Source organism: Novosphingobium oxfordense (assembly GCF_044029435.1).
In the GTDB taxonomy this organism is placed as follows: Bacteria; Pseudomonadota; Alphaproteobacteria; order Sphingomonadales; family Sphingomonadaceae; genus Novosphingobium.
Window position 1 is genome coordinate 1070769 of sequence record NZ_CP147008.1, and the last position, 55917, is coordinate 1126685.

Genomic DNA, 55917 nt, shown 5'->3' on the forward strand with positions numbered 1-55917 from the left:
CATATCATTCCATGTGTGCACTCTGGAATGGTCTAATTCGGACAGAATGTCCGTATATCGGTGAAAATTTGTTAATTGCCTGCGAACACGTTTCTAAATTCATCTCGGACACCTTGTTCAAATGAGGGTGGGTGTTTCTGCCAATTGGCAAGATGCTGAGTCCTATGCATATCTAAAGAAGGCTGATCGTACGGGTTTGATGTGGGAATGGCTCCGCAGGGATCCAGCTTATCTTGCATGGCACGCCAAAGCTTCTCTCCTCACCGGCGGACATTCGTCAGAGCCGTTGAATTGGGGGCTTCACTTTCGCGGAAGAGCCGGACCGGGATTGTCTCTCGGCCCGGATAATCTGGCATGCCCTTCACGATCCATCGACACTGAGCGTCGAGGCGGGGCCAGGAACGCCCGGCGACGCGGGATGCCTCGATGTCGAGAGGATCAGACCTTGGCTGACTGCGATTCCAACCGCTTCAGGCGGCGAACACGCGGTATTGTCCGACGGGAGTCATCATATCAGGCTGGACGTGATCGCGGGATCCCTGAGCCGGCATTCCACCGTCCGGTTGCGCTTTTGCTTCGATGGCGTGACCCGGGCCGAACCAGGCGTGCTCTCGCTCCAGCGACTCCTGGCACTCCATCGCCACGGTCGGTTTGGAAAGATGCTCTACCCCCGCGACCCTGCTATCGCGCGAGGTGTCGTGTTGCTGCGCGTCCATGACGCATTGAGCGATGGTGCCAGCCTTCGCGATCTCGCCTGCGCCATGGTCGGCGGGGATGTCGTCGAACAGGACTGGGGTGATCCCTCCGATTCCCTGCGCTCGCGCATTCGCCGCCTCGCGCGGCAAGCACGCGAGATGGCGCTGGGGGGATACAAGGAACTCCTGCTTGGCAAATGAGACCCCGCCGAAAGATGCGCAGGAAATGAGCGCGGCTCTTAGCGGGACTTGGTCGATCCGGGGACCAGACGCGCGGCTGCGAGAGCGCCGATCATGTATGGACCATCGTCACGCTTGCCGCTGCGGATTTCCCTTAGAAACTTGCGGTTGTCGAGACCCCGGCTTTCAAGTTCGCTTGCGACTGCGTCGCGGATCTGATCGATGCTGTCCATACGCTCCGTCCTTGAGGGCGGAACATATATAGAACAAAATTGAACCGATCAAGTCCGGCGCGGACGCCCCCGCTTCTTCGCGGGAGGGGCAAGCATCAGGTCGACGAGCTCGATGCTGCGTACCGCGATCGGCGGATCTTTCGAAATCTGCACCGGCTCGCCGCCGTTTAAGTAGATGTCCTCCCAGTAGGTGATGCGCCGGACGAACTCACTTCGGAACTGTTTGGCGAGGTCCCGCTGGGACTCGGAGGACCCGAACTGCGTGCTGAGGACGGCGTGCTTGGCGGCATAATCGGCAGCAATCTTGACGATATCGAGCGGCGTGAAGGCGATGCCGGCGGCCGACAATGCGTCCTGCGCTGACTCCGCCGCCTGGATGACCTGCTCGCGGGCGAGGGTCCGGGTTGATTTGGCCATAGGAACGATCTCTCAGGAATTGTCATCGTCCGTAAGCTGACAAATGCGACCGCTTCGCGGACGCTCCTGTCCTCTATTCGGCGACGTCTCGATAATCCCTCTCGATCCCGGCGCTTCCCGGGTTGGGAGACTTTCCGCGCAATTTGTGCATGGTCGCTTCAGTTTTTGGAGCCGTTGATCCTGGTCTCGGAAGTGCCGGACGTCGCAGGGAGACTATACCGGTAATCTGCGCGGGGGATCTGCAGGACGCCGCCCGAGCGCCTCGCTATGAAAGCCGCCTTGCTGTCGGTGACGAGCGTGATGCCTTCGATGGCGTCCGGACCATAGAGCGCGCAAGGGCAGTTGTCGGATTTCAGAGTCTTCCGTTCATTCTTTGCGCGCTGGGCGCCAAGTTCCCGAGCGGCCGCAGGGAAAGTGAACATCGCCGCTTTCAGCGCGATACCAACGGTGATGATGGCGACGAGGAGAAAGGTCATGGCGTAGACTTCGCGCAGCGAGGGCTCGATGTGGAAGAACTTGCGCGCGCGTTCCGGATCCGAGCTGTACTTTTCGACGAGATGCTTGATGAAGCCATACACGATCAGCACCAGCAAGATCGCAGGGACCGCCAGCGCGTAGAACTTGGTGCTCTCGGCCGATGCAAGCACGATTTCCAGCCCTTTTGTCGCCAATCTCGTACTTGGCAGGCTGAATGTTCCTTCGGGAAGCCCGAACCCCTGTCCGTAGCTGTCGTAGTACTGCACGCCGAGATAACTCAGCCACGCATAGCCCGTACTACCCAGGAGGAGGTGGATCGCGCCTAGGACCAGGGCCGTGAGTGTCAGCTCCTGAAGTCCCAGAAGACTGGTCAGGGAGAACGGCGCTTTTGTGTCGCTCGGAGTGGGTGTTGTGGGGGCAGACATCTGTAGCTTCCGGTTTTGGTGCAATCGGTGCGCACCGCTTCTGGAAAGTCATGCCTTTGATGCAATAGGAAAAATTTACCCACCGACGGATTTGGCCATCGGTAAGCGCAGTTCGGTTCCGGCTGGCGCCTGGAGTGCGGGAGCAAAGTACTGCGGCCCGCACTCCAGACGAGGTACGCGCTGTTATTCGGACGGCGCCGCATTGGTTGCCGACTTCGGCTTTCTCGCAGTCTTGCCGCCGGTGGCCGCCGTTTTCGCGGGGGCTTTCTTGGTCGGAGCCTTATCGGCCGGCGCGCTCGCGGAAGGCGCAGCAGCGTCTGCAGGCGTGTCGCTGGGAACGGGGGCGGAGTCGGGTGCCGCATCGGCGACTGCGGAGTGTGCCTTCTTGGCCTTGACCTTCACGCCCTTCTTGCGCCCGAGGCCGATCTCCTTTGCAAGCGCCCGCCGGCGCTCGGCATATTCCGCCGCGACGAACGGATAGCTCGCAGGCAGATTCCAGCGCGCCCGGTAATCCTCGACCGAAAGCTGGTGGTCGGTGGTGAGGTGCCGCTTGATCGTCTTGAACTTGCTACCGCACTCGAGGCAGACGATGCCATCCGGCTTTACCGAAGCACGCACGGAGACTGCGGGTGTAAGCGATTCCGGCTGCGGCGCAGGAGCTTGTCCAAGGGACGCCAGCGATCCGTAAACCGCCTCGATCAACTGGGGAAGCTGCGCTGCGGGAATCGAATTATTGCTGACATGCGCGCTGACGATGTCAGCCGCCAGCGTAAGTAGAGCTTGGTCTGCCATGACGTATTTACGTGCCCGAATTTCTTTTTGTGGGCGTTTCGTTTCGTTCATTGTCATCGCGGACGCAAGCGGGATTGCAGGCAATGCGGATCAATTCTTTCCCTCGCCGTGATCCCGATCCCGCACCGTTTCCCAAACCGCTCATGTGGCCCGGCATTGAAAGCGGTGTGATCGGACAGTGCTTCTCCCGAAGTCCAGACGGCCGCCAATACGCCGCTGCCGCTTCCGGGACTGAGGCCACGATATCGATTGCCCGCCGTCCGCCTCCACAACGCGTACCCCTGGCCTCCTCGTCCTTTTTGGCGGCGTGCAGGCAAGCGTTACGAATTGGGTCAGGGACTACGGGCGGTGACCGGCGTCTTCGGCGCCGCCGCCCATATACGGTACTGCCGCAGGCATGATAGGTTCGAGTGCCGGGCGGGTCATTGGGCAGGCTTGGTCGGTACGGGCAACAGCCACGGCAGAGGAGAGGGCCGCCATGTGCAATCGAGCCAGAATGCGCGGTGAGCCGGAAACCCTGTTCGGCTCGGCCGCCCACCTGTTCACCGAGCGTCCGCGTGACAATCGCTTCGATCCGCAGGAATTGCGGCCGAAAGGACGCAGCTATGTGATCCGCGAAGAGGGCGAGATGCGCGGATGGGATATCATGACCTGGGACGTGCTCGGCGGAAAGGCGGCCTGGCCGATGACCAATGTGCGCCAGCTCTCGCTGCCGCAATGGCGCCGGCTCGCGGAGAAGCCGGAAAACCGCTGCATCGTGCCGCTCACCGAATTCTGCGAGTTTACGCCGGAAAAGCACGATCTCGGTGATGGCAAGCCGCCGCTTAAGGGCGAGATGTGGTTTGCAGTCACCGACCAGCCGGCGTTTGCCGTTGGAGGCTTCTGGCAAAGGACCGAGACTGGCAACGGCTTCACCATGGTGACCTGCGATGCCAATGCACTGGTCGCGCCTATCCACCCGAAGGCCATGGTGACCATCCTCGATCCAGGTGACGTGACGACCTGGCTGCGCGGCAGCTACGACGAGATCGTTTCGCTGCAGCGGCCCTACGATCCAGCAAAGATGGTCGTGAGAGGGCCGATATTCCCGACGCGGCAACCCCAAGCGGAAATCTGAAAAGCGTGATTTAACAGCGGGTTGATCGGTTTACCCGTCGAAATTGCTCCGTCGTCGTTTTCTTATGTTCCCAATATGTTCCGAATCGCGTTATTGGGACGGCATGTCTTCCGGCTTTGCCTTGCCCCCTTCGATTCCTCTGCCGCTCGGCGAACTGCCGCGTGAGTGGTGCCTTCGCGTTATAGGCGCAGCCGGCGCCGGCTTTCCCTCGCCGGCCCAGGACTGGGAAGAATCCGCGATCAATCTCGTAGAGCTGCTCCGGCTCGATCGCGCTGCCAGCTTCGTATTCCGGGTGAGCGGGCAGTCCATGGTCGATGCGGGGTTGTTCGATTCCGATGTCGTTGTGGTCGACAGGGATGCCAAGCCCGTGAACGGGCGCATCGTCATTGCCGTGGTCGATGGCGGTTTTGTCGTTCGCCAACTCTGCTTTCGCCACGGTGTCCCGATGCTCGAGGCGCGCAATAGCCGCATGCACTACGAGCCGGTCGTGGCGGACGAGACCGTGGAAGTCTGGGGCGTCGTGCGCGCGAGCGTGCGCAACCTTCAGGCTTAGCCCATGACCTGGGCCATCCTCGACATCGAGAACTTCTACTGCAGCGCTGAGCGCGTCTTCGATCCTTCGCTGCGCGGTGTGCCGCTCATCGTGCTCTCGAACGGGGACGGCTGCGCCATCGCGCGCTCGGCTGAAGCCAAGGCGCTCCATATTCGCATGGGCGCGCCCATGTTCCAGATCCGCGATGCGGTGGCGAGGCACGGCATCCAGTGCCGTTCCTCGTCCTACGAGCTCTAGTAAGTTAGGTGGAATGCCTGCAGCCATGGTATGCTCGGCGGGCGGAGGAACGCCATGCGGTTTGCCCCATCGTTGCAAATACCTCTTGTCCGGTATCCCCTGCTGGCCGAATGGCTCGAACTGCTCGGCAACCTTGGCCGCGCTCCGGCAACACTCGATGCCTATGCCCGAGGGGTCAGCCATTTTCTGTCGTATTGTGAAGTCGTAGGTGTCGCCGCGTCCACGGCCACACTCCCGGATCTCGCGCACTATATTCGATCATTGTCGGAGGGGGCGGAGCGCATCGCCAATGCTTCGCTGCACCAACGACTGAGTGCCATTCGACTGTGGTATGACCATCTGATCTACCAAGGCTTGCGCTCCAACAATCCGCTGCCCCGCGGACATTTATCGGTTGCGCGGCATATATCCGAGCATGCCGGCTTCAGCCGCGGACTTGTTCCCCGCCTCGTCAAGCTTCCCTCCGTCCCTACTGATCCGCAATGGGAGCGCATTCTTGCTGTTGCCGCCCGCGACACTGTGCGCAATCGGCTGATGCTGGCGCTAGGCTATTATGGGGCGCTACGCCGCCAGGAACTGACATCGTTGCGCACCAGCGATCTCGATTTCGCGCATAGATTGGTGACGCTGCGTGCCGAGACGACGAAGAGCAAGCGGGCGCGGATCGTCGCCTACAGTCCCCAGGTCGCGCCAATGCTGACCTCTCACCTTCATGCTCTCGCACGGATCGATGGTCGGGCCAGCCCGCTGTTTCGCTCAGACTCGGATCGTAATCGCGGCGCACCACTATCGATCTGGTCGTGGAGCAAGATTGTTGCCCGTTGGGCCAACCATGCCAAGGTTGAAAATTTCAGCACGCACAGCCTGCGGCACTTACGCCTCACGCACCTGGCACGGGCGGGCTGGCGCCTCCATGAACTTTCCTCCTATGCTGGCCATGCCGATCCTAAGACGACTATGGTCTATCTGCATATTGCCGGCGCCGATCTCTCGCAGCGCATGGCCCGGTCAATCGGTCACATTGATGCGCGAGTTGGCACTTGCCTGTTCGGTCCATTCCATGACTGACGTCGCATTTAACAATGTCTATGCCGCGTTTGATCCATCGCCCTATGGCCTTGTGGGCGCACTGACGGATGACGAGATTGCGGCTCTGCATCGTCGGCGAAAAACGCCCTTTGTGGACTTCGAGCGCTCGGCGCCACGTCTTGTCGCTCCACTGCTGGCAATCGCGCAGTGGGGAGACGTGTCCGAGGCCAAACGCGAAGCAAGCATCATGTCCATCATGGAAGCGGTAGTGCGCGAGAAACTTGCCTACTGGCAATGGGATAAGGCGGCGTGGCTCGCCGTGCTCGAACGAACAACAGGATCACGCCCGTTCCTTACAGCTATCGCTTATCACCTTGGGGGTCTTCGCGAGGTGAGAAACCTCGCCACTTTCCGCCATTCTGGTGTGTATGCCCGAGCAATCTTCGGCACCGGCATCTTCTGGCGTGAGCACAAGAGGCTCGCGTCAACATTATGTTCGCTTGGCTATGCGCAACGAACGCTCGACATGTTCCTCGCCAGTGTGCTCGGGCATCTCATGCTCGAGAACGGAGATCCCCGGTTGGAGACCTTCACGGTCGATCTCCTGCAAAAAGGGCAAGGCAGCCGAAATGGCGGCGTGGCGCGCGCGGTCGGCAAAGTTTCGAATGGGCTGGCCGCCCTGGGCATCATCGAAACCCCGCTGCGCATGCGCAGCTACGTGGGATGGAAGGACAAGAGCAACGAAGGTGTGCCGAAGGAGTGGGCACAATGGTGCGCTCGCTGGCGCGACACATCAACCTTGCGCCCTAGAACTCGCGAAACGAACTACGGGTTTGTCCTTCGCGTTGGCCTTTGGCTCGCGAAAGAGCAGCCACAAATTCAGTCGCCGGCGGACTGGGACGCATCGACGTGCGCGATCTTTCTTGCTGCTGTGGACCGGATGACCGTGGGCGAATGGTCGCTCGATTCCGCACCGCAGCGCAGGGCCAAAACGCATGGAATGCCGATCGCCGCCAATTCCAAGCGGACGTTCCTCCACGCGATGCGGCGCTTTTTCATCGACATTGAACTTTGGGGATGGATCTCGCTGCGGTTCAGCCCCCGTTACCACTTAGCGACGCCCAAGGCGGTGACTTTCAACAGCGGCGTCAAACCGCGCGTGATCGATGAAGCCATGTGGCTGCGGCTGATCTGGGCCAGCCTCAATCTCGAACAGGACGACCTTCTATCCGAACAATGGTATCCTTTAGCATTGATCCGGGCTCTCGCTGTTGTTTGGACGCATTGCGGCCTCCGACAAAATGAGGTGGTGCGACTCGCATTGGGTTGCGCCAAGGCGCAGGCCGATGACATCGTTAACGAAGACGGCAGTACCGTAACGGCGGGTACGCTGTGTTATCTCGAGGTTCCCGCCAGTAAGACCTTTCGCGCCTATGTGAAGCCGGTCTCTGCTGTTGTAAAAGAACGCATTGATGCCTGGGCAGCGCAGCGTCCTGCTGACCAGGCGCCGCTCCTCGACGAACGAACCGGCGAGCGCGTCAATTTCCTGTTCCAGTACCGCGGTCGCCGGGTGGGCGTATCGCTGATGAACAAGACGATCATCCCGATGCTGTGTGCGAAGGCCGGACTACCGGCGAGCGACAGCATGGGGCCGATAACCAGCCATCGTGGCCGGGCCTCGGCCTTGACGGCGCTCGCCAGCGTTCCCAAGGGCATGTCACTGATCGAGCTCATGGAGTGGTCGGGGCATACTTCACCTACCTCGACGATGCACTACATCCGGGTGCGGCCTACGCGTTTGGCAGCCTCTTTCGCACAAGCCGATCACATGGCGCATATGGTGGCTGTCCTCTTCGATCATGACGCCATCGCGCGCAAATCAGACGAGCCCTATGCTTTCTACGATCTAGGCGATTCCTACTGCTCAAATCCCTTCTGGAGCGCATGCCCGCATCGGATGGCATGTGCGGGGTGTGATTTCAATGTTCCTAAGGCAAGTGCTCGGGCTCAAGCTCTGGAAAGCCAAGCCTCGATCCGCCGCTATCTCGAGGAGGTTCCTCTGAGCGTCGAAGAGCGTTCGATAGTTGAAGGAGATGCAGAGAAAATTGCCGCATTCATTGGGAAGCTGAATCGCGTAGCTACGCCAGACGGTCGCACCCCCGCCCAGATAGATTTGCAGCGGCGCCGCTAACAGTAGGTTTAAACCGCGCCGGGATTGGGGTGGTTCAGAGTGATCATTGCCTCCTGCCGGGTTTGGCGATAAGATCGAAGGACTCCTGGGAGACTTCTCACCCACTGGAGGTTTTGGCGCTAGTCTCCAAAGAGGCGAACGTGGGCGGTGAGGAATTTGGCGATTGCCGCCGCCCTACCATGGACGATAGGCGCAACATGAAAAATAACTCAAACGTACGCTGACACAGTTGAGCGCGGGGTACGGCTTGCTCAGGTTTCCCTAAAGCCGACAAACTCGCAGGATTTGCGGCACTCCCCACGATAGCAACGGCGCGTCACCGCACGATTTAGCCGCACCTGTCGAAAGCGCGCCTTTCGACAGGCCAATGGCAGCGCCTGCCGGAGCCAGGCAGCAGCGGACGTTTCGCTCACACTGGAACCAGTCTTTCTAGAGATGGACATCTGCCGGCTGATTACGCGCCCATGTCAGCTGTTCGAAACTCCTGAAATCCATCGTTCTTACCCTTCTCGATCGGGGGCGAATAAGCTATCTCCTCGGCGGTTGGGCCTCCGTTGTACCTGGCGCAGCCGATGATTGTGGTGATGTCGAAATCTCTTTAGGGGTTTGAGGACGTGGGAGATTTCATGCCTGAGAGCACAACTGAAGAGTTTGAGTTTAGCTTGGCCGGCCGCGTGCGAAACTTAGGTTTTGCTCCATCCCCCTTGAACGCGCTTTTTCCGCTGTTCGAAGCGATCGCTAACGCGTTGCACGCAATCGAAGCTCGATGGGATCGCGATGCCTCGCGCGACGGCCGCATCGTCGTGAAGGTACTGCGTGGAGATGGCGGAGACGAGAATCCCCCGGTGTTGGGCTTTGTCGTCGAAGACAATGGAGTTGGCTTGAACTCTGACAATTGGAAAGCTTTTCGCACTGCTGACACCGCTAGCAAGATCAATCGCGGTGGTAAGGGCGTAGGCCGGTTATCTTGGCTCAAAGTGTTTAAAAACACAAGCGTGGCCAGTAGTTTTTCTCAAGGTTCGGAAGTTCTATACCGGACGTTTGACTTCGCTCTTAAAGAATCGACTTCCACCCCCCTACATAACCATTCAATCAGTTCTGGTAGTGACGCGTCGAAAATCGGAACAAGAATTCACTTAGAGCCTTATGTTGACGCTTATAGCGTCCATTGTCCTCGTAAAATTGAAACGATAGCGGCTCAGATCATCGGTCACTTCCTTAGAAACTTCGCCAGCTACGAAGTGCCGAGCTTCATACTTATCGACGGCCACGAGAAAATTAATCTTCTGGATTTCTACAGCGAGAACGTGGAATCCGAAGTAGAGGAAACACTGTCAGTGGAAATTGCTGACGGCGCCGACCCAATCGTAGTTGATGTCTACCACATTCTCCTGAAAAAGGGTTTGCGCCTCCATGAAGGCGCTAAGCATTGGTGCTTATATGTTGGTGATGGAAGAGTAGTCAAAGACGAAAAGATTGATAATCAACTCGGTGTTGGATACGTTGGCGAGAATGGCGATTGCGTGTATATCGGCTTAGTGGCCGGAGATTACCTCAGTAGTCATGTAAATCAGGAGAGGACGAATTTCACCTTCGCCGATAGCGACTATCGCACTCTGCATGCCTCGACGGTAGTAGCGGCTAAGTTGCATCTTGCGCCATATATCGACGCAGTGCGGGCTAAACAGTCGGAGACGACTTTACGTGTTATTAGGGAAAACCCACAATTTCTTGCTATCGCGAATGATGTTCCGGCGTTCGTAGAAGAACACCTTTCTCTTAACGCTAAATCAGAAGAAGACATATACCTTGAGCTCGCTCGGCAACGTCGGCGCAAACAGAGGGAAACCAAGCGCGAGATCAGGGCTCTATCTAACACAGACGGTGAAGATATTGATGAGCGTGTCCAAAAGCTTGCCAGCGCAATCAATATGGATAAAAAGGCTTCGTTAGCGGAGTATGTTATCAAGAGAAAAGAAATCCTTGATCTTCTTGATAGCTCTTTGGCTTATGCTGATCCGGAATCAAGAAATTATCTGAGAGAGGAGATCGTTCACGATCTGATTATACCTATCCGATCGGATGGAGAATCACTCGATTATGAAGATCACAATCTTTGGGTTCTTGACGATCGACTTGCATTTTATTCTTATCTCAAATCAGACAAGCCGTTTAATACCTTCCTTACTGACACTGAAAGTCGGCGGGAGCCGGACGTGGCGGTTGTTTTCGATCGGTCGCTTGCTTTCGATAGAGAGGGGACGGATGAGCCGATCGTGATCGTGGAGTTCAAGCGGCCAGGCCGGACTGCCTATTCCCATGATGATAATCCGGTAACTCAAGTCCTCGAGTATGTTAATATAATGCGCAACGGAGGCGCTTTCAAAGATCGTACTGGACGTATTCGAAAGCCTATCCCTTTAAGCACCCGGTTTATCTGCTTTGTAATTGCCGATTTCACACCAAAACTGCTGGAAATGGTGTCGATATCTATTGCTCAGAATAAGAGCGCTGATGGCGAAGGATATTTCGGATTTTCTCCCATCCACAACGCGGTTGTAGAGGTGCTGCCTTACAACAAGCTTCTCCATGATGCGCGCTTGAGAAATGAAGCATTTTTCGCTAAACTCGGTCTTACCTGAGCCAAGTGTCGGTTCTCCCTAATAAGCGGCTTCTGAAATGGCGAAAACCGTCGGCCCTTCACCCTGTCCGGAGTATGTCTCGAGCGGGAGTACGAGAAATCTGCCAAAATCGACGCAGCGGCGAGCTGAAGATTTTGCATGAAGATGTCGAAGTTAAACGGCCAGCAGATTGCGATCGCGCTGCGCCAAGCGCAGGTCGCAGCCGACTGATGGTGAGCCTTGGCTCGTTTTGAAGCCGATTGTAGCTCAACTGGGAACATCGCAGATGCCTTGTGATAAGAGCTCGCTGGTCACAATTATGAGCTTAAACTGCATTGCCGGACTCGCCTCATCCAAGCCGTCCGAAAGCGATAGGGTCACTCTTAGAATCGGACATTCGGATTCGACTGGGCCTGGGACGAAACTGCCGTTCCGAGCGGAATCCGAAAGCGTCGGCTTTAACCGTAATCTGCCGTTCGCTTCACCAGACGAACAGCACAAGACGGGCGTCGCTATCGCTCGTTTGCCGGGGCTGTACCATGATCTGACGCCCTTGCGGGTTTACATAAGGATCCGCGACAATCAGGCGCTCTGCGGCGCTCAACGTGAGCAAAACCCAGCTGGGAGGTTACATCACCGACTGCAGGATCGTTCAAGAACGACGGTTCATCCGTAGATAATCCATAGCCCTTCAACTAGCGTTGGCGACATGCCGCGCTACTTCCAGGAAGGCGAACATGATGACGGCAACTTCGATCTTAACCACTGCCGCGCTTGCAGCTGCGGCAGTCACTTCGTCGGGTGCTGCAGGAGCCCAGGCAGCCCCGCATCCGACCGTGGTCCTAGTTCACGGCGGCTTCGTCGATGGTTCCGGGTGGCTCGGCGTCTATCAGGAACTGAGAAATGATGGCTATCCGGTCATCATTGTTCAGAACCCGACCAACGCGCTCGCTGACGACGTCGCTGTAACTCGGCGCGCGATCGCCAGCGCTAAAAGCGACGTCATCCTCGTCGGCCACTCCTATGGCGGTGTCGTGGTCTCTGAAGCGGGCAATGATCCCAAGGTCTCTCGGCTCGTCTATATCGCCGCTTTCGCGCCCGACACAGACGAATCTGTCGCCACGCTGATTGCCGATCCCGCGCCCGGCGCTCCCGTTCCTCCGATCCTGCCTCCGGTCGACGGTTTCCTGATGCTCGATAAGGAGAAGTTCGCCGCTTCCTTTGCCGCCGACGTCGCATCCGAGAAGGCCCAGTTCATGGCGGATTCGCAGGTTCCTTGGGGCGTAGCAGCGCTCGAGGGCAAGGTCACGACGCCCGCATGGCGGGTGAAACCGAGCTGGTATCTGGTGGCTGGCGATGACAAGATGATACCGCCCGCGGCACAGAGGGCAATGGCAAGCCGGGCCGGTGCTACGGTCAGCGAGACTCCCGGTAGCCATGCCATCTATGTTGCAAATCCGAAAGCTGTCGCCGCCTTGATTGAACGCGCGGCTACCGCAACGCGGGCCAGTAAGTAAGGAAACCTCCGCTCGCCCGTGTCCTTGCGAGGCGAGCGGAATGGCGGGGGGGGGGGCGATGACAACATCTGGACGATTGGTCGAAGTCGCGACGGTACCGCTTGGCCTTTCCGCGCGAAGTGTGCTGACATTGCGTGCCCGCGCACTCTTTAAGTCCAGGCTCCTGATGGCCGAGGTCGACTATGGCGAACACGGCGTCGAGCAGAACGCCGAATTTCCGCGGTGGGTTGATGCATTTTCGATCGGAATTCGATACCGGCCTGAAGTCAGTGAAACGTCTGTTCACGGCAAACGGTTCGACTTCGACGCTCGCGCTGGGTTCACGCATGTCCTCTATTTGTCAGCCGTGGATTTCGTCGATTTCAGCTCCGCACGACATAGCATCGAAATGGTGCTGCCCCGTGCCTTCATGCGGCAGATCGCCGAGGATCTTGAAGTTCCTGCCGTAACGCACTTGGGCAACGATGCCTGTTTCCTCACCTTCGACCCCGTGCTGGTCTCGATGGCAAACCGCATTCGGCCCTATTTTGATGATCCCGACATGCTTGATGCCCTCTATGCCGACAGCTTCATGTGGGCCTTTGGGATCTACATGATGAGCCGTTACGGGGATCTCGCCTCCCACCGTCCGTTTGTCGGTGGATTGTCGACCTGGCAGGAGCGGCTTGCCAAGGAACTGATCGAGATTAACCTTGCGGATGGTATTGCTCTGGAGGAGCTGGCGCGATGCTGCGACCTTCGGGTCAGCCAGTTCGCTCATGCCTTCCGGCGCTCCGTCGGCTTGCCGCCTTACCAATGGCTGGTCCATCGCCGGGTAGCACGGGCAACGGACCTGTTGCGGGGCCGCCGCCTGAGCCTTGCTGAAATCGCGAACCAGTGCGGGTTCGCTGATCAGGCGCACTTCACTCGCGTCTTCCACAAACGGGTCGGGGTCGCTCCCGCAGTCTGGCGAAAGCAAAACTGATCCGCGGTCCGCGAGCCGAGGAATTCGGACGCTTGTTGCGATATTCGACGCCAGGCAATGCCGCAGGACGGCAGGCGATATCAGCCGTAAAGATCGTTGCGCATGGCATCGTCGTAAAAAACGTCCATGGCATCCGCGGCCGCCGCATCCTGCTGGTTCATCGCTGCGAGCATCTGTCCAGGCGTAGGCAAGGTGCGGCGATCGATCCTGGATTCAGGCGCCCACAATTTCGCCCGGTTGACCGCTTTGCCGCAGTGGAACAGCACCTCAAGTACAGAGACGATGATAGCCGTCTTTGGTGTCTTCTCACCCTCAGCAAGGCTCGCACACAGGGCGGCATCATCGGTGATCCGGCCGCGCCCATTGATCCGCATGAAGACGTCGAGGCCGGGAAAGATGAACAGCATTCCAAGACGATCGTCCTCGACCAGATTGCGCATGGACTCGATCCGATTGTTTCCCGGCCAGTCGGCGAATACGATCGTTTTGGCGTCCAGCACCCTGACGAAGCCTGCAGGTCCCCCTCTGGGGGAAGCGTCAAGGCCGCTTTGCCTCCCTGTTGCAAGGCAGAAGAACGTCGCCCTAGCGAGATACGCCCGGTGAAACGAGATCAGTTCGGGCATCACCGACTTCTGGATGTGCTTCAGAGGCGGATCGTAAAGCCGGTCCAAGTCAGGCGTCGGGGATGAAGGGCATTGCTGAGTCAAAGGAGGTCTCCTGTTCCACGAAGCTAGCGCACTTGGCGCGGCGGCGCTAAGCTATGGCGGTCATTCCATAGCGAGTTACCGCCATGATCGAGGACAGGTTTGCCCTTGCGGCGAGCAACGCGCACGAGCCCGTTATTATCGCCATTTACGAAACGCAGGCGGAGTACCGGCAGCTTGGGATGCATCAGCATCCGCGCGGGCAATTGTCGGGTCTACGCCGGGGTGTACTGACGATGGGCACCGATGCAGGCACTTGGGTCGTGCCGGCGGATCACGCGGTTTGGCTCCCCCCGAGACAACCGCACTATGGCTACACCCATGGCGCAGTAGATGGCTGGAGTTGTTATATCGCCGAGTTGGCCTGTGGGCCTTTGCCCGACCGCCCCTGCACCATAAGGGCTTCTGGTCTACTCCGCGAGGCCGTGATCCGGGCTTCCCGATGGGAAGGGTGCGCCATGGACGAGGCTCAGGAGCGCATAGCCCTGCTCATCCTAGATGAACTACGGGCTGCTCCTGTCGAGGCATTCAGCCTGCCGATGCCGCAGACCCCGCCGCTGCTTCGCATCGCACGCGCCCTGTTGAATGATCCGGCCGATCGCCGGAGTATGGACGCCTGGGCTTCGTGGGCCGGCGTCTCGGACCGGACCCTCAGCCGTCGCTTCGTCGCCGAAACCGGCTATAGCTATACCGCCTGGCGCCAACGGGCGCGGCTCATGCGCGCGCTGGAAATGCTTGCCGAAGGCGCTGCGGTGACGACTGTTGCGCTTGATCTCGGCTACGATAGTGTCAGTGGTTTCATCGCGATGTTCAAGCGGATTTTACGCGTGACGCCGGCAACTTACTTCGACAGAGGCTAAGCTAGCAGATGCTCTGATCACTCGCCTTTTACTGCAGTTATCGCGTCGCGAGTGGCTGGTTCCGGCGTGAGCCGACGTTTCCCCCTCCGCATCGGAACGGCGTGTGTTGGTCGCGTGCCGCCGGAAATAGAGCGCCGCATCGTGGGGACAGAGCCGTCGTCCGCTAATCCCTCGCAAACGACGGCCTTCGACAGAAATGGTCATCCAACGCGCCAACATCCAGACCAGAGCCGGATCAGCGAGGCTGATCCGAGACCGTAATGGTCAGACGAATAATTGTGCGTCGGACGCCGCTCTCCACCTTACTCGATCGTGATGACGACCTTGCCGCTTAAGCGGCCATCCTCCATCCGGCGATGGGCCTCCTGTACATTCTCAAGCTGAAAAGTGCTGTCAATCCGCGGCTTGAAGGCACCTGAGGCAACAGCGGTGCGGATGTATTCCTGCGCAGCAGCGAACCGCTCCGGAACGTCGGTCAGTTCGAAGAGGTCGACGAAGGAAAGAGAACGTCGGTCGAGTGCCACAAGGGGTACATCAACGCGAGCGGCAGTAATGTCTGGCGACGTCTGAGCGCCGTAGCTGAAGAGGCTTCCCTCTTCTGCAAGGCATGCGACACACTGCGCCAGCAGGGCGCCGCCAACCGTATCCAGGACTACCTTCACGCCCTTGCCGTTGGTTGCGGCCATGACGATGTCGGGTAGCGCCTCCTCGTCCGTGGCGATGACATGGTGCGCGCCAAGATCGAGCAGTTCGTGCTTGCGCGCATTCGTCCGCGTCGTGGCAAGAACGGTCGCCCCCATATCACGTGCGAACTGGATGAGCGCACTGCCGACCGGAGACGTCCCGGCGGTCACCAACACTGCATCGCCGGCACCGAGGGGCACCTTTGTGACGAGATTGTAGGCCTGAAGCCCCGCCATCCAGACCGCGGATTCTTCGATCGCCGTCGTTCCGGGGATTGACTTCACTAACGCCGATGCCGGCACATTGGCGTGGGTCGCGTAGATGCCGGATCCAACGAACGGCGTCTGCACAGGGAGAATGGCGACACGGTCTCCGATGCTGTGGCCCACGACCTCAGAGCCCACCTCCATGACGGTGCCGACGCCCTCGACACCCATGACGGACGGCAGACTGGGGGGAACGACATAGAAGTTGCGCCGGTACAGTGCCTCGAACCGATTGACCCCGATCGCCTCGATGCAGACCCGAACCTCATCGGGTCTGGTCGGCGGCAGATCGAAGGACTCAACCGTAAGGACTTCGGGTCCGCCGATCTTGGAAAATATAACGTGCTGCATGGTGTCCTCGCTGTAGCGGCGCGTGGTTCATTTCGAGGGGAGCCCACGCGCACGGATGCACGAGGGCGACCTCTCTGATGACCTAAGCGCCTGTGGGTTTCACCTCACCATAAGGCGAGATAGTAGCGATCACTATAACGACAATCACTCAACGCCACAAGGTAATAGTGCTTACTACAAAGTCGCACGAGGGAGCGGTCAAGCCATGGATGCCGACAGGCCTGCTTTGAACATGAAGGCTGCCTGCTCAGCCGCGGCACGGAGCCGAGCAGCCTCCATGCCAGTGTACGCTGCCGCCGAGAGCCCGCGCACCATGGTCACCACGGCGTCGGCGATGGCATCTCCGTCTTGGGGTACACGCTTCCCAATCTCCTCTCCGATCGCGGACACCATCACGGCGCTGATCTCGGTTGCGATCGCTCGTGCTTCGGGATCGGCTGCGCGCGTGCCTTCCGTGACCAGGCAGCCCCGCGCAGCGGCATCTCTGGAATACTGCTCCGCGGCTGAGATGAAGATCATCGTTACGGCTTCACCGAGATCGCGACCCTCGAAGATCTCTGAGACCGGTAGCGCCTGCTCGGCTGCGTAGCGACGCAGGGCATGCTCGAAGAGCCCCGCCTTGCTGCCATAGGCAGCATAAAGGCTGGGCGGATTGATCTCGAGCGCCTGCGTCAGATCGGCGACGCTCACGCCGTCATAGCCCCTCTGGTGAAACAGGCGCTGTGCCTTCTCGACGCCGAGTTGCCGATCGAACGGCCTCCTAGGCCGCCTCTTGCGGACATTTTCGCTCACTGGGACCTCCTGAAATCAACAGACATAATAGTGTTCGCTATAAAAATTTGCAACGCCCCCTTGCGCACTGCTAATAGCGATCACTATTATTCCGGCTGAGCAGGAGTTAGCGATGCCAACAGATATGAAAGTTGCCCTTGTAACGGGCGGTAGCAGCGGGATCGGCTTCGCCATTGCGCGAAAAATGGCCGCCTCAGGGATGCGGGTGATCATCGCGGGTCGGCGGCAGTATGCACTGGATCGCGCGGTGGGCAAGCTGGGCGCGAACGCGTCCGGTATGATCGCAGATGTCTCCGACCCCGCCAGTCTCGCGACACTCTTCTCGCAGATCCGCTCCGACTTTGGCCGTATCGACACCTTGGTCGCAAACGCCGGCGGCGGTGTCCATGCGCCCCTAGGCCAAATCTCCGAAGCGGCTTACGATAAGCAGTTCGACACGAACGTGAAGGGCATCGTCTTCACCGTCCAGGGAGCTTTGCCGCTGCTGCAGCACGGCTCGTCCATCGTAATCGTCGGCTCTACTTCCTCGATAGATCCGGGTCCGTCGATGAGCATCTACGGAGCCACTAAGGCCGCCGTGCGTAATCTGGTCAGGAGCTGGATCAGCGACCTGAAGGGCTCCGGCATCCGCATCAACATCGTCAGCCCGGGGCCGACGAACACACAGGCGCTGCGGGACGGTTTCGGCGAGCATGCGGAAGAGGGGCTCGCCTTCCTGCGGGAGAAGAGCCCGATGGGCCGCATCGGCGAGCCTGAGGAGATCGCGGAGGTCGCGGCGTTCCTTGCCAGCGACGCCGCAAGCTACATCAATGGTGTCGAGCTTTTCGCTGACGGCGGGGCGTCTCAGGCATGAAGGAAGACCCGGCCATGAGCATCATCAACCACATCGAACTTCCTGTGGGCGACGCCGAGGCGTCCCGTCGCTTCTACGAAGCGGCGCTGGAGCTGCTCGGGCTGTCGCTGGTCATCAGCATCGATCCAGCGCGCACCGCTCATGGGGGTGCGCGACTTGGGTTGGGCCGGGATGGATATCCGAGCCTGTGGCTCCACGAGGAGGCCGGCAGCCGTCTTCCCATCCATGTCGCCTTCACCGCCGGCGACAGGAAGGCCGTCGATGCATTTCACGAGATGGCGCTGGCCCACGGCGGAACCGACAACGGCGCGCCCGGCGTGCGGGAACGATACCACCCTCACTACTACGCTGCCTACGTGCTCGATCCCGATGGCAACAACATCGAGGCCGTCTGCCAGACCGAATAGGTCGAGTCCGCACCGCCATGAACAGGCGAGCCCCTGCGCCCACGCACGATTTCAGCAGCGAAGCGCCCGACAGAGCTGGCGCCACCCTCATTGATAAAGGAACTCATCATGTCGTTCGCCGATAAGGTTGCCATCGTGACTGGCGGGACGTCGGGCATCGGGCTCGCTGTCGCGCAGGAACTCGCATCGCAGAACGCCCGGGTCATCATCACCGGACGCAACCGTGAAAAGCTCGACGAGGCGGTTGCCATGCTCGGGAGCGGCGCCGAAGGCGTGCAGGCGGAGGTTTCGAACCTCGCCGACCTCGACAGGCTCTATGCCCATGTGAAGGAAAAGCACGGTCGCCTCGACCTGCTTGTCGCCAATGCCGGCGCTGGCGAAATCGTGCCGCTCGAGGCAATCACCGAAGATCATTTCGACCGCGCATTTGATAGCAACGTGAAAGGCGTGACCTTCTCCGTCCAGAAGGCGCTCCCGCTAATGGGCGAAGGCAGCGCGATCGTCATCGTCGGATCGACGTCCTCGATCCAGCCAGGTCCCGGCCTCAGCGTCTACGGCGGCACCAAGGCGGCGCTGCGCGCGATGGTGCGGGGCTGGGTGACGGAGATCAAGGGATCGGGCGTTCGCATCAACATCGTGAGTCCCGGCCCGGTGGACACCGCCTCTCTGCGTTCCTTCCTCGGCGACCAGGCCGACGAGGCGCTGGCCTACCTCGCCGATCGCAGCACCATCGGCCGCATCGGGCAGCCCGAGGAGATCGCCCGAGCGGTCGCGTTCCTCGGCAGCGATGCCGCCAGCTACATCAACGGCACTGAACTGTTCGCCGATGGTGGCGCGTCGCAGGTCTGATCGACCGCACGCGCCGCGATCAACCGAGCTGCCGTGATCGCGCTTGCCCCCCGCGATCATGGCCAGCGTGCCGTCGGCCTATCCCCCCAGGCCGGCGGCACGAATGGCATCTCACCGACCGTGGACGCCACATCCAAATCATCACGAAGGAAAGAGCATGTCTATCAACGCCATACTCCCCAGCACCATCGACAAGCTCGTCATCGAGAGCGAGGTTCGCCGCCTGCTTGCAGCATATGTCCACAACCTCGACTACGGGAAGGTCGAGGCGAATGCCGAGCTGCTGGCGGCTGCCAAGTTCAACATCGCCGGTACGATCGTGGAAGGACGCGACAGCATCGCGCAGTTCCTGCGGAACAACCTCCAGTACCATGTCGACGACACGCCCCGGACCTGGCACTCGGTCTCGAACGTGCTTATCGACGTCGCCTCCGCGACGGCCGCCAGTTCGATCTGCTATTTTACCGTCCACCAGGAGTTGCCGGGCCTGCCGTTGCAGCCGATCGTGACCGGCCGTTACATCGACACCTTTGAGCTTCACGATGGGGAATGGCGTTTCGCATCGCGCGAAATCGAACCCCGCCTGTTCGGCGACATCAGCAAGCACGCCGCTGCCCCGGCCGAAGCCGCGGCGGAGTAAGGCAGCGATGACCAACAAGCGCCAGGCGCTGGTGACCGGCGCGAACAAAGGCCTCGGGCTTGCCATAGCCAAGGGACTCGCCTCCGCCGGCCTCTCGGTATGGATGGGCGCACGCGACCGTTCCCGAGGAGAGAAGGCAGTGGAGGACCTGAGAGGTGAGGGCCTCGACGTGCGGCTTGTCGAGATCGACGTGGCTGACGACGCGAGCGTCCGACGCGCGGCCGAGACGGTCGGACGCGAGATCGACGCCCTTCATGTCCTTGTGAACAACGCGGGGATCGTGCTCGATCTCCAGGCCCCGGCAAGCGAACTCGGCATGTATGAAGTGAAGGCCACTTACGAGGTGAACGTCTTCGGTCCCATCCGGGTGACGCAGGGTTTCGCTCCTCTCCTGAAGGCTGCGGATGATGCACGGATAGTGAACCTGAGCAGCGGCCTGGGTTCGCTGACCCTTATCACCGATCCGACCTCGCTGTTCTCGACCGTCAACCTTCTCGCCTACTCGTCTTCGAAGGTTGCGCTGAACGCCGTGACGGTCTCCTTCGCCAAGGAGTTCGAGCCGTTCGGGATAAAGGTTAATGCGGTCGAGCCGGGCAACGTGCGAACCGACCTCAACGGCAACTCGGGCTCTTTGACACCGGAGGAAGGAGCCGAGACCGCGATCAAGATGGCCCTGATCGACAACAGCGGGCCGACCGGCGGCTTCTTTGGGAGCCTCGGCCGCCAGCCCTGGTGAAGTAACGAGCTGGCACGTCCCCCCCCCCCGGCACTGTCCGCGGCGGATCTGCTGCTGATCGCCCACGGAGACGCCCGCCTCGTCGATCGGGCGTCGGTCGCACGGCAGAACAGATGCTCGATGTCGTTATGTGTATTCGGGTCATCTGCGGGGCGGCGCATCATGCCGCCCGGAGCTTGGGACCGCACAGATCGTGGGGAGGAGCGACGTGTGCTGATGATCAGGCGTCGACGATCGTCGTGTCGGCGATCGTTTCGGCGAACCCGTCGCCGAACAGGCCGGCGGGAGTTTGGAAACCCGCCCGGGTTTCGCCGCCGACCACGCGTCGCGCCGCCTCCGCCGCGGCCAGCGTCGTGAACGTGTAGCCGTTCACCGTGTCGAGAATGGAGCGGACGACGGTGCCGTCCTCTGCCGTGACTTCGACCGCCGCATGGTAGCGGTTGGCTTCGCGCTGCTCGAGCGTGGGGCCGTCGGGCATGGCCGCGAGATCGCCCTCCGGGAAAGCGCCTTCGGTCACGTGCACGTACGTCTCAATGTTCGGGATATCCGTTGCCCGCCAGATCGTGATCAGTTCCGGCAGGGTGACTGGGAAGGAGGTGGCCGGCCCGTTGCCGAAGTCGAACTCCCGTAGTTCGTCGGCAGAACGGCCGACGAGTTCCCCGTCCACCCTGTGGAGGGTCTCGGTCGTCACGTTCTCGCTCGCGCTGACGGCTGATCCCCGGGAGAAGCCGCCTGCCACATGGAGAGCGATGCTCAGCTTGCTGGGATTCGCCACCCGCTTGGCGGCATGCCCGGCAAGGCACCCGAGCATTGCGACGCTTCCGCCGCTACCCGGTAGAAGCATGACGCCGGCCGCCTGTGCATCCTGATCATACCGCTCGGCCAGACGGTAGCTGTCCAGCTCGGCCGCGATGTCGAGGTAGTGGACGCCTGCCGCAAGGCAGGTCTGCATCAGCGGCTCCGCCGTCCGCATGAACGGACCCGCGCAGTTGAGCAGCACGGCGATACCGGAAAGCGCTCCTTCTCTCGCCGGAACGTCGTCGACCGCGAACAGCCGGTACTCGGCGTCCATCTCCGCAGCCAGCGTGACCAGCTTCTCCTCGTCCTGCGGTCTGCCCGCGAGGACCAAGGCGACACCGGCTGCCTTCGCGTTCATGGTCGCCATGCGGCCGGTGTAGCCGGCCGCCCCATAGATCATCAGCCTTTTCATCGTATTGGTCGCTTTCCTTTGGATTATTCGAGGTCGGCGTCGATGCGGACGATCAGCCCTGCGGGATCGGTGACGATCTCCAGCAGGCCGATCTCGTGTCCGAAGTCACCGGTGAAATCGGCGCGCAGCCGCGCCTGGCGCTCGCCAGTGCTCGTGAACGAAAGCAGCCGGGTGACTGTTCGGTAGCCGACGAAGAAGCGCTCAATGTATTCGCGCACACCAGCCTGCCCGTCGAAGCGCTCGCCGGTCGAGGGATCGTCGATCACGGCGTCGGCCGCAAACAGTGCCAACGCGGCCTCGACGTCGAACGTGTTGGTCGCCGCGATCAGCGCGTCGGCGATCGGTCGCAGGTCGCCCGCGTGACGGGCCTCAGTCCTCATGCTGCCAGCTCTTGAAGACGAATTCGAGGCTGTAGCCGTCCGGATCACGAACCTGCGCCGCATAGTAACGCGGATCGTAGTGGAGCTGTGGACCCGGCGGGTGGATCTGGCTGGCTCCTGCGGCCATCGCCGCGGCATGCGCCTCGTCCACCATCGCCTCGGAATCGGCGACCAGGCCGACATGCACTGCGCCCGGCGCGGGCTCGCCCTGCCGAAGCCAGAAGAACATGCGGCCCTTGGCGCCGAAGCCCTTCAGGTCGGGATGACCGGAAGGTCCGTCCTTCCCATCATAGTCGCCGCGTGCGGTGATCCCGAGCACGGGCAGCACCCGTTCGTAGAAAGCGATGGAGCGATCCGTGTCGCCCACCGTGAGGAAAATGTGATCGAGCATGTGCGTTTCCTCAGATGATGTAGCCGCCGGCCACCTCGATGTTCTGGGCGTTGATCCAGCGGTTGCCGTCAGAGAGCAGGCTGGCGATCACGCACCCGATATCGTCCGGCTCACCGATCCGCCCGAGCGCCGTCTGGCTCGCGAGCAGAGCTTCGAACTCGTCGGTGAGGCCGCCACCCAGCTCGGTCTTGATCGCACCTGGCGCGATCGAGTTGGCCCGGATACGGCGGTCGCCGAACTCCTTGGCCATGTAGCGGGTCAGCACCTGCAGTCCGCCCTTGAAGGAAGCGTAAGGTGCGACGCCTGCGGTCGCGACCCGGCTTGTGGCACTTGCGACATTCACGATGTGGCCCCCGTCCGCGATCAGCGGCAGCAGCGTCTGTGTCAGGAAGAACGGACCCTTGAGGTGCACACGGAATAGTCCGTCGAACTCCTCCTCGGTCACCGTCGCGATCGGATTGTAAAGGCCATAGCCGGCGTTGTTGACGAGCGCGTCGAAGTAGCGGCGGTCCCAGATCGCCTGCAGCGCGTCACGCACCTGATCGCGAAACGTGGGAAAGCTGGCGCAGTCGGCGACGTCGAGCTGCATGGCGACCGCCTTGCCGCCCTTCTCCTCGATCTCGGCGACGACGGTGTTCGCCGCATCCGGGTTGCTGTTGTAGGTGAGGATGATCCCCATGCCGCGCGCGGCGCACTGGATGGCGGTGCTCGCGCCCAGGCCGCGGCTGCCTCCTGTGATAATGACGATGCTCATAGCTGCTCCTTCAAACTGTCTGTCAACGTTGTGCCGTACCTGCGCTCCGTGCGCTCACACGATCCTCCTTTATGATTGCCTATTTCTGCTTTTGTGTTGATGCCGTGCCGCTTGGATGAGACAAGGGCAGCATGGAAATGCAGCTTCAGGAACTCCGCGGTCTCGCAGCCAAGGCAAAGAATCGGCGGACCGAGACCGGCATCCCGCGCGTCGCTATGGTCCAGGGCGAAATCCCGGAGCACCAGCTCGCCGCGGTTTACGAACCGATGGTCAATCTGATCCTGACAGGATCAAAGACGATGACGGTCGCGGACCGAACTTTCCGCTACGACCCTGCAACGTACTTCGTCATGTCCATCGACCTGCCGGCGGTGGGCTCAGTTCACCCATCCGAGGAGGGGGAGCCCTACCTCGCTGTTAGCCTTACGCTGGAACCCACGATCGTTGCCAATTTGCTGTCTGATCTGCCTAAACCTGCCGGAGGCGGGCTCTACGCGCCTGGCTTCTCGGTTGCGCCGGTGACACCCGACCTGCTCGACGCCTGGGTCAGGATGCTGCGATTGATGGAGCGGCCGAACGAAATTGCGGCCTTGGCGCCCGCTTACGAGCGCGAGATCCTGTTCCGCGTACTGCAGGGGCCATTAGGTTGGATGCTGCGGGACATCGCCACACCGAACACTGCGCTTTCTCGGGTCGGCGTTGCGATCCAATGGATTAGGGAGAACTTTGCCAAGCCGCTGCGGGTCGAGGCCTTGGCCGAGATGGCGGCCCTGAGCGTCTCCGCCTTCCATCGGCACTTCAAGGCTGTCACTGCGCTCAGCCCCCTTCAGTACCAGAAACATGTTCGGCTCCTGCACGCACGATCGCTGCTGCTGGCCGGCGAGGGCAACGCGACCGCTGTCGCGTTCGGTGTTGGCTATGAGAGCCCCAACCAGTTCAGCCGCGAATACGCCCGCCAGTTTGGCCTCCCGCCTTCGCGTGATGCGGCCCTGTTACGTAGAGTGTACGACAATCGTCTGGGTGAAGTGTCAACGGTGTAGCTTTCCGGTAACTTGCTGCACGAACCGGTTAGCCAAGCCTGAAGGTGACGGCCGTCTCCTGCGAAGGTGGCGGCGGGTTCTGGTGTAAGCTGACGTTTGCCCGTTGACTGTCGAACGACTTGGTTTGGTCGACTGCCGCCGGAAGCGAACGCCGGATCGTGGGACAAACCTGCCATTCCCGGTATCACTACTGAACGGCTGACTCGGCCATAACCCGCCGGTGGACCTTTGACGACAGATCGGCATAGCGAACGTCGGGTTCCAGGACAGTGATCTTGGCTCGGAAAAGCCTGACTGGGTGGAGAGCGGACATTGCCAATGCATGCGCAACGCCGCTGAGATGTGAAAGCTCAATGAGATCGGACCGCACAATAAAAAAGATATAGTGCCGGAGAATAAAGAATAGACAAGACAAGTGCCTCGCCAATAATAGCATCAACATCATCCACATTATTCGGAATGTACATCAAGTACATTGGCTCGGGACCCCATGCACTTAAAAAATAGGCAGACCCAAAGCTAAGAAAAACCAGTGCCGCCAAAATCCAAATACTGAACTTCACTTCCCAACCTCCGCCCTGTAGGGGAGAAGTATCATCACCGCCTTTGGTCAGCAACCGGACAATGCTGGGAATGTCTGGCTTGGGGCGCTAGCCGACCGGCAGCTTCTCGCCAAATCATCGTGGATTCCAGTCAGTCAGGAAACGCCCCATCCAAGCCGTTCGACAGCGATATGGACGCTCCCTGAACTGGACATCCAGTTTCGACTGGGACTGGGGACAAGGACGAACCCGCTCCGCGGGAGGGTCGCTTCGGGTGGGGTCGCATTGTAATTGCGGTCGTTGGACGAGGCGGAGTCGCCATGAGATTGTGAGGTTCCTTCAACGCAAAGGAACTCACCATGGACATTATGATTACCTCCGCCCCGATCGGCTCGCTACGCCAGCGGATGCTGCAGGATATGAAGCTTCGAGGTCTCGGGGCGCATACCCAGCAGGACTACATTCGCCACGTACGATCCTTCGCCGCGTTTCTGGGCCGCCCTCCCGATACAGCCAGCGCAGAAGACCTCCGGCGATTTCAACTCGATCAGCATCGGCGCGCCGTTGGGCCTGCGACGATCAACGCCGCGGTATCGGCTTTGCGCTTCCTATTCACCATGACGCTCAAACGGCCGGAGATTGCGCTGGGTCTTTCCGTCATACGGTGTGAACCCAAGCTTCGAGATGTCCTGAGCGTCGAGGAGGCCGCGCGGTTGATCGAGGCAGCGCCAGGCATCAAGTACAAGGCCGCATTCAGCGTGGCTTACGGCGCAGGCCTGCGCGTGTGCGAAGTTACCCACCTCAAGGTTGGAGACATCGACAGCAAGCGCATGATCATCCGGGTCGAGCAGGGCAAGGGACGCAAGGACCGTAACGCCATGCTCTCACCGCATCTGCCGGATGCACGCTAGATTAATTAGGAACGCTTATGGCTGCATGCAGATTATAGCGACTAATCCCACTAGAGGTCCAAAGCTATACCCAGTGGAGTAACTCGCGGCAGCCCAAAACCCAGCAGGCGCGACAGCTTCTGGACATGTGATGACACCTTCCGACCCGCACCACGAAAACGCGCACAAGGGCGCCATCCTGGCGATCATCCTCGTGAGCTACGTGATGATCGTTCTCGATATCTCGGTTGTCCTGACCGGCCTGCCCAAAATCCATCAGCAGCTTGGCTTCGCCGAAGCAAACCTGGCATGGGTCCAGACAGCCTATACCCTGACCTTCGGCGGTTTCCTGCTGCTCGGCGCCCGTGCCGGGGATATCCTCGGTCGACGCCGGATGTTCGTAGTTGGGCTGATGATCTTCACGCTCGCATCGCTTGCCATCGGGGCATCGCCCACGGCAACCTGGATGCTGGGATGGCGTGCCATCCAGGGCGTGGGGGCCGCCGTGCTCGCGCCCTCGACGCTGGCCCTGCTCCAGACCAACTTCGCCGAAGGGCATGAACGGACGCGCGCTGTCTCTTACTATGCGGCCGCTGCTGGAGCATCCGCCACGGTGGGTTTGGTGCTGGGCGGCGTGCTTGCCGAATGGGTGTCCTGGCGCGCCGGTTTCTACGTCAACCTCCCGATCGGCGTGGGACTGATCATCGCTGCGTACAAGTATATCGAGGAGACACCGAAACACGCCGGCCGGTTCGATATCCTGGGCGCCGTGACTTCGACCCTGGGCATGGGCGGACTTGTGTTTGGCTTCATTCGCTTCGCCGAAACGGGCCTCAAGGCGCCGGAAACCGTCGTGTCTCTGGGTGGCGCAGCCGTCCTGCTGACCCTTTTCGTCTTCGTTGAGCGCCGGGCCCAACAACCGATCCTTCCGCTGCGCCTGTTCTCGAGCCGCATCCGCTCCGGCGCCTATGCTGCGCGGGTCCTTTATCTAGGTGCAATGGTCGGGTTTTTCTTTTTCACGACCCTCTATTTGCAGGAAGTGCAGGGATATGGCCCTGCCGCCAGCGGATTGGCTTTCGTGCCGGCAACCATTCTCCATGTTCCCTTCGCGATCGCCGTGCCGCGCCTGGTCAAACACGTAAGCCCCAACCGCCTGATGGTGATCGGCATAATCACCGGCATTATCGCCATGGCCTGGCTGAGCCGCGCCGGGGTTGGAGCGTCCTATGTGACGGCGGTCGCCTTGCCGATGCTCCTGATCGGCATCAGTCAGGGCCTGACGCTGAGCCCGTTGACTTCCGCTGGCGTGGCAGGCGTAACCCACCAGGACGCGGGCGCTGGATCGGGAGCGGTCAATGTCGCTCACCAACTCGGTAGCTCAGTAGGGCTCAGCGTCCTAGTAGCGGCCGCCTCGTTCGGTGCGGCACATCTCCAAGGCGTCGCACTGACGGCCCATCGCATCACCCAGGCCTTCGATACGGCGACCGTCATGTTGGTCCTGACATTGGTGGTCGTCCTGACGACGATTGTCTGGCCGGCGAGTTCCCGATCATCCGGCCCGGTGCCGAAGCCGGCGTGAGAGTGCCATCCACCAGGAGCTGACGGCAGTTCATTCATAAGCCCAGCTAACCACTTCATGCGCATTTCGAGCCCTAATCACTTAGCCGGGGCTGCGTTATATTTTTTCGATAGAAGCAGGAGGAACCGTCATGCCGCCACGGACGATGAAGATCTTGGGCACGATGAAGATCTTGGCTGCGGCCACGCTCACGACGCTGTTCGGAGCGGCCGGCCAAAGTGCGGCTGCCGAACCGGCCCCCCTCATCATCCGGGAGCAAGGCAGTTTCGCAATAGGCGGAACCGTTCAGAGCACGCCGGGAACGTTCGTGAACAATGCACCCACCGCTCAGGGCCAGAGCTTTCATGGCGACCACCTATATGCCTTCTATCAGGTGCCGGTGAAGCCGCGGCCGCTGCCGATCGTGATGCTTCATGGCGCCTACCAATCCGGCCGGAGTTGGGAGACGACGCCCGACGGCCGGGAGGGGTTTCAGACCCTGTTCCTGCGCCGTGGTTTCTCGACCTATGTAGTGGATCAGCCGCGCCGGGGACGTGCCGGCAACAGCAGCGTCGCGACCACGATCGAGCCCACGCCGAACGATCAGTTGTTCTTCGACCAGTTTCGTCTTGGCGCCTGGCCCCGGTTCTTTCCCGGCGTCCAGTTCGATCAGAAGCCGGAAGCTCTGGATCAGTTTTTCCGCTCCATCACGCCTAACACCGGCCCTTACGACGCCAAGGTCATTTCAAGCGCGATGACCGCGCTTCTCGAAAAGACCGGTCCCGCAATCCTGTTCACCCATTCGCAGGGCGGTGAGCCTGGCTGGCTGACCGCTATTCGGAGCGCGAACGTCAAGGCGGTGGTCGCGTTCGAGCCGGGAAGCGGCTTCGTCTTTCCAAAGGGGGAGGCGCCGGCCGAAATGCCCAGCGCTGCGGGCACGCTGAAGCCTGTCGAGATTTCAGGCGGCGACTTTGCCAAGCTTACCCGCATACCGATCGTCATCTACTACGGCGACAACATCCCTATCGAACCGACCACCGAACGCGGGAAGGACAACTGGCGCGTCCGGTTGGCCATGGCGAAACTGTGGGTCGCGGCCGTGAACCGCCATGGCGGCGATGCCCGGTTGGTGCACCTGCCCGACATCGGAATTCGCGGGAACACGCACTTCATGATGTCCGACCTCAACAATCGCCAGATCGCAGATCAGGTCTCGCAGTTTCTTGCCGAGAAGCATCTCGATCCATCGGAAACTCCCAAAGATGACCCACGCCATTCCCCCCGCCAGCAGACGCCAGTTCCTCGGAACCTCCGCGCTTGTTCTCACGTCCGCCTTGATAGGAGTACCCTCCATGAGCGAAGCTTCAGCGGAACCCACGTCCAAAACCTTCGATTACCGGAACAATCCCTTTACGCTGGTCTATGACGGCGCACTCACCCGCAATGAGCCGGGCAAGGTCAATATCCATCCGGTCACCTACAAGCTCAACGGGCTGGATATCGTCGCCAACGTCTACACCCCGGCAGGCTACGAGCCCGGCAAGACCTATCCGGCGATCGTCGTCGCGCACCCCAACGGCGGCGTGAAGGAGCAGACCGCCGGTCTCTATGCCCAGCACCTGGCGGATCGCGGCTTTATCGCCATCGCCATGGACGCCGCCTATCAGGGCGGTAGCGGCGGGGCGCCGCGCAGCGTAGACAAGCCCATGTTCCGGATCGAGGACATCCATGGCGCGGCAGATTTCATCAGCAGCTTTCCCGGCGTCGATGCGACCCGGCTTGGTCTCTTTGGCATTTGCGGCGGTGGCGGCTACTCGCTGGCCGCCGCAAAGTCCGACAAGCGCTTCAAGTCGGTTGCGACGCTAAGCATGTTCAACTCCGGCCGGGTCCGCCGAAACGGTTTCCAGGATTCGCAGGCCGAAACAATTCAGCAGCGCCTGCAGGAGGCTTCGGCCGCTCGCGAGCAGGAAGCGACGGGCGGCGCGGTACTTTACGCCGGCGACGCCGATCTGACCGACGCGCAGATCGCAGCGCTGCCGTTCGACCTCTATCGTCAGGGCTACCACTACTATTGGCGCACCAACGCGCATCCAGGCTCGACCTTCAAATACACCAAGAGCAGCCTGCTCGATCTGATGCGCTGGGACGCCACCGATCAGCTCGACCTGATCGATGTCCCGCTGTTGATGATGGCGGGCAGCGAAGCCGACACGCTCTATATGACCGAAGACGCCTTCCCCAAGGCCACCGGCACGAAGGACAAGGAGTTCTTCAAGATCGACGGCGCCAAGCATATCGAGACCTATTGGGTGTCCGAATATGTCGACGCAGCGATGGGCAAGCTGACGCCGTTCTTTTCCCGAACGCTTGCCCGCTGACCGCAACCTTCCAGGGCATGACACTCACCCCCCTTTCGAGTGCCATGCCCTGGCTTTGCCAAGGAGTTGCTCCATTGACGAAAATCAGCCGAAATCTGGTCGCCGCTGTGTGCCTCATTCTAGCCGGAGGAGTATCTACGATGGCCGATGCCCAGACCGCCACCGAGAGTAGTGACAAGCAGCCTTCCCGCGCCCAGCAACTGATGGGCGATGTCGCGCCCAAGCTTGCCGAACTGACCGATGACGTTCTTTTCGGCGATGTCTGGGAGCGCCCCGGTCTTGCGAAGCGCGATCGCAGCCTCATCACCGTCTCGGCGCTTATCGCCCTCAATCGGCCGGAGCAGCTTCGCTCCCACATGCAGCTCGCGCGTCAGAACGGCGTGACCGAGACCGAACTGGTGGAGACGATTACCCAACTCGCCTTCTACACGGGCTGGCCGAACGCCATCACCGCCGTCGGCATCGCCCGCGAAGTGTTCAAGGCGCAATGAGCATGATCGGGGTGCCGAAACTTGCGATGGCCGCATTGGGTTTGGTCTGCTTGCCCGGTGCCGTAATGGCCGATACCACAAAGCCGGATGCCTCAGGTGTTGCGGTCATCCGAGCCGGGGACGGCCCGTCGACTCGCGGGGCAGCGGCCAATTTCACCGGCGTCGTGCATGTCGAAGGCCGTTTCCAGCAGGATTTGCCGGCCCGTGTCGGCGGGGCTACCGTCACTTTCGATCCAGGCGCACACACCGGATGGCATACCCATCCGTTGGGCCAAACGCTGGTGGTGACGCGCGGACATGGCTTCGTTCAGGAATGGCAGCAGCCCGCGCACGCCTTCGGGCCGGGCGACGTGATCTGGATTCCGCCTGGGGTCAAGCATTGGCACGGCGCGGCGCCGGGAGAAGCGATGACCCATGTTGCCATCGCCGAAATGCTGGACGGCAGATCGGTCACTTGGATGGAGCTTGTGAGCGATAGCCAATATGCCGAAGCCGTCGGGCATTCGCAGCCATAGGTATCTTTGTGCGCTGGGAAGGAAATTACTGCTACCAGTGAAATCATATAACACTTATACTGCAGCAATTGTATCGACATAAATTGAGTAATTCGAACGTACGTGAATTTTCGACTGCGCACCAATCTTGCTGAATTGGGAGAAAATCATGGAAGATCGCTCAAACGTCGAAAACCAGCATCGCCGCAATTTTATGATCGGCGCGGGGGCCCTGGGCATCGCCCCTTTGCTATTGTCTGCTTGCCAGAAATCGGACGACGATCATGCAAAAAAGCCGGATTCCACACCTGGTTCAGCTGCAAATCTCCGGCGCCGTCTTGGCCCGCTTGAAGTCTATCCGATCGGCTTGGGCGTCCAGTGGAATCCCGGAAGCGGCCAAGCGGTCAACGATCTTTATGCAAGCAGCACCGATCGCGCCTCGGGAATTGCCTTGATCCGCCGCGCGGTCGACCTGGGCGTAACCCTGTTCGACACCGCCGAGGTCTATGGCCCCTTCCTGTCGGAAGATATCCTTGGAGAGGCCTTGCAAGGCATTCGCGACAAGGTCGTCGTTTCGACCAAGTTCGGATTCGACGTCGACCCGGCAACAGGAGAGCGTCGCGGTAGTACCAACAGTCGTCCCGATCACATTCGGCAAGTGGTCGATGCCCAGCTGCGCAGACTGCGTACCGATCGGATCGATCTGCTCTATCAACACCGAGTCGATCCGAACGTGCCCATAGAGGACGTTGCGGGAACGATGAAAGACCTGGCTGCTCAGGGCAAAGTCCTTCACTACGGGCTGTCCGAACCTGGACTTCAAACGGTGCGGCGGGCCCACGCCGTGCATCCGGTTGCGGCTATCCAGAACGAATATTCAATGCTCTGGCGCGGGCCGGAGGCCCAGGTTCTGCCGCTGTGCGAGGAACTTGGCATCGGCTTCGTTCCATGGAGTCCACTGGGCATGGGCTTCCTCGCTGGCACCGTCAGCGCCCGGACAGGTTTCCGCGAAGGAGATTTCCGGGCCGCCGTTCCACGCTTCGCGCCGGACGCTCTCGCCAAGAACATGGCGCTCGTGCGGTTGGTGCAGGGTTGGGCGCTTCGGAAGGACGTGACGCCCGCGCAGCTTGCCCTGGCATGGCTGACGGCGGCAAAGCCCTGGATCGTCCCGATCCCAGGCACCACGAACCTGGTCCACATGGAGCAGAACGCCCGTGCCGCATCGGTAACCTTTACCGCCGCTGAGCTGGGTGAGCTGAACAAAGCCCTCGATGCAATTCACATCGAGGGCGAACGGCTTCCACCAGCAGTGATGGAGGCAACAGCTGTTGAAGCACCTCCCAAGCACTGAGAGCTGCCCCGCGACTATACAATCCGGTCATCGCTGCAATTCGCTGTCCCGGTCTATCAGCCCCGGTAGCGAAGGGTTTCCACCAGCAGCGCGAAAGCCGGCGATGTATGCCGCCGACTGGGATAATAGAGATGGTAGCCGGGGAACGGTTCGCACCAGTCCTCCAGGACGCGGACGAGCCGCCCGGCTGCCACATGGTCCAGCACCTGATCTTCCGGCAGATAGGCCAGGCCCAGGCCATCCAGCGCGGAGTTGAGGCGCAGACTGATATTGTTGAAGACCAGTTGGCCTTCGATGCGCACGTTCACCTCATGGCCGTCCTTGTCGAGATCCCACGGGAAGATCCCTCCATACGTTGGCAGGCGGATGCCGATGCAGTTTTGCGCGGTCAGATCCTGAGGCGAAAGGGGGATCGGGTAGCGGGTGAAGTAGTCGGGTGAGCCGACCACCGCCATCCGCAGGTCTGGGCCAATCCGAACGGCGATCATGTCCTTCGCAACCTGTTCACCCAGACGGACGCCGGCGTCATAGCCCTCTGCCACAATATCGGTCAGACCGTAATCGACGATGATCTCTACTCGGATGTCCGGGTTCTCAGGAAGAATGCGGCGCAATGCGGGCTGAAGGACCGAAACGGCCGGATGTTCGCCGGCATTGATGCGAATGGTGCCGGCCGGTTTTTCGCGCAACTGGCTTAGCGATGTCAGTTCCTGGGCGATTTCTTCGAAGCGAGGGGCCACGGTGTCGAAGAGCCGGCGCCCGGCTTCCGTTGGCGAGACACTTCGCGTCGTGCGCGTGAGCAGGCGCAGCCCGAGTTTTGCCTCCAAGCCTCTGATTGTCTGGCTAAGCGCCGATTGCGACACGCCGAGCTTGGCCGCCGCGCGGGTAAAGCTCAGCTCCCTGGCAACGACCACGAAGGCCGCCAGTTCGTTGTAGTTCTCGTTTGCCATTGATTAGCCCAACTTATCGAAACATGCGAATTATAGCGTCTAATCCAACCGGGGCCAGTGGCTTATCTTCGTGGTCTAGCGGCCGGACCGCAGATGGATGACTTTTCGGTTTCGAGGAGAATGACGATGATGAAGCGTATGCTTGGCAAGTCGGGTCTGGAAGTCTCGGCCATCGGGCTTGGCTGTATGGGATTGAGCTACGGCTACGGACCCGCCACCGACCGCGCAGACGCCATCGCCCTGATCCGGGCGGCTCATGAGCGCGGCGTCACCTTCTTCGACACCGCCGAAGCTTACGGCCCCGGCGTCAATGAAGAGGTCGTCGGTGAGGCGCTGGAGCCGGTACGCGACACGGTGGTGATCGCCACCAAGTTCGGCTTCGTCAATGGCGTGCCCGCTCAGGGTCTGGACAGCCGGCCAGAACGGATTCGACAGGTGGCCGATGAAGCGCTGAAGCGGCTGCGGACCGACCGCATCGATCTTTTCTATCAGCACCGGGTAGACCCAAATGTCCCCATCGAAGATGTGGCGGGTGCGGTCAAAGATCTTATCGAGGCTGGAAAGGTCAAGCATTTCGGGCTCTCCGAAGCAGGGCCCGAAGCTATCCGGCGCGCCCATGCGGTGCAGCCCGTGGCCGCATTGCAAAGCGAATATTCGATGTTCTGGCGTGAGCCGGAAGCCGAAATCCTGCCCCTTCTCGAAGAGCTGGGCATCGGCTTCGTGCCGTTCGCCCCGCTCGGCAAAGGTTTCCTCACCGGCCAGATGAAGGCCGATACGGTATTCGCGAAGGATGATTTCCGCAGCACGGTCCCTCGTTTTCAGGCAGACGCCCTGAAAGCGAACCAGGCTCTCGTCGATCTCGTTTCCACCCTTGCCTCCGAAAAGGGCGCGGCGCCGGCCCAGGTGGCGCTCGCCTGGCTGCTCGCCCAGCGGCCCTGGATCGTGCCGATACCGGGCACCACGAAGCTGCATAGGCTCGAAGAAAACCTGGGCGGCGCCACTGTCAAACTGACCGAGGCTGACCTTGTCCGTATCCGCGAGGCCTTGGCCGCAATCGCAATTGTCGGCGAACGCTACGGCAGCGCCCATCAGACTTTCGTGAACCGTTGAAAGGGTCAGACGTGAACACTGGACCGAACTTTGGGCGCCGGGCCATACTCGCTGCGGGCGCCGCTCTGGCGGCCGCCATCCCGGCGGGCGGAGCAAGCGCGTTGACCAATTCGGCCGGGCTGGCGCCGGCCCCGAATACGGGTGCATCCGGGCGCCGCAAATTGGGCGCGCTCGAAGTCTCGGCCATCGGTCTTGGCGTGCAGAACATGACCCGGACGTACCAGACGACAATCCCAAGCCGGCCGGAAATGATCCGCATTATCCGGGCGGCCTACGAGCGCGGCGTTACCTTCTTCGATTCCGCCGAAGCCTATGGCCCGCTGGAGGTGGAACGCATCCTTGGCGAAGCGGCACAGCCTTTCCGCAATTCCGTGGTTCTGGCCACCAAGTTCGGTTGGAACATCGATCCCGAGACCGGCCGTTTCCTGCCCGGTCTCAACAGCCGGCCAGACCATATTCGAACGGCTGTCGATGCCATGCTCAAACGGTTGCGCACTGACCGGGTCGATCTGCTCTACCAGCACCGCGTCGATCCCAATGTCCCGATCGAGGACGTCGCTGGCGTGATCAAGGACCTGAAGGCGCAAGGCAAAGTGCTGCACTGGGGTCTGTCCGAGATGGGCCTGAACACGCTGAGGCGCGCGCATGCAGAGCTTCCGGTGACCGCTGTGCAGAGCGAATACTCCATGCTTTGGCGCGGGCCGGAGGCGCAGGTCCTGCCGCTATGCGCCGAACTGGGCATCGGTTTCGTGCCCTGGAGTCCGCTCGGCGTCGGTTTCCTGACTGGCGCGATCGACGAACGCACCGCTTTTGCCGATGGTGATATCCGCAAGGGCGAGACGCGATTTGCGCGCGAGAACATTGCGTCCAACCTCGCTTTGGTATCGCTGCTGAAAACCTGGGCGACGCGTAAGCAGGCTTCGCCGGCGCAAATCGCCCTGGCCTGGCTATTGGCGCAACGGCCGTGGATCGCGCCTATCCCGGGCACCACGCAGATGGCGCACATGGTTGAGAACACCGGCGCACGCGATGTCTGGTTCACGGCGAGCGAGATTGCCGAGCTCAATGCCGCAGTCGCGGCAATCGCGGTAAAGGGAGATCGTCTGCCCCCTGGAGTGCAGACTCTGTCCGGCGTCGAAGCGGCGCCGAGATCATCGTGAGCGACGGGCCGGACTTCTCGCGGCGAATGATGCTCGCGGCACCGGCCGTATTGGCCTTTGCCAGCACCGCTGCCTGCGCCCAGGACGGAGGAGATACCCGCATGAAGGGCTCGAAGACACTCATCGCCTATGTCACTCGCTCGGGAAACACGCGAGTTATCGCAGAAACATTGCAGCGCGCGCTCAATGCCGATTTGTTCGATATCAGGCCGGCGCGGGCCTATCCCGCAGATTATGAGCAGCACGTTGCCCAGGCCACGCGCGAGCGCGACAGCGGACTGGAACCGCCGCTCGCCGGCCGGGTCGAGAATATCGCGAGCTACGACGAGATATTCCTGGGCTTTCCGATCTGGGGTGAGACTACGCCCGCAACAGTCCGCTCTTTCCTGACCGTTCACGATCTCACGGGGAAGACACTGCGCCCCTTTATCACCCATGGCGGCTACGGTGCTGGCAACAGCATGTCGGTGGTCGAAAACCATGCACGGGGCGCGCGAATCCAGGAACCGTTCGTGATGGAAGCCGATCAAGAGCGGCGTACACTCAATCAAATCAATAGCTGGCTCGGCCGCATTCGAGGATGATGACAATGAAGACGGCTTGGCGCTGACCGCTCAGGACCTAGCGCGCATTCCCCAAGCCTGTCGGGGATTCAAATTGATGGGGTGCGCTCTGCCGCTTCGCACCAACAGATTGTGAACCGCTGAACCAAAAAAGGAACCATCGTCATGACCAGCAACGTTCCCAGCGTCACCCTGAACAACGGCGTCGAGATGCCGATCCTCGGGTTTGGCGTGTTTCAGGTGCCCGATCCCGCAGAATGCGAGCGCAGCGTACGCGACGCGATCGACGTCGGTTATCGCCTACTCGATACCGCCGCATCCTACGGCAACGAAGAGGCGGTCGGCGCCGCCATCAAAAGCCACGGCATCGACCGGAGTGAGCTGTTCGTTACCACCAAGCTCTGGGTGCAGGATGCCAGCTACGAGGGTGCCAAGGCCGCGTTCGAGCGATCGATCAACAAGCTCGGGTTGGACTATCTCGACCTATGGCTGATCCATCAGCCCTATGGTGACGTGTACGGCGCATGGCGCGCGATGGAGGAGCTGCACAAGGCCGGGCGCATCCGCGCGATCGGCATCAGCAATTTCTACCCCGATCGCCTTGTCGACTTCGTGCTGCACAACGAGGTGAAGCCGGCGGTCAACCAGATCGAGATCCATCCGTTTCACCAGCAGACCGATGCAGTGAAGATCCTGGCGGAATACGGCGTCCAGCCAGAGGCGTGGGGACCGTTCGCGGAAGGCAAGAATGGCCTGTTCACGAACGCGGTGCTGCAGCCGATCGCCGACAAGCACGGCAAGAGCATCGCCCAGGTCGTGCTTCGCTGGCTGACCGACCGGAGGATCATCGCGATCCCTAAGTCGGTGCGCAAGGAGCGCATGGCGCAGAACTTCGATATCTTCGATTTCGATCTCGACGCCGGCGACGTCGAAGCGATCGCCAAGCTCGATCAGAACGCCAGCAGCTTCTTTGATCATCGCGACCCCGCGATGGTGAAGTGGCTGGGCGAACGGAAGCTCTGATCATCATTGCAGGCTGATGTTCCGGCATCGGCCTGCCCCTTTCAACCTCGTGCGGGAGCAGTTGTGATGGACATTCGATCGACCCAGGGAATGAAGCGGCTTAGCCTGCTAGGTGCAGCCGCCATGTCGGTGCTGCCTATGCAACCGTTGCTCGCGCAACAAACGCCGGCACCACCCACGGAGACGATCAAGACGGCCGCCACGCATACCCCGACCGAGCAGCAGGTCATCGACCTGTCGAAGACCAAATGGGACTGGATGGCAGACAAGAAGGTCGACTCCCTCGCGACGCTCTTCGACGATCGGGCCATGTTCACCCACATGGGAGGAACCTGGGGCAAGACCCAGGAACTCGCCACCATCCAGAGCGGTGGCATCTGGTACAAGGAGGCGTCGATCTACGCGGTTGATGTGCGGGTGTTCGGCAACACCGCGATCGTGCTGGAAGACCTGGACCTGGAGGCCGTGGTCGGCGGCCGCACCGTCACCAATCCCTTCATGGTCACGGAAGTTTACAACAAGCAGGCTGGCAAGTGGCGCCTGGCCCAGCTCACCTTCTCGCGCCTCGTTAGGCCGGTGAAGGCGAGCGCTGGCAGCAATTAGTCCCGACCGGAGGCCGGGATGGGAGACGAAACGATTAAGGTCGCAACTGCAACCGCTGCCGCGCTGGCGATGGCTGTGCCGGTCGAGGCACAGGATCGTCCATCCGTCGCGCCCAAAAACATGCAGGCAATCGCGCCGGCACTGGCTGGCTATACCGACCGGGTGCTGTTCGGCGATGTGTGGGGGCGTCCCGAGCTGGCCCCGCGCGACCGCAGCATCGTCACGCTGTCGGTGCTGATCGCTACCGGCAAAACCGCGCAGATGACGGGCCATCTTGGCCGTGGTCTCGATAACGGCATCAAACCGTCCGAGGTGGCGGGCATGGTGACGCAACTCGCCTTCTATACCGGGTGGCCGAACGCTGTGTCGGCCTTGAATGAGGTCGAGAAGGTATTCGCCGAGCGTCACGTCGATCTAACGACGCTTGCAGCGGTGCCTCCAGCCACCGCCCCGCTCCCCGCCTCCGATCCCGCGCGTGCCGCGACCGTGAACCGGACGCTCGCTCCTATCGCACCCAAGCTCGCGCAGCTCACCAACGACGTCGTGTTCGCCGACTTGTGGCGCCGCACCGACTTATCGCCCCGCGACCGTAGCCTCGTCACCATCGTCGCGCTTTCCGCAGGTGGTGATGGCGACCAGCTCGCCTTCCATGTCCAGCGTGGCCTCGAAAACGGGCTGACGCAGCCGCAGATCGTCGAGGCGTTGACCCATCTCGCTTTCTACGCAGGGTGGCCGAAGGCGAACGCCGCCATCGGCGTCGCAGGCAAGGTGTTTGCCAAGAAGGAGGTTGCCGCCATGTCAGACGTTCAGGTTATCCGTCCTGGCCAGGAGCCGAAGTCTGGTGCCGCCGACTATTTCACCGGCAGCGTGTCGGTCGCATCACCCTTCAAAGGCACTGGCGATGCGCGCCTTGGCGGTGCGACAGTGACGTTCCAACCGGGCGCGCATACGAACTGGCACACGCATCCGCTGGGGCAATTGCTGATCGTCACCGCTGGACACGGATGGGTCCAGGTCGACGGCGAGGCTGCGAAGCCGATCGCGACGGGCGACACCGTGTTTATATCGCCCGGCGTCAAGCACTGGCATGGTGCGGCACGCGATACCGCGATGACCCACGTTGCGGTGTCGGAAGCGCAGGACGGTACGTCCGTGACCTGGCTCGAACCAGTCGCCGACGACTTATACAACAAGCTGTAACGGGAGAGACGGCGATGATGAGCGAGATCGAGATGTCGAGGCGCGGTGTCCTCGCTGGCAGCGCCGCAGCGGCTGCGTTGGCAGCGGCCCCGCAAGTGGACGCACAGCCCGCTAAAGCTGCTGCGGCCGCGACCATGCCGGTATCGCTCACCGTCAACGGCAAGCGTCGTGACCTCACCCTCGACACGCGCACGACGCTGCTCGATGCGCTGCGCGAGCATCTGAAGCTCACCGGCACGAAGAAGGGCTGCGATCACGGGCAGTGCGGAGCCTGCACCGTCATCGTCAACGGCGAGCGGATCAATTCCTGCCTGAGCCTCGCCGTCCAGCATCAAGGCGACGAGGTGAAGACGATCGAAGGGTTGGGCACACCGGACAAGCTCCATCCCATCCAGGCCGCGTTCGTCCGTCATGATGGCTATCAGTGCGGCTATTGCACGCCGGGCCAGATTTGTTCGGCCGTCGCGGTACTAGACGAGATCAAGCGCGGCGTGCCGAGCCATGTCCAGGCTGATCTTTCTGCGCGGCCGCAGCCGACCAACATTGAAATGCGAGAGCGGATGAGCGGCAATATCTGTCGTTGCGGTGCCTATTCCAACATCGCCGAGGCGATGGCGGAAATCGCGGGAGCAAAGGCATGAAGCCCTTCACCTATGAGCGCGCAAAGACGCCGGCGGACGCCGCTGCCGCTGTTGCCCGTCAGCCCGGAGCAAAGTTCCTCGCCGGGGGCACCAACCTGCTCGACCTGATGAAGCTGGAAATCGAGACGCCCCGGCATCTGGTCGACGTCCAGGACCTGAAGCTCGATCGGATCGAGCCGACGACGGATGGTGGCTTGCGGATCGGCGCGCTGGTCACGAACACCGCGCTCGCTGCCGACACCCGCGTCCGTCGCGATTATGGCGTGTTGACCCGCGCGATCGTGGCCGGCGCCTCCGGCCAGCTTCGCAACAAGGCGACCACGGCGGGCAATCTGCTTCAGCGGACCCGCTGTCCCTATTTCTATGACCCCAACATGCCTTGCAACAAGCGCAAGCCGGGGTCGGGCTGCGCTGCGATCGGTGGCTATTCGCGTCAGCTCGCCGTGATCGGTTCGAGCGACCAGTGCATTGCCACCTATCCCGGCGATATGGCTGTGGCGATGCGCGTGCTGGATGCGACCGTGGAGACGGTCAAGGCAGATGGCACGACCCGCGCGATCCCGATCGCCGATTTCCACCGTCTGCCCGGCGATAAGCCTCACCTCGACAACAACCTTGAAACGGCTGAGCTGATTACGGCGGTGACGCTGCCCCGGCCGCTTGGCGGCACGCACCATTATGAGAAGGTTCGCGACCGGGCGTCCTATGCCTTCGCGCTCGTCTCAGTTGCGGCCGTGCTTCAGCAGGACGGGAGTGGCCGCGTCGCGTTCGGCGGGGTCGCGCACAAGCCGTGGCGGGTCGAAGCGGCCGACGCCGTGATGGTCCAAGGGGCCGCAGCCGTGACGTCCAGGGCGTTCGCGAACGCCCGGCCGACAGAGGACAATGCATTCAAGATACCGCTCGCGACGCGGGCGCTTGCAGCCACCATCGCGGAGGGCAAGTCAGCATGAAGTTCGACACGCCAGCAGGCACCAACCCAATCGACAGGGGAAAGGTTGTCGGCAAGCCGCACCCGCGCGTTGAGGGACCGCTGAAGACGACCGGGCGCGCGGTCTATTCCTATGAGAACCATGAGGCCGCGCCGAACGCCGCCTATGGCTATGTTGTCGGTTCGGGCATCGCCAAAGGCCGCATATCGTCGATGGACGTGCGCGAGGCCAAGGCCGCGCCGGGTGTCCTTGCGATCGTGACGGCCGATAATGCCGGCCCGATCAAGAAGCAGGGATTCTACGTCGCCAAGCCGCTCGCTGGCCCGGAGATCGAGCATTACCATCAGGCGATCGCGCTGGTCGTCGCCGAGACATTCGAGCAGGCGCGCCATGCCGCATCGCTGATCCGGGTCGATTATGCGCGCGGACAGGGTGCGTTCGATCTTGCCGCCGCACGGGCTGGCGCAAAGCCGCATCAGCGTCAGCCGGACGTGCGCATGGGCGACTTCGATACGGCGTTTGCGTCGGCCCCGGTGAAGGTCGATGGTACTTACACCACCCCCGACCACAGCCACATGATGCTGGAGCCGCACGCCACGATCGCGCGCTGGGATGGCGACCATTTGACGCTATGGTCCGCGCAGCAGATCGTGGGATGGGCGCGGCGCGACCTTGGTAACAAACTCAGCATCCCGCAGGACAAAATCCGCATCGTCGCGACCTACATTGGTGGCGGGTTCGGCGGAAAGGGTAGCGTCTGTTCGGACGCGATCCTCGCGGCGCTTGGCGCTCGCGCGATCGGCCGCGCGGTGAAGGTGGCGTTGCCGCGCCCGCTGATGCCGAACAATACGACGCACCGCCCGGCGACGATCCAGCGGGTCCGTCTGGCGGCGGGTCGCGACGGCAAGCTGGTCGCGGTCGGCCACGAAACCCTGTCGGGCAATCTACCGGGAGGCGGTCCAGAGATCGCGGCTGCGCAGACGCAGTTGCTCTATGCAGGGGCCAACCGTCTCAACCTGACCCGGCTCGCGATTCTCGACTTGCCCGAAGGTAATGCGATGCGCGCACCAGGCGAGGCGTCGGGCCTGATGGCGCTCGAAATGGCGATGGACGAGCTGGCCGAGAAGCTGGGGATGGACCCGGTGGAGCTGCGCGTCATCAACGACACTCAGGTCGTGCCGGGCGACCCTGGTCGTGGCTCACCCACCGATCCGCAATCAGCGAGCGGCAATCAGGGCAAGGCGGAGGAAGGTCCGCGACCGTTCTCAATCCGGCAGTTCGTGCCATGCCTGCGCATAGGTGCCGAGCGCTTCGGGTGGAAGGAGCGAAGCCCCAAGCCCGGCAGTCGCCATGAAGGCCGCTGGCTGATCGGCATGGGGATGGCATCCGCGATCCGCGGCGCGCCAATCATTCCGGCGGGTGGGCGTGTCACGCTCGACGGCAAGGGGATCGTGACCGTCGAAAGCAACATGACCGACATGGGTACGGGCAGCTACACCATCATCGGCCAGACGGTCGCGGAGATGATGGGCCTGCCCCTCGACCGCGTTGTGGTGAAGCTCGCAGACTCGAATTATCCCGAAGCGTTCGGGGGTGGCGGACAGGGTGGTGCCGCATCTGCCACAGCCGGAGCCTATGCCGCGTGCGTCAAGCTGCGCGAGGCCGTGGCGACGAAGCTCGGGTTCAATTCTGCGGACGCCGAGTTCGTCGACGGCGAGGTCCGTGCCGGCAATCGGCGGGCACCGCTCGCCCAGGCCGCGAAGGAAGGTGCGATCACGGCCGAAGATAAGATGGAATATGGCGACCTGTCGAAGCGGTTCGAGCAGCAGACCTTCGGTGCCCATTTCTGCGAGGTCGCAGTTGATGCCTATACCGGTGAAATCCGCATTCGGCGGATGCTCGCCGTCTGCGCGGCCGGACGCATCCTCAATCCCATCACCGCCCGCAGCCAGGTGATTGGCGGCATGGTGGGCGGCGCGGGCGCGGCGCTGATGGAAGAGCTGGCCGTCGACAAGCGCTTCGGCTTCTTCGTCAATCACGACCTCGCCGGATACGAAGTGCCGGTCCATGCCGACATCCCGCATCAGGAGGTGATTTTCCTGGAGGAAACCGATCCCACCATGTCGCCCTTAAAGGCGAAGGGCGTGGGCGAGCTTGGTATTTCCGGCGTCGCCCCCGCCATCGCCAACGCTGTTTATAACGCAACCGGGGTGCGAATACGTGAATACCCTGTCACGCTCGACAAACATCTGGCGAAGCTGCCGGAGATCGTATGATGTAGGTGGGCAGCGATTCTCGCGCCGTACCGTGCTGGCGACCCCGGCGATGCTGTCGCTCGTTGGCACAGCATGCGCCGAGGAACCGGAGCAGCCCCGCGTCCGCGCGGACAAGGCACTGGTCGCGTATCTCACCCGCTCAGGTAACACCCGTGTGATCGCGGGAAAACTGCAACGAACCGCGGGGAGCTGACCTCTTTGAAATCTGTCCCCGCGACCCTACCCGGAAGATTATGAGCAGCATGTCTCGCAGGCCACAAGAAGATACCTATTCGAGCCACCAATTTTTTAGAGGGATGCCTCATCGACTGAGCCTTTGAATTTGAAGCGGTAGCCGACAAGCAGCCTTATGGTCGTTCAGTGGCCGCTTTCGTCTAATTCAGACGTTCGCGTTAGCATGGCCAAATGTCTTAATGTGGTCGCATCCTGCCGGATCCGAGATCTTCAGAGGCGCTAATGTTGGGGAGGGGCATTCGATCAAGTCGCCTCGACACCCTCAACGCTAAAATCGGAAACTGTTCGCCGGTATGTGTTGCTCCTGGACGTCGAGCAATTCCCGAAAGATCGAAGGTGGCACTGGAAGTTATTGCATCCCGTATCGTTACACGTAACACCGATGCATAATTATCGGATTTCGACATAAGGGACTTGAAACTTTTTGTGGAACCGGATCGACGCGTGGTATCCAAGACAATCATGCTCAGAAAATTCGCAACATCCTCGGATTCTTGGAAGTTTCAGGTGGTCTGGATGACCTGCCATTTCCATCCTTAAAGTTGCCCTCTCAAAGCAACTTGAATGGCCAATGGTCGATTTGGTGAATGGTAATTGGCGCATTACATTCCGCTTCGTCGGTCCGATGCTGAACTTGTAGATTATCAGAGCTATCGAGGACCTGACCATGATGCAAAATCCTCCCCATCCCGGCAAAACTCTCAAGGACGAAGTGATCGCGCCTTTGGGTTTGTCTGTCACCGAGGCGGCAGAACGGCTTGCAATGTCGCGAGTTGCTTTGTCGCGAGTGCTGAACGGGAAGGCTGGCATTAGCCCCGACTTGGCGCTGCGGCTTGAGCAGGCGGGGGTTAGCACCGCGCGCGCTTGGGTGGCATTGCAGGCCAACTATGATCTTTGGTGCGCGAGGCAGCATCAACAGCCGCCAGTGAGAGCCTTGCGGGACGCAGCCTGAAGGCAATCCCGTCCCGAATAGCATAGTGATAAATGATTAAGGCGCGCACTGTAAGCTTGGCTTTCAAATGGGGGTAATGCACGTGTGGCCATTTTCTAAAAAGCGTAACGTTGAGGTATCGAGCGAGAGCGTCGTTGAGGCTCCAGCGGGCCTCACTCCTGAGCAGATGGAGCAAGTGCTGTTGCTCCATAGGGGCGAAGGCGCTCATTTTTCGCTTTTCTATGCCAATCTCAATGGCCATGAACATGAAGTCATCACGCCAGATACAATCCATGAGTTTATCCAGGTCATTCAGGCTGAACCAAACTTCACTGAAAATGGACGGACCTATGCAGCCAATCGTTTAGCCAGCGAAGCGGATTTCACTTGCCGCAGCGACGTGTTCGAACTCCTGATGTTTGGCCACATGAACAACAAAAATCAGGAACATAAGGGCCTGATCCTCGCCTGGCGAAACGCGGTCAGAAAATACGGTTTTGCTGATCTGTGCGCCCGCATTGGGTTTGACCATTTAGAATTCCTTGAACGAGCTACCGTCAGCCGCAGGCAAGCTGACCTCAATAGGGTCTATGCGAAGCTCGAAGAGCGTAAGCAGTACCTGAAGCCGTTGCTCCTTCGCGCTATGGCGAAGGGGCGAAACAAGTACGGCGAGGTCGATTATGGGGAGTACGTCAAAGAGGTTTCAGATTTCTTTGATTACTATTTCCCCGGAGAATCGCTGCCGTTCTTTTTCGGCCGCAACCCGATACTCAGTGCGGTCAGGTATCTTAAAGATTGGGTAAGTGAACCTCAGGAGACGATTAGAATTCCGCTTGACGGCATCGACTTTGAGCATTGGTGCGCAGCCCGCTTAGAAGAACAAGGATGGGCAGCGCGTGTAAGTCAAGCCAGCGGCGACCAGGGTGTTGATATTGAGGCTATGAAGGACGGCAAAACCGTCGCCATCCAGTGCAAGCGCTACGCTCAGGTGATTGGCAATAAGGCTATCCAAGAAGCCTACGCAGGTATGATGCACTACCGTGCGGACGCGGCGTGCGTCATCGGCACTGGCGGTTACACGGCGTCAGCGATTGAGCTTGGAAACAGCACTGGAGTCCTTCTGATCGACGCAGAGAATATCAGCGAGTTCAGCTATCTCGTTGAATCTCACGCGCAGCAATGAGCAGGAGAGTAGCTTGAAGCATCGGGATAGTCCGAACTGGCTGAGTTTCGAAAAGGCCTGGCTGGCTTGGACACCCGAGCAAACGTGAAGCGTGAAAGGGGCCATTAAAAGGGCCACTTTGCTAAAGAAGCGGGTTTAGGCTCCGCCATTTAGAAAAGTCACTTGTAGCACAAGATAGAAATGTCACCTCTCGATGCCTCTGGGGCAGTTGCGCTAAGTGGGTTACGATCAAGGATGTTTTATGTGGGGAACCTTCGGTTCCCCACATAAAACATCCTTGATCGTTCAAAAACATCATCAGTTCGCATCTCGCTCTTATTCATTATCGAGAGAGGTTGGTGCAAACTGCTGTTGCTAAAGACGAATTCTGAACCCGAATTCCGCAAGGCGTACAATTCTAATTGACTTCTATTCCACATAAACGCGGACATGAACCGGCGTTTCAATGCGGTGATTGCCGAGTTCACCGATACGGTCGAAATCTACTCGATCGACGAATCCTTCTTTCGTCTGCCGGTATTGCCGAGCGGCCTCGGCGACGTCGAAATGGCGCACCGTGTCCGCGCGGCCGTCAAGCGCTCGGTAGGCCTCCCCACCCGCATTGGCCTCGGGCCGACCCGCACACTCAGCAAAGTGGCAAACGCCCTCGCCAAGGCGTCCGAAAAGGTATGGGGCGGGGTCGTCGATCTGCATGACGAAGGCCTGCGGCGCCGGCTCTTGGCGGCCTGGCCGATCGAGGAAGTCTGGGGCATCGGACCTGCATTGGCGAAGCGACTGCGGCCGCTCGGCGTCCGGACGACTGGCGAGCTTGCTGCACTTCCCGCAAAAGTGGCGCGCGACGTGGGAACGGTCGTGCTCGAGCGGCTGGTGCGCGAACTCAACGGCATCGAATGCAGCGATTTCGAGCCGGAGCCGGCTGCGCTAAAGTCCACGGCGGTCACGCGCAACTTTGGCGAACCGGTTCGGGACGTCGAGGCGCTGCGTGAAGCCATGGTGCGGCGCGCCGTACGCGCGGCCGAGAAAATCCGTAACCAGCGGTTGCAGGCGAGCCGCCTGATTGCCTTCGCACATGGCAGTCGCTTCAAGCCGAACGCGCCTTCGGCCTCGCGCGTCGGGCGGCTTTCGCCTGCCAGCAACGATCCGCGCGTCATTGCCGGCATGGCCGGCAGGATGGCCGAGGCCATGTTCGAGGTTGGCGCAGTCTACACCAAGTGCGGTGTGATGCTCGAGGGACTGGAGCAGGAGGCGCAGGGGCAGCTCGACATGTTTGCCGCGCCCGATCCCCGGTCGCCGAAGCTGCTGGCCGCGCTCGACGAGATCAATACAAGGTTCGGGCGCCAGACCTTGCGGCTGGGTTCCGAAGGGATGGGCGTGAAGGCCTATGATACCAAGCGTGCCTTGAAAAGCCCCTCCTGGACCACACGGATCGATCAGGTTCCGGTGGCGCGGTGAGACTGCCGGCCCCCCGTGTAATGATCGAGCTGGTTGCTTACGTTTTCTCGATGAGGTGAACCTCGACGGTGAAGCCCATGAGTTCGAGCCTATTTGCCGCAGCCCTCAGGCTGACTTTGCTGAAGAAGGGCAGATCGACCTTTTTCGATCGCTTATACGGGTGGCGCATAATCCCGTAGACGATTCGATACTCGGCTGTCACCGGCTTCTTCTGTCGTCCGTCGGGAATTACGGCCTCGAAGCCGAACTTGCCCGTTGCCTTCTGTCTTTTCAGTGCCTTCGTGCGCATCTCGCCGCGGAACGTCGGGTCGCGGACGAACGATTCCGCCGAGACCACGCCTTGGCTCCACAAGTGGCTGATAAGATCCGACGCATGCCCATCCTTCAAGTGGATGAAGGCCTTGTCGCGTGACAGAAAATCGCAGGGTTCGAGATTGGCACGGCCCGCACCCGCGGGCGACACCTTTACTTGATCGAGCATCAGCAGATCGGGCTTCTTATCAAGTTCGGTGATCAGTTCGCGCTCATTGATCGCCGTCGTTTTAGCTACGATTGGCGTTGCGCTTACGAGCTTGCGGAAGTCGGCCTCGACGCCCTTGTAGAAATTGCTCTCTACACAGTACCAGTCTCCGGCAAACAGAACGTAGGTCGTGCCATTGTGCACGGTCTCGAAGACCATGCAGTCGTAAACTTTGCGCTTGTGCGATTTCTGCCCTTGCCCGTCGACGACGACCCGGATTTCATGATTTGCCTTGATGTCCTCGATGCTGGTGATTTCGCTTGGCCGGCCTCCAGCAAGTTCGGCAACATAGTCTTCGATCGTCATTTCGCTGTATCCGGTCTTCGTCCCGGAGCGAAAGCCCACGCCAAAGTATCCGATTTCGTGGGCACGTTCAGGATCGATGATCTCCGGGAGGGTGAAGTGCAGATCGGACGGTTGTCCGTCCAGCAGCCCCTCGATCTCGGCATAGACGAGATTGTCCAAGACCTCGACGACATCGGTTTCCCGCACGGGAGTGACGTAGTCGATGAAGGCATAGTCCTTCTTATAGTCTTGCGCCTCGAAGAGTTCGAGCGCCTTCTTGCACTTGTCGGCAATTGTAGCAGGGAGAACTCGCGAGTTGAGCGTAAGTGCATCGCGGCCCGCGAGGGAGCTGGCGAAGTCGCTGTCGGTGGGGACGCCGCCTGCCAGGCGGAAAAGATCGCGCTCAACATCGATACCGAATCCGCCGAGGTCGGATTTGCGGCTGGCCTGGAAGCGCTTCTGGAACGAGGTGGCGTCCAGCGTGGCGACGTCGATATTCTTGAGATTGGCCCGGGCAATCGAATTAAGCGCGACTTTAAGTCCAAAGTTGCGTTCAAAGGCATTGGCCTGAAGCGAAAGGTGGGCCGCCCCGAAGGCGAGGGCGAATGTACGTTTGGCTTCCTTGCCCACGGGAACCTCGAGGAACAGCACCGCCGAACAGCTCTGGTTCTGTAGCTGGAGTGGGTCTCCGTCGACGAATGCGTTGACGAAGCCCAGCCAGCCAGGCGCGGTGCCGACAGTCTGTTCATGGAACAGCCTGCCGTATTTTGCTGCCTGTTCCTTCAGTTTCTTGGGATTACGAATTACCTCGTCGACCGTCCAATCCTCGCGGAGGAGCCGGATTGAAATCGTAGGCGTAGATTCAGGTGGAGCTTTCGTTCGTTTCGCAGTCATCGCCTTGCCTCGCTTCGTCGCACGTTGCAGGGACAGGTAGAAAGCGAATTGTCGGATTTTAAGGCGTGGTTCTTATTGAACTTCACTGTGTTCTATTTTGGGTCACGGCTCCACAAGATTGTGAAAAAGTCGGGGTTCGTCAAATTTACGCCAATCGTTTGCAAGATTACTTCAGATGCTGTCTTTGGGGTTGATAATGGCGGGACTGCTGAAATAGTTCTTCTCGCATGCTTCACAGCTTTTGCTGCGTTCGCTCCAGCTTGTTCGGCGGGACGAACACAGATTACGGATATCAGATTGGGCGCCGGAAGAGTGTCCCGGCGTGTGACCTAAGCTTGCCGTTGCGCCGCAGAAACTGCTCGGGCGCCTCGCGCCCGCCGGCGCGACCGCGCTCCATGCCGCACCCGGGCGGGCTGAGCGCCCTTAAGCCCCGCGCGCAGGCACCGAGCCCCGTCCCGGGTCTCGGCCTGCCGGTCAGGATCGCTGGCGCGGATGAGGGCGAGCATGCTCGCCCTCATGTGGACGCTCACGTGCTTCGCCCGCGAGCGGCGCCATTTGTGAGCCTCTCCCGGGCAAAGCCGGGGGTGGGCTTGACGCCCGTCTAGGCCCGCCGCCGGCCCCTGCAAGCCGCTCGTTCCTCGCCGGCTCCTCCACTGCGTTACGGCCCTTGCCACCCCGATCCTGCGGATCGGGGCCCCGGCTGCGGGTGCAGGCGCCACCTGGACGCGGGCCTTGTCGGTCGTCCGGGCCGCCCACCCCCGTCTTTTCCGGGGAGGCCATGGTGGTTTTTGGGCAGGCTTGGAGGTGAGACATGCGCAGCAATCGCAAGGCCTCGCAATGTGCGAGGTCGCAAGTTCGGGTTCTCAGTGAAACCGGTTCAGGCCAAGGCAGTGCAACCGGTCGTCCCCGGCCAAAGCGGCTGGGGACATCGGAGCGCGGGCGGCCCGGCGATGTGGACAAGCCGGTTCATAACTGCCGGGACAAGCTTGGGGGTAACTCTGCTGTCAACCGTTCCCGTGATCGGGAGTCTGGGCAGGAAAGTGAGGCAAAATCCCGATCCTCGCTTTACGACGAGGTCACCGCGCGGATCGTGGCAGAACTGGAGGAGGGGCGTTTCCCTTGGGTGCAGCCGTGGTGCAGTGCAGCTTGCGGGGGCAATCCCGGCGGCGGCGGGGTGCCCTGCCTGCCGCGCAATGCGCTGACCTTGCGGACATACTCGGGCATCAACATTCTCCTGCTCTGGGCATCGGCGCTTGCCCACGGCTGGGAGCGCCCCGGCTGGCTGACCTTTCGGCAGGCGCTCGCGGCGGGCGGGAATGTGCGCAAGGGCGAGCAGGGGACGCAGGTCGTCTATGCCGATCGCTTTACGCCCGAAGCCGAAAAGGAACGCGCGCGGGCGAGTGGTGACGAGGCCAAGTCCGTTGCCTTCCTCAAGCGCTTCACCGTTTTCAATGTGGCGCAGTGCGATGGATTGCCGGATGATCTCATTCCCCCGACCGTCGCCTTGCCCGAACGCGAGATCGTTCCGGTGGGTGAGGCGGTCATCGCCGCAAGCGGGATCGATTTTCGTATAGGCGGCGACAAGGCGTTCTATTCGCCGGGGCGGGACTTCGTGCAGGTACCCCCGCAGCAGACCTTCCACGATCAGGTGAACTTCTATCGGACGGCGCTGCACGAATTGACGCACGGCGTCGGCCATAGTTCGCGGCTCAATCGGAACCTGACCGGCGCATTCGGTTCGAAAGACTACGCACGCGAGGAATTGATTGCGGAATTGGGTTCGGCGTTCCTTTGCGCGGCGCTCGGGATCGTGCCGACGGTGCGCCACGCCGACTATTTGGGGGCGTGGCTTGAAGTCCTGCGCGAAGACAATCGCGCAATCTTCCGGGCCGCCAGCATGGCGAGCAAGGCAGCGGACTGGCTGCTCGCGCGCCATGCCGCCGCCGAAGCCGAAGTGGCGGCCGATCTCGCTGAGGAAATCGGGGCTGCGCGAACCGGTGCGCCAGCATGCGCGCGCCGCACCGATGTCGTGCCTGCAGATGAGGGGAGGGCCGGGGCATGACGATCATTTCCCAATCGACCCGCGCGATGCTGAGCGCCAACTTCGAGCATAGCATCAAGAATCCCAAGTTCGATCCGCTGCCGCTGGTCCGCCTGTTCAATCCGATGGGCCGCGCGGTCTGGCTTGCGACCGAACTCTATGCCGACGACGACACGCTCTACGGGCTTGCCGATCTCGGCTTCGGAACTCCGGAACTCGGCATCTTCTCGCTTCGCGAGATCGAGGCCATCCGCCTTCCGCTCGGCATCCGGATCGCTCGCGACCTCGGATTTGCCACCCGGCATCGTTTGTCGATCTGGGCCGAGGCGGCGCGCCTCGCAGGGTCCATACCCGACGCCGCCGACCTCCTGAGCCGCCTTACCCGCGAGGATCCCGGCGCAATCAGACTTCTGCCCCGCTGAGGGGCCGATGACGCAGGCGGTCGGTGCAATCCCGCTCGGGCGCCTCAACCTAAGCCGGTCCACCTTATCCCATCACGAACTCGGTGGACCGGCACTCACAATCAGGAGTGCTTTCCATGAAACTCGAATTCATTGCCTTGGGCAACCTTGCCGTCAGCAAATCCAATATGCGTTACGCCCGTAAGGCCCCCGACGTGTCCGACATTCTTCCGACCGTCCGGGCGCGCGGCGTAATCCAGCCGATTCTCGTCCGGCCGAACTGCCAGCCAGGGCACTACGAGATCGTTGCGGGCGCGCGCCGCTTCCATGCCGCGCGGATCGTTGCCGACGATACCCGAGCAAATGCCGAGAATGGGGAGGGGGCGCGACCGGACGATGGCGCCGACGAGGCCGAGGCGATGATGCTTCCCTGCGCCATTCTCGATGAGGGCGACGACGCCGATGCGATCGAGGCATCGCTGATCGAGAACATCGCCCGGCTCGATCCCGACGAAATGACGCAGTGGGAATGCTTCACCCGCCTGATCCGCGAAGGCCGCAAGGTCGAGGAAATCGCGATTACGTTCGGGTTGCCGGACCTTGCAGTCAGGCGCGTACTGGCGCTCGGTAATCTGCTGCCGCGCATCCGCGATCTCTATCGCCGCGAGGAAATCGACGTTGCGACCGTCCGGCAATTGACCCTCGCCTCCAAAAGCCAGCAGCGTGATTGGCTCGCGCTGCGCGACGACCCCAATTCCTATGCTCCCTGCGGATATCAGCTAAAGGCATGGCTGTTCGGCGGTCAATCGATCGCCGTAAGCCACGCGCTGTTCCCGGTCGAAGACAGTGGCCTTTCCACGGTATCGGACCTATTCGGCAGCGAGGCCTATTTTGCCTGCGGCAAGACATTCTGGCCGCTCCAGAATGCCGCCATCGAGGCGCGGTCTCGGCAATATCTGGAGCAGGGCTGGGTTGATGCAGTCGTGATCGGACCCGAGGCCAACTTCCACTCGTGGGAATACGAGAAGACCCCCAAGCGCAAGGGCGGCCGCGTCTATCTCGATGTGCGCGCGAACGGTGAAGTCGTGATCCATGAAGGCTACCTCTCGCGCAAGGAAGCGGCCAAACTGGCCCGCAGCGAGGCCGCGGGAGCAGGGCAGAAACCCGTGCGACCGGAAGCAACGGCCATTACCGGCACCTATGTGGACTTGCACCGCCATGCCGCCGTGCGCGCGGCGCTTATCGGGCATTCCGGCCTCGCGCTGCGCATGATGGTCGCCCATGCGATTGCCGGGTCTCCGCTCTGGCGCATTGTGCCCGAGCCACAGAGCGTCAGGAACGATGCCGTCAAGGAAAGCGTCGAGAATTGCCTCGCCGAGGCTGTGTTCGACGAGCGGCGGCGCGCGGTTCTGGCGCTGCTGAACCTGCCCGACGACGAACCCACGGTGATCGGTGGAACCGGCTATGGTATGCGTGGTTCCGGGAGGGAATTGTGCAGGCTGTTCGCCCGCCTCGTCGAACTTCCCGATGGCGTTGTCATGGAAGTTTTGACCATCGTCATGGGAGAGGCGCTGGCCGCTGGCAGTCCGGCGGTGGAGACGCTCGGTGTCGAGATGGGAGTTTCCATGGCCGATTGGTGGGAAGCGGACGCCGCTTTTCTCGAGACGTTGCGCGACCGCGAGGTGCTTCTGGCAATGGTTCGTGAAATCGCCGGTGATGTCGTGGCCGAGGCCAATGCCGGGCAAAAGGGCAAGACGCTCAAGGGGATCGTCCGCGATCATCTGGCCGGAAACGGCGGTCGGGAAAAGCGCGAGGGCTGGGTGCCGCGCTGGATGACCTTCCCGCCTTCCGCCTATACGGCGCGGGGCGGTGTGGGCACCGTTGAGGCGCATGTGCGCGCCATGCGCGCGCCGGAGCCCGACGAGGACTACGGTGAAGGGGAAGGGGCCGAAGCGGAATCGCCGGACGACGATTTCGTTGCCGAGGAAGGCTGCGAAGTCGGGACTGGCGACGACCGGGAAGCTGCGTGAAATAATCGGGCGGAGGCGGATTTACCGCCTCCGCCCGATCCCCTTGCGAGGGTTCGAAATTTTTGCGGCGGGGCCGCGCCCTGAAAGGCGCGGCCCCGCCGCCTATACCAAATGTTCATTGCCCGGAGCCATTCGCGGCGGCACGGTTTATCCAAATCCGGGCGCCGGACCGGCGATCATAAAGGGCAGGACCATGACCGAACTTCACGTTATCGAAAAGCTGGTCACCCGCCTTTCGCCCGAGCCGGTCTGCGACGATTGTATCGCGCAGACGCTGGGGCTTCCTCCATCCGAGAACGCGGAGCAGGCAGTCCGCGAACTTGTCGGTTCGAACGGCTTCGAGAGGATAAAGGATATATGCAGCCTGTGCGGTGAGATGCGCCCGGTTACCCGGCTGAAGTAACCTTGCACCTGCCTGTTTCACGGATGGGCGGCAGGCAAGGCCAAGGTCTCCGCTCAGCGCCACACGGGGCCGGCATTTGCAAATATTCGTGCTACAATGGGCGGACGATCCGGTAGAGCGCAGACCGTCCCGGAAAACTCTGCCGTCTTCGGGGACGGAGACTGCCGAACCGGCATCGCCGAACCTCAAGAATGATCGATTTCATAGCGGGAGATCGCCTTTCGATCAGCGTCGCGGCCCGCCCTAACGATCCGACCCGGCGCACCTCAACTGTACTTGCTGGAACCGGCTTCCGCGCTCTCCGATAGTTTCGCAGCGCGCGCGGTACGTGGCTCGCGAAAGCGCCATTGCCCCGCCTAATGGCGTTTCGGAGAGTCCCTGCCGTCGACCGCCGCCTGCACGGAAACCGCCCAGGCCCTCAGATAATGCGCGCGGGTCTTGTACTCTTCGCCGGCCTTGAGATGCACCATGGCGGCCCGGCCCAGCGACTGCGAAATCTCGGTGGCGGTACACACACCCTTGTCCTCAAGTAGCCCCGCAATCGCGGCGATCGCACTCCCGAACGCGAACACGGCATCTTCGTCCATGGCGTCTCTCCCGGCACCGACTGGCGCCGGTCCAGTCTGCCTTGTCCCGCAACACAAAGCCAGCGTCGGGAGCGAAGCCGGATGGGCGTCGCCGGCCTCGGGTTCGGCGTGTAAGCTCCCGAAATCGGGCGTTCATCTGCATCGTCCGCGATCTGCCTGAACCTGCCGTCACTCAGGGTGGACCGCCGAGCGGGAAGTCATCTCGCAGGCGCATCGTGCCCGACCAAATCCGGGTCCCGGGGCATCGACCTGGGACAGGCGCGACATTCCCGAAACCATCGCGGATCCGAACTATTTCCCCGCCCGCCAAGGCGGGCTCCTCGCGGCCGCTGCGCTTCAAATAGGTCGGCCCGCTCCGGTCCTCTGCTGCGCGTCGGCCTGACGGTTCGGAAAGATCGCTGAGCCCGTCCCTCCAGGTCTGCCCATCGCCCGGAAATGGTTCGGGCGGACTTTGGCAGGAGATGAAAAATGCCCGCAATCGGATATGTCACCCGCGACGGCCGCAGCTTCAAGGGCCAGCTTCGCACCCTCTCGATCCGCGCGGATATCGAGATCATGCCCAACACGCGAAAGACCAGCGACGCCCAGCCGGACTATCGGGTTTCCTCAGGCGGCGTCGAGGTGGGAGCCGGCTGGCTGCGGCGCAGCGAAAGCTCGGGGAACGACTACGTTTCGCTCAGCCTCGCCGCTCCGGAATTCGGACCCCGGCGGCTTTACGCCAACCTCGGGCGCGCGGCCGGTCAGGACGACGAAGACGCGTTCGCGATCATCTGGAATCCCGCCGACTGAGTGCCCGTTCCGCCCTCGCATCCGGCCCCGCATCCTGATGGATGCGGGGCCCCATCGGCGCTTCGTACCGAGGCGGTCGGTTACGTTTCGGGCACCATTTGGGAAGGCTTTCAAAGCATGACGGCGGGTTGGATCGGCGCGGGTGCGCTGACGCAGTTCGCCTGGTGATTGCAGGCACCGGCCAGGGGGGGGCGAAATCGCACAGGTCGATTTTCGCCCCTGCCGCATCGTGTCCATGGCCGTCATCACTCCTCCAGGCGGCTCATCCGGGACGCCCGAAGGGAGCGAAATCATGATGGATAGTCGCGATCGCAAGGCGTGCGCCGCGGGCCATGGAAGACCTCAAAATCTGCGGCCAAGAATGTCGTCCACGAGGACGAAATCCAACGTCGAGATACGCGCCCGCGAAGCCCGGGAGACCTGTCCGTTTCTGACCACCAAGGAGGCTGCCTTCTTCCTCGGCCTGGCCGTCGTCACGCTGGCGGCAATGCGGCGGAAGGGCACCGGGCCCAAGTGCCGCAGACATGGACGGGACTGGCGCTATCACATCGACGACCTCGAGGCATGGTCGCTCTCCGACACAGTGGGAGGCGCGCATGACTGACGCCCGCAATCTGCCGCTCTTCGCCTGGGGCGAGGCACTTCGCAGCGCCCGCGCGCGCCGCCGTCTGCTTCGTCGGCGAGCGGCTCTGATCGGCGCCGGGATCGCAGCGCTCACCGCCACGCTGGCCTTTCCACCGGTCCCCCGCCTGATGTGGAACCACAGCGCCAGCGCGCCGATTGGTCTCTACCTCGTGACGCCCGGCGCTCCGCTTGTTCGCGGCGATATGGTCGTCGCCTGGCCGCCCGAGTCGGCGCGCACGCTGGCAGCGCATCGCCATTATCTGCCTGCCGGCGTGCCGCTCGTGAAGCGCGTGGCTGGTGCGGCCGGGGACACCGTTTGCGCCCATGGCGACATGGTGACGGCGAACGGGCAAGCCATTGCGCGCCGGCTTGGCTCCGATCCTTCGGGCCGTCCGTTGCCGCGCTGGGAAGGGTGCATTCGGCTGCGGCAGGGAGCCTACTTTCTGTTGATGACGCTGCGGCCGGACAGCTTCGATGGCCGCTACTTCGGCGCCACCCGAGAGCGCGATATCCTCGGCAAGGCGCGTCCGCTGTGGCTGCCCTGATGCGTGCGTACAGGGCTTATGCAAGGCCCACATCGTCGGCTTTACGGCCCAAACGATGGGTTCGGTTGCCTACAGCGATGCTGGTGCTCCCGGCGCTATTGATGGGCCCGGTATTCTCTTCATCCACGCAGGCGAAAGAAGCCGACGCCGTCTCCCATTGGCGCGCGGAGATCGGGGATGCATCCGCCCGCTTCGGGATCCCCGCGATCTGGATCGAGCGGGTGATGCGCGCTGAAAGCCGGGGGCATACAACGCTGGACGGCAGGCCTATCATCTCGCGCGCCGGTGCAATGGGGCTCATGCAGCTGATGCCGGATACCTGGGCCGAGCTGCGGCGGCGGCTCGGTCTCGGGAGCGATCCGCACGCGCCGCGAGACAACATCCTGGCGGGGACGGCCTATCTCCGGGACATGTACGATCGCTTCGGATATCCGGGCCTCTTCGCCGCCTATAATGCGGGGCCAGCGCGCTATG

At 61.3% G+C, this 55917-nt stretch carries 56 protein-coding genes and 4 pseudogenes (1 of these 60 cut by a window edge); 45 read left to right on the forward strand and 15 right to left on the reverse strand.

All coding sequences use genetic code 11. The features are described from left to right. Nucleotides 1-121 precede the first annotated feature (121 nt). A pseudogene (locus WBP07_RS27550) lies at nt 122-298 on the forward strand (transcriptional regulator domain-containing protein); the annotation flags it as partial. A gap of 286 nt (nt 299-584) precedes the next feature. Continuing rightward, nucleotides 585-896: a DNA -binding domain-containing protein gene (locus WBP07_RS27555; protein ID WP_395398154.1), complete on the forward strand. Its 312-nt coding sequence runs from the start codon at nt 585-587 to the stop codon at nt 894-896. Nucleotides 897-934: 38 nt separating this feature from the next. Here the strand turns inward: WBP07_RS27555 and WBP07_RS27560 are convergent, their stop codons facing one another. The 4 genes from WBP07_RS27560 to WBP07_RS27575 form a co-directional block, all read right to left on the reverse strand. Continuing rightward, nucleotides 935-1108: a hypothetical protein gene (locus WBP07_RS27560; RefSeq protein ID WP_395335146.1), complete on the reverse strand. Its 174-nt coding sequence runs from the start codon at nt 1106-1108 to the stop codon at nt 935-937. Between the two features lie 48 nt (nt 1109-1156). Further along, on the reverse strand, nt 1157-1525 hold the full coding sequence (locus WBP07_RS27565; protein WP_395335144.1) for a hypothetical protein: 369 nt from the start codon (nt 1523-1525) through the stop codon (nt 1157-1159). 158 nt (nt 1526-1683) lie between these two features. Next, on the reverse strand, nt 1684-2427 hold the full coding sequence (locus WBP07_RS27570) for a hypothetical protein (protein WP_395335142.1): 744 nt from the start codon (nt 2425-2427) through the stop codon (nt 1684-1686). A 183-nt stretch (nt 2428-2610) separates the two neighbouring features. Beyond that, entirely contained in the window at nt 2611-3276 is a 666-nt protein-coding gene (locus WBP07_RS27575) for a MucR family transcriptional regulator (RefSeq protein ID WP_395398155.1), read from the reverse strand. Between the two features lie 421 nt (nt 3277-3697). On the opposite strand from WBP07_RS27575, the gene WBP07_RS27580 reads away from it, so the two are divergent. The 8 genes and pseudogenes from WBP07_RS27580 (at nt 3698) to WBP07_RS27615 (ending at nt 13448) form a co-directional block, all read left to right on the forward strand. Further along, nucleotides 3698-4336: an SOS response-associated peptidase family protein gene (locus WBP07_RS27580; RefSeq protein WP_395398156.1), complete on the forward strand. Its 639-nt coding sequence runs from the start codon at nt 3698-3700 to the stop codon at nt 4334-4336. Between the two features lie 103 nt (nt 4337-4439). Further along, on the forward strand, nt 4440-4889 hold the full coding sequence (locus WBP07_RS27585) for a LexA family protein (protein WP_395335136.1): 450 nt from the start codon (nt 4440-4442) through the stop codon (nt 4887-4889). 3 nt (nt 4890-4892) lie between these two features. Further along, nucleotides 4893-5123 (forward strand): annotated as a pseudogene (locus WBP07_RS27590) (type VI secretion protein ImpB); the annotation flags it as partial. 57 nt (nt 5124-5180) lie between these two features. Next, complete coding sequence (locus WBP07_RS27595; protein ID WP_395398157.1) at nt 5181-6194, forward strand: tyrosine-type recombinase/integrase; 1014 nt, start codon at nt 5181-5183, stop codon at nt 6192-6194. Next, the gene (locus WBP07_RS27600; protein WP_395398158.1) at nt 6187-8346 is read left to right on the forward strand and encodes a tyrosine-type recombinase/integrase; all 2160 of its coding nucleotides are present in this window, start codon (nt 6187-6189) and stop codon (nt 8344-8346) included. Before WBP07_RS27595 ends, WBP07_RS27600 begins: the two co-directional genes overlap by 8 nt. Before the next feature lie 626 nt (nt 8347-8972). Beyond that, a complete protein-coding gene (locus tag WBP07_RS27605) occupies nt 8973-10988 on the forward strand; it encodes an ATP-binding protein (protein WP_395398159.1) in 2016 nt (671 codons plus the stop codon). A 716-nt stretch (nt 10989-11704) separates the two neighbouring features. Continuing rightward, the gene (locus WBP07_RS27610) at nt 11705-12484 is read left to right on the forward strand and encodes an alpha/beta fold hydrolase (protein ID WP_395398160.1); all 780 of its coding nucleotides are present in this window, start codon (nt 11705-11707) and stop codon (nt 12482-12484) included. 166 nt (nt 12485-12650) lie between these two features. Further along, nucleotides 12651-13448 carry a helix-turn-helix domain-containing protein gene (locus WBP07_RS27615; protein WP_395398161.1) on the forward strand — a complete coding sequence of 266 codons (798 nt, stop codon included), beginning with the start codon at nt 12651-12653 and terminating at the stop codon, nt 13446-13448. 80 nt (nt 13449-13528) lie between these two features. Here WBP07_RS27615 and WBP07_RS27620 read toward each other — a convergent pair whose 3' ends face one another. Then, nucleotides 13529-14155, reverse strand: coding sequence for an MSMEG_1061 family FMN-dependent PPOX-type flavoprotein (locus WBP07_RS27620; RefSeq protein WP_395398162.1), 627 nt, complete (start codon nt 14153-14155; stop codon nt 13529-13531). A gap of 83 nt (nt 14156-14238) precedes the next feature. Between WBP07_RS27620 and WBP07_RS27625 the strand changes: the two are divergent. Both WBP07_RS27625 and WBP07_RS27630 read left to right on the forward strand, forming a co-directional pair. Further along, a pseudogene (locus tag WBP07_RS27625) lies at nt 14239-14487 on the forward strand (AraC family ligand binding domain-containing protein); the annotation flags it as partial. A gap of 123 nt (nt 14488-14610) precedes the next feature. After that, nucleotides 14611-15012 carry a helix-turn-helix domain-containing protein gene (locus WBP07_RS27630; protein WP_395398257.1) on the forward strand — a complete coding sequence of 134 codons (402 nt, stop codon included), beginning with the start codon at nt 14611-14613 and terminating at the stop codon, nt 15010-15012. A gap of 302 nt (nt 15013-15314) precedes the next feature. On the opposite strand, the gene WBP07_RS27635 is transcribed toward WBP07_RS27630, so the two are convergent. Both WBP07_RS27635 and WBP07_RS27640 read right to left on the reverse strand, forming a co-directional pair. Next, nucleotides 15315-16313, reverse strand: a complete 999-nt coding sequence (locus WBP07_RS27635; protein ID WP_395398163.1) for a zinc-dependent alcohol dehydrogenase family protein — start codon at nt 16311-16313, stop codon at nt 15315-15317. A 198-nt stretch (nt 16314-16511) separates the two neighbouring features. After that, entirely contained in the window at nt 16512-17105 is a 594-nt protein-coding gene (locus WBP07_RS27640) for a TetR/AcrR family transcriptional regulator (protein WP_395398164.1), read from the reverse strand. A gap of 124 nt (nt 17106-17229) precedes the next feature. Here WBP07_RS27640 and WBP07_RS27645 point away from each other — a divergent pair, with 124 nt between their 5' ends. The 5 genes from WBP07_RS27645 (at nt 17230) to WBP07_RS27665 (ending at nt 20590) form a co-directional block, all read left to right on the forward strand. Beyond that, on the forward strand, nt 17230-17958 hold the full coding sequence (locus WBP07_RS27645; protein ID WP_395398165.1) for an SDR family NAD(P)-dependent oxidoreductase: 729 nt from the start codon (nt 17230-17232) through the stop codon (nt 17956-17958). 14 nt (nt 17959-17972) lie between these two features. Further along, complete coding sequence (locus tag WBP07_RS27650) at nt 17973-18365, forward strand: VOC family protein (RefSeq protein WP_395398166.1); 393 nt, start codon at nt 17973-17975, stop codon at nt 18363-18365. Between the two features lie 108 nt (nt 18366-18473). Continuing rightward, complete coding sequence (locus WBP07_RS27655) at nt 18474-19214, forward strand: SDR family NAD(P)-dependent oxidoreductase (protein ID WP_395398167.1); 741 nt, start codon at nt 18474-18476, stop codon at nt 19212-19214. 157 nt (nt 19215-19371) lie between these two features. Continuing rightward, a complete protein-coding gene (locus WBP07_RS27660) occupies nt 19372-19854 on the forward strand; it encodes a nuclear transport factor 2 family protein (protein ID WP_395398168.1) in 483 nt (160 codons plus the stop codon). Nucleotides 19855-19861: 7 nt separating this feature from the next. After that, nucleotides 19862-20590 (forward strand): SDR family oxidoreductase, encoded by a 729-nt coding sequence (locus tag WBP07_RS27665; protein ID WP_395398169.1) that lies wholly within the window; start codon nt 19862-19864, stop codon nt 20588-20590. 220 nt (nt 20591-20810) lie between these two features. Here WBP07_RS27665 and WBP07_RS27670 read toward each other — a convergent pair whose 3' ends face one another. From WBP07_RS27670 to WBP07_RS27685, 4 genes are read right to left on the reverse strand one after another with little or no spacing between them, the layout of a single operon-like run. Then, on the reverse strand, nt 20811-21800 hold the full coding sequence (locus WBP07_RS27670; protein ID WP_395398170.1) for a saccharopine dehydrogenase family protein: 990 nt from the start codon (nt 21798-21800) through the stop codon (nt 20811-20813). A gap of 23 nt (nt 21801-21823) precedes the next feature. Beyond that, entirely contained in the window at nt 21824-22180 is a 357-nt protein-coding gene (locus WBP07_RS27675; protein WP_395398171.1) for a nuclear transport factor 2 family protein, read from the reverse strand. After that, nucleotides 22170-22571 (reverse strand): VOC family protein, encoded by a 402-nt coding sequence (locus WBP07_RS27680; RefSeq protein ID WP_395398172.1) that lies wholly within the window; start codon nt 22569-22571, stop codon nt 22170-22172. The genes WBP07_RS27675 and WBP07_RS27680 overlap by 11 nt, the downstream gene beginning before the upstream one ends. A gap of 10 nt (nt 22572-22581) precedes the next feature. Beyond that, the gene (locus WBP07_RS27685; protein WP_395398173.1) at nt 22582-23325 is read right to left on the reverse strand and encodes an SDR family NAD(P)-dependent oxidoreductase; all 744 of its coding nucleotides are present in this window, start codon (nt 23323-23325) and stop codon (nt 22582-22584) included. 131 nt (nt 23326-23456) lie between these two features. On the opposite strand from WBP07_RS27685, the gene WBP07_RS27690 reads away from it, so the two are divergent. Continuing rightward, nucleotides 23457-24365, forward strand: a complete 909-nt coding sequence (locus tag WBP07_RS27690; protein WP_395398174.1) for an AraC family transcriptional regulator N-terminal domain-containing protein — start codon at nt 23457-23459, stop codon at nt 24363-24365. Between the two features lie 350 nt (nt 24366-24715). Here the strand turns inward: WBP07_RS27690 and WBP07_RS27695 are convergent, their stop codons facing one another. Then, nucleotides 24716-24982 (reverse strand): hypothetical protein, encoded by a 267-nt coding sequence (locus tag WBP07_RS27695; protein ID WP_395398175.1) that lies wholly within the window; start codon nt 24980-24982, stop codon nt 24716-24718. Nucleotides 24983-25266: 284 nt separating this feature from the next. Here WBP07_RS27695 and WBP07_RS27700 point away from each other — a divergent pair, with 284 nt between their 5' ends. The 7 genes from WBP07_RS27700 to WBP07_RS27730 all read left to right on the forward strand — a co-directional run bounded on the left by WBP07_RS27700 (nt 25267) and on the right by WBP07_RS27730 (nt 32069). Further along, nucleotides 25267-25818, forward strand: coding sequence for a tyrosine-type recombinase/integrase (locus WBP07_RS27700; RefSeq protein WP_395398176.1), 552 nt, complete (start codon nt 25267-25269; stop codon nt 25816-25818). Between the two features lie 130 nt (nt 25819-25948). Then, nucleotides 25949-27376, forward strand: a complete 1428-nt coding sequence (locus WBP07_RS27705) for an MFS transporter (RefSeq protein WP_395398177.1) — start codon at nt 25949-25951, stop codon at nt 27374-27376. 145 nt (nt 27377-27521) lie between these two features. Then, nucleotides 27522-28781 (forward strand): alpha/beta fold hydrolase, encoded by a 1260-nt coding sequence (locus tag WBP07_RS27710; RefSeq protein ID WP_395398178.1) that lies wholly within the window; start codon nt 27522-27524, stop codon nt 28779-28781. Further along, on the forward strand, nt 28708-29733 hold the full coding sequence (locus WBP07_RS27715) for an alpha/beta hydrolase (RefSeq protein WP_395398179.1): 1026 nt from the start codon (nt 28708-28710) through the stop codon (nt 29731-29733). Before WBP07_RS27710 ends, WBP07_RS27715 begins: the two co-directional genes overlap by 74 nt. A gap of 140 nt (nt 29734-29873) precedes the next feature. Further along, a complete protein-coding gene (locus WBP07_RS27720; RefSeq protein ID WP_395398180.1) occupies nt 29874-30224 on the forward strand; it encodes a carboxymuconolactone decarboxylase family protein in 351 nt (116 codons plus the stop codon). Nucleotides 30225-30289: 65 nt separating this feature from the next. Further along, nucleotides 30290-30739: a cupin domain-containing protein gene (locus tag WBP07_RS27725; protein ID WP_395398181.1), complete on the forward strand. Its 450-nt coding sequence runs from the start codon at nt 30290-30292 to the stop codon at nt 30737-30739. Nucleotides 30740-30866: 127 nt separating this feature from the next. Beyond that, the gene (locus tag WBP07_RS27730; RefSeq protein ID WP_395398182.1) at nt 30867-32069 is read left to right on the forward strand and encodes an aldo/keto reductase; all 1203 of its coding nucleotides are present in this window, start codon (nt 30867-30869) and stop codon (nt 32067-32069) included. Nucleotides 32070-32125: 56 nt separating this feature from the next. On the opposite strand, the gene WBP07_RS27735 is transcribed toward WBP07_RS27730, so the two are convergent. Continuing rightward, complete coding sequence (locus WBP07_RS27735; protein WP_395398183.1) at nt 32126-33019, reverse strand: LysR family transcriptional regulator; 894 nt, start codon at nt 33017-33019, stop codon at nt 32126-32128. A 126-nt stretch (nt 33020-33145) separates the two neighbouring features. Here WBP07_RS27735 and WBP07_RS27740 point away from each other — a divergent pair, with 126 nt between their 5' ends. The 12 genes and pseudogenes from WBP07_RS27740 to WBP07_RS27795 form a co-directional block, all read left to right on the forward strand. After that, entirely contained in the window at nt 33146-34129 is a 984-nt protein-coding gene (locus WBP07_RS27740; RefSeq protein WP_395398258.1) for an aldo/keto reductase, read from the forward strand. Between the two features lie 119 nt (nt 34130-34248). Then, nucleotides 34249-35289, forward strand: a complete 1041-nt coding sequence (locus WBP07_RS27745) for an aldo/keto reductase (RefSeq protein ID WP_395398259.1) — start codon at nt 34249-34251, stop codon at nt 35287-35289. Then, nucleotides 35286-35873: a flavodoxin gene (locus tag WBP07_RS27750; protein WP_395398184.1), complete on the forward strand. Its 588-nt coding sequence runs from the start codon at nt 35286-35288 to the stop codon at nt 35871-35873. Before WBP07_RS27745 ends, WBP07_RS27750 begins: the two co-directional genes overlap by 4 nt. A gap of 144 nt (nt 35874-36017) precedes the next feature. Then, nucleotides 36018-36875 (forward strand): aldo/keto reductase, encoded by an 858-nt coding sequence (locus WBP07_RS27755; protein ID WP_395398185.1) that lies wholly within the window; start codon nt 36018-36020, stop codon nt 36873-36875. Between the two features lie 66 nt (nt 36876-36941). Next, nucleotides 36942-37478, forward strand: a complete 537-nt coding sequence (locus WBP07_RS27760; RefSeq protein WP_395398186.1) for a nuclear transport factor 2 family protein — start codon at nt 36942-36944, stop codon at nt 37476-37478. A gap of 18 nt (nt 37479-37496) precedes the next feature. After that, nucleotides 37497-38678 (forward strand): carboxymuconolactone decarboxylase family protein, encoded by a 1182-nt coding sequence (locus WBP07_RS27765; protein WP_395398187.1) that lies wholly within the window; start codon nt 37497-37499, stop codon nt 38676-38678. 14 nt (nt 38679-38692) lie between these two features. Next, on the forward strand, nt 38693-39319 hold the full coding sequence (paoA, locus tag WBP07_RS27770) for an aldehyde dehydrogenase iron-sulfur subunit PaoA (protein WP_395398188.1): 627 nt from the start codon (nt 38693-38695) through the stop codon (nt 39317-39319). Next, complete coding sequence (locus WBP07_RS27775) at nt 39316-40269, forward strand: FAD binding domain-containing protein (protein WP_395398189.1); 954 nt, start codon at nt 39316-39318, stop codon at nt 40267-40269. The genes paoA and WBP07_RS27775 overlap by 4 nt, the downstream gene beginning before the upstream one ends. Further along, nucleotides 40266-42524: a molybdopterin cofactor-binding domain-containing protein gene (locus WBP07_RS27780; RefSeq protein WP_395398190.1), complete on the forward strand. Its 2259-nt coding sequence runs from the start codon at nt 40266-40268 to the stop codon at nt 42522-42524. The genes WBP07_RS27775 and WBP07_RS27780 overlap by 4 nt, the downstream gene beginning before the upstream one ends. A 901-nt stretch (nt 42525-43425) precedes the next feature. Next, nucleotides 43426-43710 (forward strand): HigA family addiction module antitoxin, encoded by a 285-nt coding sequence (locus tag WBP07_RS27785; RefSeq protein WP_395398191.1) that lies wholly within the window; start codon nt 43426-43428, stop codon nt 43708-43710. A gap of 67 nt (nt 43711-43777) precedes the next feature. After that, entirely contained in the window at nt 43778-44872 is a 1095-nt protein-coding gene (locus WBP07_RS27790; protein WP_395398192.1) for a restriction endonuclease, read from the forward strand. 423 nt (nt 44873-45295) lie between these two features. After that, nucleotides 45296-46324: pseudogene (locus WBP07_RS27795) on the forward strand (DUF4113 domain-containing protein); the annotation flags it as partial. A 37-nt stretch (nt 46325-46361) separates the two neighbouring features. Here the strand turns inward: WBP07_RS27795 and WBP07_RS27800 are convergent. Then, on the reverse strand, nt 46362-48023 hold the full coding sequence (locus tag WBP07_RS27800; RefSeq protein ID WP_395335132.1) for a DUF6119 family protein: 1662 nt from the start codon (nt 48021-48023) through the stop codon (nt 46362-46364). Between the two features lie 952 nt (nt 48024-48975). On the opposite strand from WBP07_RS27800, the gene WBP07_RS27805 reads away from it, so the two are divergent. The 4 genes from WBP07_RS27805 (at nt 48976) to WBP07_RS27820 (ending at nt 52898) form a co-directional block, all read left to right on the forward strand. Further along, nucleotides 48976-50085 (forward strand): ArdC family protein, encoded by a 1110-nt coding sequence (locus WBP07_RS27805; RefSeq protein ID WP_395335130.1) that lies wholly within the window; start codon nt 48976-48978, stop codon nt 50083-50085. Further along, complete coding sequence (locus tag WBP07_RS27810) at nt 50082-50486, forward strand: DUF2958 domain-containing protein (RefSeq protein ID WP_395335128.1); 405 nt, start codon at nt 50082-50084, stop codon at nt 50484-50486. Before WBP07_RS27805 ends, WBP07_RS27810 begins: the two co-directional genes overlap by 4 nt. 116 nt (nt 50487-50602) lie before the next feature. After that, a complete protein-coding gene (locus tag WBP07_RS27815; protein ID WP_395335125.1) occupies nt 50603-52495 on the forward strand; it encodes a ParB/RepB/Spo0J family partition protein in 1893 nt (630 codons plus the stop codon). Between the two features lie 193 nt (nt 52496-52688). Further along, nucleotides 52689-52898 (forward strand): hypothetical protein, encoded by a 210-nt coding sequence (locus WBP07_RS27820; protein WP_395335123.1) that lies wholly within the window; start codon nt 52689-52691, stop codon nt 52896-52898. 356 nt (nt 52899-53254) lie between these two features. Here the strand turns inward: WBP07_RS27820 and WBP07_RS27825 are convergent, their stop codons facing one another. After that, nucleotides 53255-53485, reverse strand: a complete 231-nt coding sequence (locus WBP07_RS27825) for a hypothetical protein (RefSeq protein ID WP_395335121.1) — start codon at nt 53483-53485, stop codon at nt 53255-53257. A 468-nt stretch (nt 53486-53953) separates the two neighbouring features. On the opposite strand from WBP07_RS27825, the gene WBP07_RS27830 reads away from it, so the two are divergent. The 4 genes from WBP07_RS27830 to WBP07_RS27845 all read left to right on the forward strand — a co-directional run. Next, a complete protein-coding gene (locus WBP07_RS27830) occupies nt 53954-54274 on the forward strand; it encodes a DUF736 domain-containing protein (RefSeq protein ID WP_395335118.1) in 321 nt (106 codons plus the stop codon). Between the two features lie 361 nt (nt 54275-54635). Beyond that, nucleotides 54636-54878, forward strand: a complete 243-nt coding sequence (locus tag WBP07_RS27835; protein WP_395398193.1) for a helix-turn-helix domain-containing protein — start codon at nt 54636-54638, stop codon at nt 54876-54878. Beyond that, nucleotides 54871-55443 (forward strand): S26 family signal peptidase, encoded by a 573-nt coding sequence (locus tag WBP07_RS27840; protein WP_395335114.1) that lies wholly within the window; start codon nt 54871-54873, stop codon nt 55441-55443. The genes WBP07_RS27835 and WBP07_RS27840 overlap by 8 nt, the downstream gene beginning before the upstream one ends. 101 nt (nt 55444-55544) lie before the next feature. Beyond that, a protein-coding gene (locus tag WBP07_RS27845) for a lytic transglycosylase domain-containing protein (RefSeq protein ID WP_395337581.1) crosses the window boundary here: on the forward strand, nt 55545-55917 show its 5' portion. The gene runs 302 nt beyond the window's last position; only the first 373 of its 675 coding nucleotides appear in the window; the start codon lies at nt 55545-55547; its stop codon lies beyond the right edge, outside the window.

Coding starts and splice junctions, on each gene's coding strand:
- WBP07_RS27560 (WP_395335146.1), bottom strand. CDS start 1,108: ATGGACAGCATCGATCAGATCCGCGACGCAGTCGCAAGCGAACTTGAA.
- WBP07_RS27565 (WP_395335144.1), bottom strand. CDS start 1,525: ATGGCCAAATCAACCCGGACCCTCGCCCGCGAGCAGGTCATCCAGGCG.
- WBP07_RS27570 (WP_395335142.1), bottom strand. CDS start 2,427: ATGTCTGCCCCCACAACACCCACTCCGAGCGACACAAAAGCGCCGTTC.
- WBP07_RS27575 (WP_395398155.1), bottom strand. CDS start 3,276: ATGACAATGAACGAAACGAAACGCCCACAAAAAGAAATTCGGGCACGT.
- WBP07_RS27580 (WP_395398156.1), top strand. CDS start 3,698: ATGTGCAATCGAGCCAGAATGCGCGGTGAGCCGGAAACCCTGTTCGGC.
- WBP07_RS27585 (WP_395335136.1), top strand. CDS start 4,440: ATGTCTTCCGGCTTTGCCTTGCCCCCTTCGATTCCTCTGCCGCTCGGC.
- WBP07_RS27595 (WP_395398157.1), top strand. CDS start 5,181: ATGCGGTTTGCCCCATCGTTGCAAATACCTCTTGTCCGGTATCCCCTG.
- WBP07_RS27600 (WP_395398158.1), top strand. CDS start 6,187: ATGACTGACGTCGCATTTAACAATGTCTATGCCGCGTTTGATCCATCG.
- WBP07_RS27605 (WP_395398159.1), top strand. CDS start 8,973: ATGCCTGAGAGCACAACTGAAGAGTTTGAGTTTAGCTTGGCCGGCCGC.
- WBP07_RS27610 (WP_395398160.1), top strand. CDS start 11,705: ATGATGACGGCAACTTCGATCTTAACCACTGCCGCGCTTGCAGCTGCG.
- WBP07_RS27615 (WP_395398161.1), top strand. CDS start 12,651: ATGGCCGAGGTCGACTATGGCGAACACGGCGTCGAGCAGAACGCCGAA.
- WBP07_RS27630 (WP_395398257.1), top strand. CDS start 14,611: ATGGACGAGGCTCAGGAGCGCATAGCCCTGCTCATCCTAGATGAACTA.
- WBP07_RS27635 (WP_395398163.1), bottom strand. CDS start 16,313: ATGCAGCACGTTATATTTTCCAAGATCGGCGGACCCGAAGTCCTTACG.
- WBP07_RS27645 (WP_395398165.1), top strand. CDS start 17,230: ATGAAAGTTGCCCTTGTAACGGGCGGTAGCAGCGGGATCGGCTTCGCC.
- WBP07_RS27650 (WP_395398166.1), top strand. CDS start 17,973: ATGAGCATCATCAACCACATCGAACTTCCTGTGGGCGACGCCGAGGCG.
- WBP07_RS27655 (WP_395398167.1), top strand. CDS start 18,474: ATGTCGTTCGCCGATAAGGTTGCCATCGTGACTGGCGGGACGTCGGGC.
- WBP07_RS27660 (WP_395398168.1), top strand. CDS start 19,372: ATGTCTATCAACGCCATACTCCCCAGCACCATCGACAAGCTCGTCATC.
- WBP07_RS27665 (WP_395398169.1), top strand. CDS start 19,862: ATGACCAACAAGCGCCAGGCGCTGGTGACCGGCGCGAACAAAGGCCTC.
- WBP07_RS27670 (WP_395398170.1), bottom strand. CDS start 21,800: ATGAAAAGGCTGATGATCTATGGGGCGGCCGGCTACACCGGCCGCATG.
- WBP07_RS27675 (WP_395398171.1), bottom strand. CDS start 22,180: ATGAGGACTGAGGCCCGTCACGCGGGCGACCTGCGACCGATCGCCGAC.
- WBP07_RS27680 (WP_395398172.1), bottom strand. CDS start 22,571: ATGCTCGATCACATTTTCCTCACGGTGGGCGACACGGATCGCTCCATC.
- WBP07_RS27685 (WP_395398173.1), bottom strand. CDS start 23,325: ATGAGCATCGTCATTATCACAGGAGGCAGCCGCGGCCTGGGCGCGAGC.
- WBP07_RS27690 (WP_395398174.1), top strand. CDS start 23,457: ATGGAAATGCAGCTTCAGGAACTCCGCGGTCTCGCAGCCAAGGCAAAG.
- WBP07_RS27700 (WP_395398176.1), top strand. CDS start 25,267: ATGGACATTATGATTACCTCCGCCCCGATCGGCTCGCTACGCCAGCGG.
- WBP07_RS27705 (WP_395398177.1), top strand. CDS start 25,949: ATGACACCTTCCGACCCGCACCACGAAAACGCGCACAAGGGCGCCATC.
- WBP07_RS27710 (WP_395398178.1), top strand. CDS start 27,522: ATGAAGATCTTGGGCACGATGAAGATCTTGGCTGCGGCCACGCTCACG.
- WBP07_RS27715 (WP_395398179.1), top strand. CDS start 28,708: ATGAGCGAAGCTTCAGCGGAACCCACGTCCAAAACCTTCGATTACCGG.
- WBP07_RS27720 (WP_395398180.1), top strand. CDS start 29,874: ATGGCCGATGCCCAGACCGCCACCGAGAGTAGTGACAAGCAGCCTTCC.
- WBP07_RS27725 (WP_395398181.1), top strand. CDS start 30,290: ATGGCCGATACCACAAAGCCGGATGCCTCAGGTGTTGCGGTCATCCGA.
- WBP07_RS27735 (WP_395398183.1), bottom strand. CDS start 33,019: ATGGCAAACGAGAACTACAACGAACTGGCGGCCTTCGTGGTCGTTGCC.
- WBP07_RS27740 (WP_395398258.1), top strand. CDS start 33,146: ATGATGAAGCGTATGCTTGGCAAGTCGGGTCTGGAAGTCTCGGCCATC.
- WBP07_RS27755 (WP_395398185.1), top strand. CDS start 36,018: ATGACCAGCAACGTTCCCAGCGTCACCCTGAACAACGGCGTCGAGATG.
- WBP07_RS27760 (WP_395398186.1), top strand. CDS start 36,942: ATGGACATTCGATCGACCCAGGGAATGAAGCGGCTTAGCCTGCTAGGT.
- WBP07_RS27765 (WP_395398187.1), top strand. CDS start 37,497: ATGGGAGACGAAACGATTAAGGTCGCAACTGCAACCGCTGCCGCGCTG.
- paoA (WP_395398188.1), top strand. CDS start 38,693: ATGATGAGCGAGATCGAGATGTCGAGGCGCGGTGTCCTCGCTGGCAGC.
- WBP07_RS27775 (WP_395398189.1), top strand. CDS start 39,316: ATGAAGCCCTTCACCTATGAGCGCGCAAAGACGCCGGCGGACGCCGCT.
- WBP07_RS27780 (WP_395398190.1), top strand. CDS start 40,266: ATGAAGTTCGACACGCCAGCAGGCACCAACCCAATCGACAGGGGAAAG.
- WBP07_RS27785 (WP_395398191.1), top strand. CDS start 43,426: ATGATGCAAAATCCTCCCCATCCCGGCAAAACTCTCAAGGACGAAGTG.
- WBP07_RS27790 (WP_395398192.1), top strand. CDS start 43,778: ATGGGGGTAATGCACGTGTGGCCATTTTCTAAAAAGCGTAACGTTGAG.
- WBP07_RS27800 (WP_395335132.1), bottom strand. CDS start 48,023: ATGACTGCGAAACGAACGAAAGCTCCACCTGAATCTACGCCTACGATT.
- WBP07_RS27810 (WP_395335128.1), top strand. CDS start 50,082: ATGACGATCATTTCCCAATCGACCCGCGCGATGCTGAGCGCCAACTTC.
- WBP07_RS27815 (WP_395335125.1), top strand. CDS start 50,603: ATGAAACTCGAATTCATTGCCTTGGGCAACCTTGCCGTCAGCAAATCC.
- WBP07_RS27820 (WP_395335123.1), top strand. CDS start 52,689: ATGACCGAACTTCACGTTATCGAAAAGCTGGTCACCCGCCTTTCGCCC.
- WBP07_RS27825 (WP_395335121.1), bottom strand. CDS start 53,485: ATGGACGAAGATGCCGTGTTCGCGTTCGGGAGTGCGATCGCCGCGATT.
- WBP07_RS27830 (WP_395335118.1), top strand. CDS start 53,954: ATGCCCGCAATCGGATATGTCACCCGCGACGGCCGCAGCTTCAAGGGC.
- WBP07_RS27835 (WP_395398193.1), top strand. CDS start 54,636: ATGTCGTCCACGAGGACGAAATCCAACGTCGAGATACGCGCCCGCGAA.
- WBP07_RS27840 (WP_395335114.1), top strand. CDS start 54,871: ATGACTGACGCCCGCAATCTGCCGCTCTTCGCCTGGGGCGAGGCACTT.